Source organism: Bacillus sp. EKM202B, from assembly GCF_011066025.1.
GTDB lineage: Bacteria > Bacillota > Bacilli > Bacillales > Bacillaceae_G > Bacillus_A > Bacillus_A toyonensis.
In genome coordinates, this window is record NZ_JAAMNK010000007.1 from 1 (window position 1) to 57,671 (window position 57,671).

Consider the following 57,671-nt stretch of genomic DNA (forward strand, 5'->3'; position numbering starts at 1 on the left):
TTTTGAAGAAAATTTAGCCATAAAAAATGCACCTCCAATTGTTAATTATGTGTCTAACAATTGGGGTGCACTTCAAAACTAGGAGTCTTTTTGTAAAAGTCCACGTTGCTTTTCACAAATTATGCTTTTTTTCCTGCTTCAATTTCTAAAGATTCTTCATGCCACCAAAGTGTTTCTTCCGGATCCTCTTTAGCAATTTGGCGTGCTTCTTTTTTCGATTCTACTGTAGGATATGAACCTTTTAGCGCACGTCCTGATGTTGTAACGAATAGTACACTAAATACGACTAATCCAATTATACTTACACCTGCTAAATAAAATGCTGGTGCGAGCGGATTACCGGTTGCATGAACTAAGTATGAACATACGAGCGGTGTTGTTCCACCGAATATAGATACAGAAATATTAAAGGAGATCGAGAGTGCTCGATAACGTACATCGGTGAAAAAGAGTGATGGTAATAACGAAGGTAGTGTTCCTTCATACACACTTAGGAAGAAACCTAATACGAAAATACCTGCAAATATAGCTGCAATATGTCCGTTACCTATTAGTAAAAATGCTGGAATTGCAAATACGCTTAAACCAAGTAAACCAATTTGCACGACGCGTTTATTACCAATTTTATCACTTAATTTACCGAAATAAAGTGCTAATGGAATCATAAGTGCCATCGTAATTGAAATAATTAATAAGCCAGTTGTTTCTTTGACTTTAAGTACTTGAGTTAAATAAGAAGGAATATACGAAAGAATCATATAATTCGTAATATTAAAGAAGGCGACAATTACTGTGCTTAATAAGAAGTCTTTTTTGTGATATTTAATAATATCCATAAATGAAAATTGTTCATTGTCTTCAGATTCCTCTTGTGCTTTTTCCATCTCTTCAAAGATGGGAGATTCATCTAAATGACGGCGTAAATATAAACCGACCAAGCCTATTGGTGCAGCTATTAAGAAAGGAATACGCCAGCCCCAGCTGAGCATTTGCTCATCTGTTAACAATAACGTTAAAATGGTAACAATTACCGAAGCAGCAATGTAACCTGAGAGTGTTCCAATTTCAAGACCACTACCGAGTATACCACGCTTTTTATCTGGAGAAGATTCTGCGATATAAACCATTGCTCCTGAATATTCGCCGCCTGTAGAGAAGCCTTGAATCATTCGGGCAACTAAAAGTAGTATTGGTGCCCATACACCAATTTGTTCATAGGTTGGTAGTAATGCGATGAATAATGTAGAAAGTGCCATTAAAATAATAGTAGTACTTAATACGATTTTTCGGCCATACTTATCTCCTATTCTACCAAAGAATACACCTCCGATTGGTCGAACGAGAAAGGCCGCTGCAAATGTACCAAATGTAAGTACAAGCTGCAAACCACTATTATTAACACCTGAGAAGAATAATTGACTTAAAATTACCGCTAAATACGCGTATAATCCGAAGTCAAACCACTCCATTGCATTCCCTATACCAGTAGCAACCACTGCTTTCCTGGCTTGTTTAGGATTGACAATATTAACGTCTTGAGGTTCAAAATTTAAATCATTATTTTGTTGCATATAATAAAACAGCTCCTTGTTTAATTTAACTTCTTTAAGCACACCTTCTCTTATTGAATAAAATTAATTCGAAGCACTTAAGGAAAATTAATGTCTCCTTATCTGTTATTATTGTTTCACATAATTAATTATTTGTCCAATGAGATGCTCTCTATGTTAAGTAATTTACTATTTTAAAAAGCTGAAGAAGGCGCTAAAATAGCGCCTTCTTCAGCTTTTTATATTTTTTTATATTTTTTTAAATACTTGCTGTAGCTGCTATGCTATGAACACAGGAAATAAACTCATAAGTGAATGCGTCAATTTCCTCTTTCGTAATAATATACGGCGGAAGTAATCGAATAATATTCCCTTGTGTTACATCGACTAACATTCCTTTATTCATTAGCTCAATCTGTAATTTCTTCACATTTTCATTCGTGTCATTCACACTTATCCCAAACATCATCCCCACATGACGAACTTCCTGAATATAATAAGAATTTTCTTTCTGAATGTCTTGCAGTTTATCATTCAAATATAGTGACGTTTCATAAGCTTCTTGCATTAACCCATCATCAAGTAATGTATTTAATACCGTTAAACCTAAAGCTGTTCCCATTGATGAATGAGCAAATGTAGTGCCATGATCTCCTGGTGAAAATACATCGCATAGCTTTTCACCTACAATAATTCCCCCTAGCGGTATCCCTCCTCCTGCGCCTTTACCAATTTGAATAATATCCGGTGTAATATTAGAATTTTGATAAGCGAACAATTTCCCCGTTCTACCCATACCACTTTGTACTTCATCAACGATAAGCAGCACATTATACTTATCACAAAGATGTTGAACACCATATAAATATTCACTTGATAAAGGATATATCCCGCCACTTCCTAATACAGGCTCTAACATAATTGCAATAGGCTTTTCATTTAAAATTGTTTCTTCTAATTGCTCTATATTCTCACGCTCTACTTCGTATACAGGAATAGATGTTTTAGGGAAACTTTGATATACATTTTCTTGTCTCGTAAAATGAAGTGCCCCTAACGTTCGCCCGTGGAAACTACCTTTGAGCACAACGACACCTTCTCGCTCTTCATTCGTAATAGATCTATATTTATCAATTAATTTCAACGTTGTTTCTGTCGCTTCCGTACCAGAGTTTGTAAAAAATACTTTGCCGTTTTTTAAAGAGTACTCAACTAATTTCTTTGCATACTCAATCGCAACTGGGTTTAAAAAGTGAAATGGAAGATGCAACGATTTCGTAACTTGCTCCATTGTCGTTTGCACAATTTTAGGATGATTGTATCCTAATACATTTACTCCTACGCCAGAAAACATATCTAAATACTCTTTTCCATTCACATCATACAGTTGACAACCTTCTCCTCTTTCTATTGCAACCTCCGTACGGCAATACGTAGGCATCATATATTCTTTATCTAATTGAAACCAATCCGACATGTTCATTTCCTCCTAGTTATTTTTACTATTTTTTTAATGACCATTATCTATAAAGTTATTTATCAATTAATTTTTAAGATTAAAATTTTAATAGTGTGTTTTCTCTTTCCGATATTCATTTTTCCATAATTTCTTCTATTTCAACAGGTCCACTCTATATGCGTTTTTTTCATCTAGCGGTATGTTACTACTTTGAACTTTGTATGTAATACATAATCAAGGCTATAGAATCATATTTAGTAACAATCGAAGAAAAAATTTGGAGGCTATATCGATGAATGAAAAATATAATAAAAAGAGGCAACCCTTATTAGGAGAAGACCTTAATCAAAATCGAGAACTTAATGAACAAGCTACACTTCACTCTCAAACAGTCGGTTCACGTGGACCTGTTCTCAAGCAAGATAGTGTACTGCATGAAACGTTACAAGAATTTATACATGAAAAAATTGTAGAAAGACCTGTTCATGTAAAAGGTTTTGGGGCATTCGGTTATTTTCAAACGATCTATCCGATGTCTGCACATACAAAGCTAAGTTTTTTACAACATTCTAATGAGAAAGTTCCTGTTATGGTACGGTTTTCGTTAGCTGTTAGTACGAAAGGAACACCAGATACTTCTAGAAATGTACGCGGCTTTTCCACAAAATTTTATACAAAAGAAGGCGTTTTCGATCTTTTATGTAATCACATTCCTGTCCTTTCCGTTCGTGATCCGATGCGTTTCCCTGAAACGATTAAAGCGTTGTTGCCTTCACCTAAAAATAACTTAATAGATCCGGATAGATTTTGGCATTTTGTCGCTAGAGCACCCGAATCCATTCATTTTGTTGTCCGTTTATACTCTAATGTCGGTACGGTAAAAAGTCTTCGTCACATCCCAGGACATAGTGTAAATACATACGTTTGGAGAAATGCTGAAGGCAATCGAAAGTACGTAAAGTATCATTGGTATCCTTTTGAAGGTGTACAATTCATTACTAGTAAGGAAGCTACTAAACTAGCTGCTGAAAATCCGGATTATAGTGGGAAAGATTTATATGATGCAATTGAGGCTGGTAAATCCGTGGAGTATGGTTTATATGTCCAGCTCATGGATCCAAAAGATGAAGTACATCTTTCTTATGATCCGCTAGATGATACAAAAGTATGGGATGAAAAGATGTACCCTCTTATACCAGTCGGTAAAATGGTATTAAATAAAAACCCTGAAAATTATATGGAACAAGTAGAAAAAGTCGCCTTCTCCCCTTCTAATTTACTAGATGGTGCAGAATTATCTGATGATAAAATGTTGCAAGGGCGTGCTAACATTTATAGCGATTCTCAAAGAAGAAGAATTGGACCCGAATTTCGAAAATTAGCGATTAACCAACAGCAAAATTGGACACCTGCTAATCAAATAACAAGCGGTGATGGAAGGTATGTTGAAGGTAAACTTGAAAGAGCTCCTATAACGAAACAGAATGACTTTACGCAGGCTGGTGAATTTTATACGCAGTTAAAACCAATAGAAAAAGAATATCTTGCTGAAAATTTAGCTAATGATTTGAAAGGTATATCTGATGATATTAGGAAGATCGTTTTGGAGTATTTCAATCGAGTATCCACTGATTTGAAAACAAAAATTGAGACAAAAATGAAAGAGCATTAAGAAGATTAAAACATACTTTCCGAATGAGAATTCAAATCTATATTAATTATTTTCTTGTCAAAATCCAATGAGTTTATTTAATTAAAAAATGTAAAGCCAATATATCCCTGTTCTATAATTAGAACAGGGATATATTGAAGTAGTTTAATGTTTAACATTAAATACTTTATTTCGCTAAAAAATGCAATAAGTAGCCTTTCAAAACAAACTATAGTAAACTACTTTACTTGTACCGTATAATTCCCTGTTCCACCACCATACTTATATACACTTAAGTAATATTTCCCTGGCTTTGCATTATAATTTCCAAGCAATTTGTTTCCATCATGTTTTGTTGCATAAGCTACATAATTGTTTAGATCTGATTCAGAATATAATACCCAGTTCAGTCCAAGATTTTGTTCGTTCGTAACAGAAATTTGTAAATCTTTTTGATCCTTTACATCAATAACAAATTTATCTCCCTGATCTTGATCGCTCAAGGTTCCTCTTAACAAAATATTCAAAGATAGTGGGTTTGCTGTTTCAAATGAATTATTTGGTTCTTTTTCTACAGCCGTACCTTCTTCCGTATTTACTCCGCTAAACACAACATCATATTCAAATTGTCCAGCATGATTAACACGGTAATTTATAAAATAAGCAGTCAATGTTTTATATCCAGTCCACTCTTTTCCTGAAATACGTTTCAACATTTCATTTGTTGCTTCATTCATTACTTTCCAATCCTCAATCTCTCCTTTTGCTGAACTTCCAGTATATGTCCCCTGTAGTGTAAATGTATTAAAGAATTGTGATTTATTCTTTGTTACTTTCACATCTTTTAACTTTGCTTCATTCGTAATATCTGAAGTAATGTCCGAAAGCGATTTTGGATCATGCTGCGCTAAGTACTCATCTGATACTTGTGGGATTGTATACTTATCGCGATTATCTATAAGCATTTGCATATAAGATTGATATTCTTCATTTAAGTTATTATCTTTGCTTAATGCAGAACGGTATGCGTCGTAACTTGAAACATCATTTGCACGAATTAAATCATGCACTTTATCGAACATTTCAGGACGTTTATTATACATATATGATTGCAATGCAAACGAATAGTTATAAAAATCCCACGTTCCATATTTCGCATTTAATGTTTGTGATGCTGTATAGCGTTTTGCAGGATCATTAGATAACCCACCAATTATACTTTTTCGCGGTACTACACTATTTAATCGCGTTGAACCTGCAAAGAACTCTGCATTTCCTTCTTCAAACCATGTTAAACGTTCATTTTGATACATTTCCCCTTGGCCCCATAATCCCTGAACCTCGTACCTTCCTTGTAAGTAGTGTGTAAATTCATGGCGGAACAATTCTTCCAAACTATAAATACTTTGCTCTGGTGTACGTTCATATGTAAAGAAAGTTCCCGTTCCTTCAATATAAATTCCACCATTATTCGTTTCATATCCGTACAGTTGACGATTAAATTGATACTCATCTGGACTATTATAAATAACCATCGTTAGCACATCATCCGCATGTCCATTTTCAAGTGGTTTATCGCTACCAACTGTACGATAAAATTGAGAACGTACTTCTTTCGCTGCCCAGTATAGTCGCTTAATTTTCTCTTCACTAACCTTATCCCCAGCTTTAAAGACAATTGCTCCATCATCAAACGTATACGTTTTCGGTAAATATTTCTTTTTACCCTCTTCTCGAATTTGATCTAAATTTACAGTTTTTCCGTTCGCATCTATTCCTCCATAATTTGTAGTAATTTGTTCTGCCGCAACAAAGTATTGCTCTCCTAAAAATGGATAAATTCGCATTGCATCTGTAACAACTTGTTGTCCTTTTGTCGGCGTGCTATGAAGCTTGCCCAATCGGCCAGCATAGTAAATTCCGTTATTTATTAACCATCCATTTTTATCTGATACAGTACCAAGTAGTGCGAAACGACTTACTTCATTAATAAAGTTATCGATATTTCGATACCATATCGTATCTTTCGGCTCTTTTCCAGTCGTGTACATATCCGTCTGAATATCAAAGTCAATTCCCTTCATCAACTCATATATAGCGTCTCCTTTTGTTCGGTCTTCAATGAAAGTTGCAAGATTATCGTTATATTGTTTAAAAATTTCACCTGCATATAAAACCGTTTCAACATCTGCTGATGCATTTCCAATTAATTTTCCATATGATGAAATTACTTTATTTTGTTCTGATGTACCAAGTTTGAAATTTGGATTTTTTGCAATTGTTTTTAAAGCTGGTAAACATTTATCATGGTAGCTACGCTCATTTAGTTTGCTTAATTCATCATGGTAAAAACCTAAATAAAATGCTGCACGTAGAGCTTCTACTAATGTTTCAATCCCTTTTGAATCATCTTTCGTATAAGCTTGTCCTTGTTCTGCTAGTTTATTAATAATCGCTTGCATTCGACTATCATCTTGATAGAATTTAAGACTATCACTATTAAACTGAAATAATTCTGGAATTTGATACCATTTAATTGTCACAAGAAGATCAGTTAATTGTTTGTTATTTAATTGATTTAACTCAGCCATCGAATACTTTTTTTCTTCAGCTAACGGTTTAATATTATCGGTTGGTGCTAGTGGACGCTGCGATAAATCCGCTAATTTTAACCGTTTTGTAAAAGATGCATTTTCTTGTACTTTTGAAGGATGCGCCAATTCATCAACAGATTTCTGTATTCCTACCGGCTCCATTTGTAATATGTTCTTCACATTTTTCTCTTTTGTCTCTGCTTGAATTTGCAAACCATTACATGTTATTGTCACTAGTCCAACACCAAGAATCCACTTAGAAATTTCCGAATATTTAACCATACCATTGCCCCCTAATAATTTAAAAGAAAATTCTGAATTTTAAAATCAAAAAAACACTTATTTGTATGTATTTACAGTTCCGCTATAAATACAACTATGATCAATAATGCAATAGTAGCTTGTTTTATACTATTACGAGTACAGATTCCTTACATACAATCTCCCTTCCTTACATGTAATACAAGCAAAAACTGTGCCAATCATATTTCTTATGAATAGCCAACATTCTTTTATAAATACTGTAGAATAAAATATACATAGGTGGTTCGACAATGTATAAATCATTTGACACAAAATCTAATTTTTATGAAGAACAAATTCATTGAATGTTATAAGTTCATTAGCAAGTACATAATTTTCAACTAACAACATCGCAAATTTTTAAATCTCTCAAAAAAGGTAAACAAACATATTCCATAAAGCTAATATGTTTGTTTACCTTTTCCGATTTCAAATCAACAGCAAGATATCGTTGAATAAAAGCAGCATTAATACGTATTTTGTTATTCATTTCTCTTTTTCATATAATCTTTTTCACATTGTAACGGTTTGAATTTCACTTTTTTCCCTTTCTTCTTTTTCGTTTTTATAACGAGCCATTCCCCTTTTTCAACGTCTAGTTTTAGGCGTTTCATTACATTGATATTATCGTTTTCTTTATAAAGTAAAAATGCCTCTTGCGCCCTTACAAATAAGCTCGGCTGCTCGCTAAATCCACCACTATCATAAATTTTAGTTAGCGAATTATAATAAGAATCATTTTCCTTTCCACCATACATCAAATGGGCAGCCTCCAAATCTCTTTTACTTACTTCCCAAAAACTATGTTCATCAATATTTAAATTAAATGTGGATTTAATGTCCTGTATTATATTCTTCACATACTTTTCATCTCGAATTTTCCTTTCTTCGAGACAATCCGAAGATAACCTTGATGCATCTGATTGGGAATGTACAACGTGTTGTATCGATACACACAGAATAAATATGCTTAAAATGTAAAATATTTTTTTCATATTTACATATCACCTCAAATGATTTAGATACTATATCATTTGAGGCTTACAATATTCTTATGCTAATAATAAGAAAGATCCTATAAAATAAAATTTTTATAGGATCTTTCCTTTTAATATTGCTTTATCAAATTCACGGGCTGGGCAACTACCTTACTACTTTTCACATCATATAATCCTATAGGTGTTACTCGTATAAACGGCAAGTGCGTCGCAGAAAAGAATAAAATGGTAAATGCTGGATCATTATACGCGTAGCCACGCTCTTGTAGTAATTTCACCATCTTTTTCTCTTCCTGTATTAATTCACTCATTTTTAAATCGGACATAATCCCGAGCAACTGTAATGCAATTTCGTGTAACACTTCATTGTTTTCTGCTATGACCATTCCACCACCGAGCTCTTTTACTCTACGAAAAGCTGTAAGCATATCTTCTTTCCTTTTTCCGATAAGAATAATGTCACCTGTACCAGAATAAGAACTTGCAAGACCTCCTAATTCATTTACAAAACCTTTCACAACTGTATTCACTCGCCAAGTACCATCGCGGGCAATCATCATTAGGAAACATTCATCATGTTCCATGGAAAGTTCATCACAGTCTAAGTCGATTTCGCTAACATATGGTTTTGTTATAACATTGTTTAACAAGTGTATACCCGTTTTATTAGAAAAAATCATATGTTCTTTTTCTATAGACCAGTCTAATGATAATGGGGTTACTTTAAATTCACTCCAGTTTATATGTAATGATTTATTTTTGTTTACTCCGTCACGCTTCACCCATTTTCCCTTTGCAATTACACTAATTGGCACCGGATTTTCTTTACTTTCCAAAATATTAATATTGGCGATTCTCCCTGTCGCAATGGAGCCATGTAAATGCTCCATATTATAATAACGAGCAATGTTATAGCTTGCCATATGGTAAGCATCTATTGCCGGAATTCCTTGCTCAATCGCTATTTCTATCAATCTATTCGTCATTCCGTTTTCATAAAATGACGGATGTGAACCATCTGTTGTAAAAATGAATCTATCAAATTGCTTAACACCTAATTCTAGTAATTCTTTCAATAAAACTTCTAAATCTGGACGGATTGAAGAATTTCTAAGGGAAACAGTGTAACCTTGCATAAGACGAGTGAAAGCTTCCTGTCCTGTCATCGCTTCATGATCGCAATCCGTACCTAACAACTTTAACTTTGCTAAAGTCGTTTCAGATGCCCCTGGAAAATGTCCTTCTACTTTTTTCTGTAACCGCTTCGTTTCCTGCACCCAAGTTAACATTTCATCATCGCCATGTAATAGTTTTGGCCATGCTGTTAACTCACCGCCTTGAAGAACTGCTTCATGCTTTAGCCACTCTATTATTTCTTCACTATTAAATACAGATTCCCCGTTTTGCAGCTCAGTTTGTCCATCAAAACGACACCACCAATACATACTTGCCGGAATCTTTTTAAATTCATCTAATAAACGAAATGCTTCTTCACGTTGTAATGTGAAAAATAAAGTTAAATTATCATTAATAAAAGTTGTCGTCCCAAATTGCATCGCATGATTCGCTAACGTCTCTGGATTATACAATTGATATGGATGTGCATGTGGTTCTATGTAACTAGGAACTACATACTTTCCATCGCAATCAATCACTTCACATTCACTTAGTTGCTTTGGCAGCTGCTCTCCTACGTATACAATTCGATCATTATATATCCAAATATTCGCTGTCATCCACTCGCGCATATAGGAATTTAAATATGTTGCATTCTTTAATAATATGTGTGGACTTCTCTTATCATCTAGTACTTCAACATGTTCTCGTAATTGCTTATTAGTCCATTTAAAATGATTTTGTTCCATTTTATTCAACTCCAAATCAACTCATAATTATTTTGATTAAAACGAGAAATACTTAACTAACTAAAGTATTTTCTATTCATAACTCCCCTATTGGTGCCCCTATATCCTTCATTATATGGAATGATTTCAAAAATAACAATTTTCAGAATCATACACATACCTCTTTTATCCAAAATAAAAAGAATGTCATGTAACTGACATCCTTTTTATTTTTATCGTAAGCATTAAGATTGATTTTCACTTTGAAATACACTTGATGCCATATCATAAATGCAACTACTGTCCATAGTTGCGAACTTTAAAAAGCACCTCTTTCATATACAACTATAACAAAATCCCATTCATTTTCTTTTCATCTATTTTTTAAATTCAATTTGCATCATTTTATTAAACTGTGGAACAACATCAATCCCACCTATAGAGTTAATACTGATAGCCAATGTATGTTTGCCTCCAATTCCTCCCCCAGCAAAAGTTGTAAATCCAGGAATTCCTCCTCCATGCCCCCAAACTGAAACACCGTTTGGGAGTTTAGTCTCATATATTCCAAGACCATATCCATCCCCAACCTCTTTTCCTTTTACAGGAACTGTAGTAAGCATTTCTTTTAGCTCGCGTTCCTTCAGTAACTTACCACCGAGTAAAGACGAAAAGAACGTATTTAAATCGTCCGCATTAGAAATCATATCTCCAGCTGCATTGGCTAAACTTGGATTATAATACGTAATGTCTTTCCACTCACTTGTTCCTTCCATTTTCACATAGCCACGAGCATGATTCTTTCCTGGAATGACGGGTGAATTTCCTGGTAAAAATGTATTTGACAGGTCCAAAGGTTCAATAATTCGCTTTTCGATTTCTTCCGCATAACTATTACCAGTTATTTTTTCAATAAGCATTCCCAATATGACGTATCCTGTGTTTGAATACAACCAGTCTTTACCTGGTGAAAAATCTGGAGGCAGAGAAAGGCCTATTTTCACTATTTCTTCTGCTGTATACGTTTTTTTCGAATTCATAATATCAGCGTCTTTTGACTTTAAGTATTCAGCTATACCACTCGTATGATTCAAAAGTTGGCGTATCGTAATTTGATTACCATCATACCCATTTCCTTGAATGAGGCCCGGTAGCCACTTTTCAATTGAATCGTCAAGTTGAACGCGATTTTCTCCAACTAATTGTAGAACAGTCGTGGCAGTAAAAGTTTTCGTCACACTACCAATCCGAAAGCGATAATCTGATTTCACCGGTTTCTTTGTACTTAAATCTGCTACGCCAGCAGTATAACTACTCGTTTTTCCGTTATTATACGCCTTAGCTAATATCCCTGGAGCGCCAAGCTGTACTGTTTCCTGCATTACTTGTTTCCAGCCATTACGATTCTTTTGATCATGTACTTGTGACGAACTAGAAATATTTTGAGTTGACTCTGCAGTCACAGTAAAATCAGGTGTGAATAGAGCAGTACCCGTTAATAAAACTGCAAAACTTGCTAACTTAATTGAATTACATTTTTTCATAAGGCTTTCTCTCCTCCATTAATATCGGATTGATTCAAGCTATACTTTCATCCTATATGATAAATCTCTCTTTTTTCTTATCCATTCCTTACGAAATACTTACGTTTAAATTTAAATACGGTAAACTGAGGAAGAGTTATGCATGCAAATAAAAAGAGAACATGTTTTCATTTTTTATGTAAACATGTTCTCATAAACATTTAAAATTCTATATCAACTTGTCATCCTATTCTTTGCACAACTAATCTAAATTCCTTTTTACCAGCCCGCACTAGCATTCATACCATTTCCAATAATAGAAAGTAATAGCGGCCATAATACTGGTCCCAATGTAAGAAATACATTTAGAAGTATGAGCATTTTATATCCAACGGTGAAATTGTGATTTTTACGATTAACAAATACTAAACTGATTAATGATATTATAGTCGTTAAAAATAATACTAACATTAGCAACCAATACCACACCATTAAACTAAGACTCCATGGTGTTAATAGCTCATGTATGATACAAAATGAGATTCCTAATACAGCAAAACTAAAACTAGTCACCGATGTTTTTATAAGCCATTTATTTATTTTTTTATCGTATGTATTTTTACAATATAAATCTATTAAAGTATATAAAGATAAATATGCCATTAATACACCTATCCAAGACAATAACCAGTCTCCGTCCCCTTTGAATAATACGTACAGTAACCAACACATACCTACTGCAGAAAAAACAAAGGAAATAAGTATGCTTTTTAATACCGATTTCATTACATTTTCACACCCTTAAAAAATCAAAAATTAATTATAATTTATAAAAATTAAGTATAGGTTAACATGTAATAAAGTATAAGTAAATAAAGTTAATTTTGTTTACCTATTTGAAGACGGTTTCATATAAGAAAATAATTCATGTTAATCAAATTTCCGTATAAAAAAAGAAAAGGTGGATATTTATGTATCCACCTTCCCATCTCCCTCTATCCACTTCATTATTTCTTCCACATCTAAATCCGTATACGTCTTTTCACCATAACGAACAGACTCATATAACGGAATAATATCTCTCGTTCTACAAATTCTCTTTTGCCATTGTTACATCGTTTCAGAGAATCTTCTCTGTTCATGGTCTCATCTCACCTAAACTCGTACTTCTTTTTCTATTCTATAATTGCACATAGTACTCCATAATGGTTCAACCATCATAGAATACGTATTTTCAAACACCCTGTCACTTTCCTATCTCACTTAAAGATTCTCTTTTCACTCTTGATCATCATAAGCATCACCCAGTGATTCAAATTCACTCTTTAGCCAATAACAATATTGTCCATTATTCTTAATAAGTTTTTCAAGTAAGTCAGTGAATGAAGTGGCAATAATTTGCGACTCCCCAACTATTCCATGCCGATCAAAGAAACTATCATAACATCTACCTAGTCTTTCTTCACTAAGATCTATTGTTAAATATTCATCCTTGCCATCATTGCATATAATATACCAAGTTGATGAAATATCTTCTTCACATAACTCTCCTACAATTACGGGATTAGCCAAAATAAACCCCTCTGGGGTAACAATATGAATAGGATATTCCTCATTTTCAAATAAAGTTAGACCACCACAAAGACTATAAAATTCTTTTAAATCACCTGGTAGCATATGCTTATTCTTATCAATTAACGGTAATTCTGTAGGCTCCTGAACTCGACAATTAGGTAATGATTTTACTTTTTTAATCAACTGATTAATATTTTCCATCTGAATTACTCCCTAAAATTATGTTGATTAAAAGCCCTATAATACTCTTGCTTAGCTAAACGTGGTACATTCGCAGCATCAAACTTTTTTTCCGTCAATTCTTGTATTTCCTTTGTTGAAACAGATTTCCACTCTACTTTACCTCCAACCTTTTTCCCTGTTTTATCAAAGAGCCATTGTCTATAAACAGCTTTAGTATCATTGTGTTGCTCTTTAGTTAAAGCTATATTTGGAGTATTCGCCCCTCTACTAACATAATCAGGGACATTATGTTTAGCCCATACATCCATAACGCCATGATGATTTTCTAATGGTGAATTGCTTGGTCTATACGGTACTACATCGTATGGTTCTGTAGTCTTACCCTTACCGCCATCTTTAGACTTCGCAAACTTATAATAAGCTTCTATTAATTCGCCTTGTGGTATTTTTGTTATAATAGTTCCACCAACACTAGAGAATGCATAGGAAGCATCTTTCTTAAATGATTGTAGCATTTCAAGGGTAGGCTTCAATTCTTTTGCTAGTGTTACTGCATTAGCAAATGTACTTACTCCACTTGATGCTTTTGCTCCTTTTGCGATATGTCCAATTGAAGACTTAGCTAAACTCTGCAATCGCTTTCCATATATGGATATAAACAAGGAATTAAAACAATATATTGATGAAATTGCTAACAATCAATTAGATATTATGGAAGGTTATATACACTCTCAAAATATGGATATTTGGATAAAAAAACTCCAGTGATGATTCATAAAATCACTGGAGTTTTCATCTTAATACACACTATAGTTTTTATCATTCATCCGATTACAAAAGCCGTTTCCTAATCGAACGAGCTTCTACCCTCTTTTCAATAAGACTACGTTCTTGAACTGTGATTATTTGATAAAAATATTTCTTCTTATTTCAATCAATTAAATCCATATAATATGAATCATTTTCTGATATTTTTGCAAGAAAATCTTCTAGTGAATCGGCAATTTTAAATTCATCATAATAAATCCCACTATTCTCTTCTTTTGTTAATTTAATTGAAATTAAAACTGTTTCATTACCTTCAAAAAAGATTATTTCTTCTTCAAGATCATCATAAACTTCAATGTCTGGAAAAAATTCATAATCATTTTGCTTTAATTGAAAATCTCTAATAGAATAAGGGGCCATAATACGATTAATATTGTACTTAGAACCTTTGATAAAGCCATACCCAACATTTAAGAAGAAATCTTTTAGTTCTTTTGGAAATTTCAAACCTAATACCTCTTCCACTTCTTCTATCTCTTCTAATGCTACTGGATAAAAGCTATTATGTTTATTTGATACTAGATAATCATACTTCATATTATTTACCTCCATTAAAAAGTTTATTTCCTGTTGAACCTGAACCATGAATACCACCTTGATGCTCATTAGGAAATTTAGCAGGATGGATATTCCACCATTCATGTTCCCCACGATAAGAGTTTTCAATTTTATGATGAGCATCATAAGGTTCTCTTTTTTTCTTAAGATTTTTCCTGTTTTCTCTGAAATCACATCTTCTGTATAAGTTGGCCATTTTTGACCAGTTTGTTTTTCCCATTCATCAATTAATGAATTCTTAATTTTATTAAACTCTCGTCTATATCTCTTTGTTTCTGAAGACGTCATCTTTTTATATTCTGTATTTCTTAATGCACTTTTTAATTCTTCCATTTGGTTTTTTTGTATTTTTCTATTTGTCTGTATTTCAATATCTCGTACATATTTTCTAATTAGTTCTCCATCAATCTTACTTCCAGCCCCACTGACGCCCTTACCAACATCACCCGTACCCTTACCACCATCTTTAGACTTCGCAAACTTATAATAAGCTTCTATTAATTCGCCTTGAGGTATATTTTGGTTACAATAGTTCCACCAACACTAGAGAATGCATAAGAAGCATCTCTCTTAAATGATTGTAACATTTCAAGGGTAGGCTTCAATTCTTTTGCTAGTTTTACTGCATTAGCAAATGTACTTACTCCACTTGATACTTTTGCTCCTTTTGCGATATGGCCTATTGAAGATTTAGTTAAATTATTCAATTAATTTATATATAAAGATATAAATATAGGGTGATAACAATATGTTTATGAATTTACTAACATTCAATTAGATATTATGGATATTTAGATAAAAAAATCCAATGATAATTCATAATTCGTCTGCGTTTCAACATCTCGTACATATTTCCTAATTAGTTCTGTATCAATCTTACATCTAGCTCACTGGATCCATTACCAACATTACCCTTATACCTACTTTAATACAAACTAAAAAATCCACAGTGTAAAAATTTATCACTGTGGATTCCAACATTTATTTTTCTTGGCAATGCACCATATCATAAGGGTAATATGAACTATCTTTCAAGGTTGAATCATCTAATTTTAAAATTTTAGCGATTGCTCCACTTTCAAAACTCCAGTAACCACTATAAATGTCATGTTTATTTTCATGTGCATCGTACCATGCTTCTTCTAAATGTCCCTTATACCAATACTCCTTTATATATTTCTCTAAATTTTTTATAGAATTCTCTTGTGAAATTTTATTACTCTCAATTACTTCTTTTAATTTGAAATATAGATATTGTACATAAAACTCACTTTGCTCATAAAAATCTGATGGCTCACTATTTCTAAAAGCAATAAAATAATTAATCAAATAATCATTTAATCCTTCTTTCCTTACCATTGCTATTAGTCTATTAAATTCTTTATCTTCAACATTTAGCATTACTGCTATAGATATCATCCATAACATACGTATATATCCACTTTCTTTATTCCACACTTTTTCCATTATATTTATTACTTCAGGTAAAAAATCACGAATAGTTTGAATAGAACAACCCGCAGAGTACATTGCCCTTAATTTATTAAAATGATACCCTTGTAACGCTATATATCCATTCTTTACACCTTTATCATCTTTGCCTCTTTCCTCAATAACCTTTTCAACCAATAATAAAAACTTTTCTATTCTCTTTTCCTCATAATTGATAAATTTGTTAAAATATATATCATTTTTGATTTTATCCCTTAGCATAATTTCTTTTCCACCTTTTATACTTCAAGAATTTTCTTCACAATCGTTCCATCAGGCATAACTTGAATAACAATTCTTTGAACATTTTCTGGATTCAGCAACATCTCTTCCACAATTTGACCAATATCTTTCTCATCTTCACTTATCAAATCATAAACCTACATGAACACCTTCTTTATACAACCAACATAGGTCTGTTCCATAAGGAGCATCAAAAATTTCTAACATAACCGGGGCTATTTTTAATACAGAGTTTGCTCCTAAAACTTGAAAGTTACTAGAATCATTTACATATTCATCATTATCTTCTGAAGAGTAAATAGTCCACCCAATTAATTGAGGAACTTCTGATTTTTCTCTAAATGTATAACGTATTGGTTTTCCAGCTACAACATTCTTAGAAACAATAAAACCTCCATAGTCAGAACTATTAACTTTCATATTTACACTCCTCAATAATACTTAATAAATCATTTCTCCAAGAATACTCTTTGGCATAATCCACACATGATCTTCCAAATTCACCTTTCAAATTATACTTTGAGCCACTACTAATAAGTAGTTTATACATCTCTTTATTATCTTCTGTAGACAATTTATTTATCGTAATAGCATACTTCAAAGGGATAGCATTATATTTATCTAAAGCATTGATATTAATCTCATTATCAATAAGTAACCTTGTTATCTCTAATTCATATTCTATTGTTGGACGTAAAACACAAAAATAAAACATATGCAATGCATTCCTTTTATTTTTAGCTGTAGTGTAATTAATATCAATATCCTCTTCTAGTAAAAATTTGATAATCTTAAGTTTTTCACTAGAATTTTTATTATTAGTCATTGCCATGCACAATAAATTGATATCTAAATCACTATCAATTTGATTAATATTACCATCATAAAATTGTTTACAATCTTCAAAAGTTCCTTCTCTAACCGCATGAAAAACATTTAATATTTTCATTCCATCAGCTTCCTAACTACTCATATTTATGACTCCTATTTGCAGAAGGGGTTTCTAATCTGAAATTATCTGGGTTAAACTGAAATTCCTTTAATTCTTCAAGAGTAATCTCACCATTTTTATACTTCTCAAACATTTCCTTACAATAATTTCCTTCTGTATGACCAAAATCCACTTTACCTTTTCGTAGTCTTCCAGGTTTCCAGTCAAATGTCTCACTAGTGTTAGGGTCTCGTAAAATCCCATCTGGGTCTATCTGTTTATTAAATCATCTTATTCAAATTCAAGTTTCTTTTTCCCAGATAACTGTGGTCTCCCCCTAGCTTTTCCGTTTTTAATATATGGACCATTTTCTAAAGGGCCTGAAAAATTATCTAATTTCTTTATATTAGCTCCACTAGCTATCTCACCAATATCACCCGTACCCTATATCGTAATCTTAAAATAAAAAGCACTTGTTGCCCAAAGGCGACAAGTGCTTTAAGTTCATTTGTTTTTAACTAGCACAAATTTGTAAATTTTATAGTAACCGTTTGACAACTTTTATATATCGTGACAACTACTATGTTAAAACTTACGAGTTTGTACGATTTCGTTAGTTTCATATACATTCCATGTGTTTATATTCATCGCCTGATAAAATGTCATCTTGCCTAAGCTCGTACTTCTTTTTCAATTCTATCATTGCACATAGTACTCCATGATGGTATTACCATCATGAGTCTTAACGTTTTAACAGCCTATTTTAAATCGCAACGTCTTGATAACCTACTTCAGTTACTTTTTCATTTAACAAACGAATCCCTAGCCCATTTTCTGTATCCCATGTACAATTAAATGTAATTCCAATATCCCGACCGTCAAAAATACCTGCATAGGGAACAACAATCCCATCTAAACTTATCATTTCTAATATTTCATTAGTTGTTTCAACTAATGGATAACTTTCATTTACTTCAATATCATAACCTAGTTCCTGACGCTCTTGTTTGTAATAGTCTAATACTGATTGCAAAAAGCTTTGTTGTAATTGTTCCCAATTTTGCATAAATGAAGTATATGCTACATACTGTTCTTCATCAAACTTACCATCCTCATCACCTTTTACTATTAGCGCTATCTCGACTTCATGTCCAAAAAAGTTAATGCTAGTATCCTTAGACCACACAAAATCATATTCAAGCTCACCAAAAATCGCATCATTTATTTTCATCTTACTTCTCCTTTTTATTTATTAGCAAATTCTCCCGGCTCAAACGCACCTGCGTTTATCTCACCTACTCCACCAAGATGCCCAAATCTTTTATTTATCTCTGTCGGTACAAGTTGCATTATTTTCACATCATTTACTTCATGCCATGTTAATTGATTTTTTGTTCGATATTTGTCTATGTCTTTCGCGGTAATCCCACCAGGTTCCATTCCAAATTGGCGAGCTAGTTCAACTGAGTCATTTAGCTTATCTGCTAACTTTTGATCTGCTTGAGCAAAATTGTATGTCCTAGCTTTTGTACCATAATTACCTTTTCCTCCAAGCATATAGTCAATTTCAATTTGAGCCTTTGATACTGGCGAAAAATCAGGCACTCCATTTTTATATTGAATACCTTTAATGCCAGCTTCATCTAATAAACGTTTCAATTTAGGGTCTGGTGGTGGTTTAAGTGTACTTAAAGATTCTCCTCTGATTCCTTCAAATTCAACCTTCGAATTAACTGGTGAAGGTGTCTGATTATACCTTGCTTCATAAGAACTAGCAAAATCAGTTTGTCTAAAAGCAGGTGGAACTTCAGCCTCTCTATTCCCCGTACCCTTACCACCATCTTTAGGCTTCGCAAACTTATAATAAGCTTCTATTAATTCACCTTGAGGTATTTTGGTTATGATAGTTCCACCAACACTAGAGAATGCATAGGAAGCCTCTCTCTTAAATGATTGTAACATTTCAAGCGTAGGCTTCAATTCTTTTGCTAGTTTTACTGCATTAGCAAATGTACTTACTCCACTTGATGCTTTTGCTCCTTTTGTGATATGGCCTACTTTATTTAGTGCCCTATCTCCTAATATTGTGGTAGCTATTTGTGTTAATCCATAGGTAGTCAATTCTGTACGACTCTCTGCATCTCCCTCTATCATATCTCGTTTTATTTTATTTGAAAATGCATGCCACATATTTTTTGCAGTTTCATCCAAATGGAAAAGTGCATAGGTTACATTAATAAAAGTTCCTATGTCCATATTACTTAAAGCTATTGCGGACTCGATTTCATCACCAATAGCTTTCCCCGATCCTCTTTGAATAGCTTCCCACATCTTTTTCGCTGTTTCAAACGTGCCAACTATACTGTCTGCCGCATCGTCCCAAGCATTTCTAACCGGAGATTTCTCCTCAATTATGTTATTTGTTTCTATATCCTTAATTGACTGATTGTTTTTTTGGGCTGTTTCTTCAATAATCCCCTGAATAGAACTCACCCAATTCATATTCAACCCTTGTGTACTAAACGTCCCACTCACAGAACTAAATCCTTTCCCACTTTGCACTTCAGCGAGTCCGACTGTGATGCTAGCTGCTAATTGGAGGGCGGTGCCGTAATTGTTGCTGGATGAATGATTGAATTCATATAAATGCTCAAGTTTTTCTTCCAGTTTTTTTCTCATTGCACCTAATACCGTTACAATCGCACTTACTCCGGGCATTGGTGTAAGTACTTCTATTGCTTCTATACTTGTAATCGATTGATTAATTCCCCGTATTTGTTCTCTTATTTCTTGTTCGATCACATCTGTCGAAGCAACTTTCGCTTGGAACTCATTTGGAAATGCTTCGTTTTGGCGAATTAATTCTTCACATAAGCATATGATTCCTTGCGCTAATGGCCGAAATGTTTGGACAAGGTAGGCTTTTGCACTACTGTATGTTTGTCCTTGTAGTACTGTATCTACCGCAAATGCATCAATAGATTGAATGGCTTGTTCCATACTTTCAATCGTAGCATTACATATAGCGTTCATACTTTGAGTTTGACTTTGTACTTCTCCCAAATACATGTTTAAACTCATGTATTGGCCTCCCTTTGTAGTTGCTGCTGTTCATAGGAAAGGTCGTTTTCTTTCTCACTGAGATGCCGTTTTTCTTTAAGCAACGTCTCTTTTTCAATTTCTAATTCGAATGTAAGTTTTCTTTCATACTGTCCGATTTCTTGCCGCATATTCGTAAAAAGGTGAAACACTTCTTTGTCGCCGTGCCAAGTTTCTAGTATTCGGTTAAATAAACGATTGCTTCTATTTTTCCATTCATGAAAACTAGCCTCAGCTCGTTCTTGATTTTGCAGCGCAATTCGGTTTTCATTTTGTTCTTCAAATATATTTCGTAATTTTTGATTACATTGACTGATTCTCTTTTCAATTTCTTGACTCATCTTTTCTCCCTACCTTTTCCCCTTTACGTAGGTTGTTACATTATTGAAAAGTCTTTTGAAGTCCTGTATCCATTTTCTCAAATTCATTTGCTACGGAATGGATATTATCAATTGTTTGTTGAAAAGCAGCACAAAATTGTTTCGTGATCTGCAAATTTTTTTGATTTGCTTCTTGTGCTTTGAAGTTCACAGATAGTGTAGTACGCGTTGCCTTATTTATAGAGGGACTAGTAGCACTTTGCATTCTATTTGAAGCAGTTCTCATTTTCGTTGCAAGTTGCGTTGCTCTATGCAAATTACTTTGAAATTCTCCCATCACTTACTCCCCTCTACCTTTTATTCACAAGAAAATTATACCATGGAAAAATATTCTAATAAACTGAATGTTCGAACTTGACATTCAATTCATCGATGTTAGTAAGGAGAAAAGCAACACTTATCTTTCAACATAACTGTTTCGAAAGCCGCTTCCACTTATACAAAAAAAGATGACCTCAGCCATTCGCTAAAGTCATCTTTTTCTAACTTATTATTTCACTAACTCTCCATTATAAGCTTTTATATCAAGCGGAGCAGTTAAAAATTGTGCTGCTTTACTAACGAAAGATGTGAAGTGTTCACTCGTATTATGGCTCGCAACTGCTGCTTCATCTTTCCATACTTCTACCATCGTATAAACACTTTCTTTTTCTGTATCTTTATATAAGTCATAAGATACATTTCCACTTTCTTCTCTTGAACCGTGAATGAGTGGCTGAATTTCTTCTAAAAATGCTTGTTGTTTCGCTGGATCTACTTGAAATATTGCGTGAATAATAATCATGGTGCTTCCCCTCTCATCTTTCACTTATTGAAGTTCTTTTATAAAATTATTTCCACTCAGCAATTTTTTCAATTGGAAGACGTACTGATTGGTAACCACTGTCAGCAGCTTTTCCGATTGAAATTAACATAACTGGTACGTAGCGTTCTTTATCTAGTCCAAATGCTTCTGCAATTTGGTCTTTTTCAAATCCACCAATTGGACAAGTATCATAACCGTGAGCACGAGCAGCTAGCATAAATTGCATCGCTACAAGACCACCATCAATTAATACTGTATCTTTCATTACTTCTGGTGTAACCATAGAGAAGTAAGCTGAAAGTTTTTTCATTTGATCTTCTTTTACTTCTGCTGGCATAAGTCCACGCTCTACTGCTGTACCGTAAATTTCTTCTGCGTTATCAAAGTTGTTTAAATCACCAAATAAAGCAATCATTGCTGAAGATGTTTCTACTTGAGATTGATTGAATTTCGCAAGTGGCGCAAGTGTTGCTTTCGCTTCGTCACTTTCAATTACTACAAATCTCCATGGTTGCATGTTTACTGAAGATGGTGCAAGTGTTGCTTCTGTAAGAATTTCTGTCATTTCTTCTTTGCTAATTTTCACTGAAGGGTCGTACTTACGAATTGAACGACGTCCTGTTAAAATTTCGTTAAAATCATTTGTTTTTACTGAGTTAGTCATAGTTGTATTCTCCCTTTTTTATAATTCTTTTATATTTTCTTGAATGTGATTTAACATATTTAAAAGATTATCGCGTTCTTCTTCACTTAATCCTTTAAATGCAGATGCTGCAAAACGTTCTTTTTCCTCTTGAAACGCTTGAATTTTATTTCGTCCCTCTTCAGTAAGAGAAACTAACGTAATTCTGTTATCATCTGGATTTTTACGTCTTACAATCATTTCATTGGCCTCAAGCTGCTTTAAATGCCTTGTTATCGCAGCATTATCAATATTCACTTCTTGTTGAAGTGCTTTTTGACTAATTTCACCTACTTCAAATAATTGAAGTATAAGCTCCAATCGTGACTGACTCATACCCGTACAACCTTCAAACTTCGAACTTACTTCTTTATTTAGAAAGTGTAGTTTATATAAAATAATCGCTTCTTTTGAGCATGAACTTGTCAAATTACCCCTCCTTTACGTCCAAACCAAAAACATTTGATGTATCAATAGTTGATATGTCAATTAATATAATCTATATCGATTTAGAATGCAAGCATTTTGTTTTCATTTTATTTTTTCCAAATTAAGGCGCTTTGTAGCGTTACAAAAAATGTAAATTACATTATAATAGTAATAATTTAAATGACTGGAGAGTGATTGTAATGCGGCAATACACAAATAGAAATGAGGAAATGAAAATGGAAAATGAAATGAGGATCTTCACAAATGACAACAATAAATATAGGGATTGTCGCGCACGTAGACGCTGGCAAGACGAGTTTGACTGAGCGTATTCTTTATGAAACGAATGTGATTAAAGAAATTGGCCGAGTAGATAGTGGTAATACACAAACTGATTCAATGGAATTAGAAAGACAACGCGGAATTACGATTAAAGCATCTGTCGTTTCTTTCTTTATTGATGATGTAAAAGTAAATGTCATTGATACACCTGGACACGCTGATTTTATCGCTGAAGTGGAGCGATCATTCCGCGTTCTAGACGGTGCGATTTTAGTTATCTCTGCCGTTGAAGGTGTGCAAGCACAAACAAAAATTTTAATGCGAACATTACAGAAACTAAACATACCGACTATTTTATTCGTTAATAAAATTGATCGTAGTGGCGCAAACACTGAAAAAGTTATGAAACAAATAAAAGAGGTTCTTTCAAATGAAGCATGCCCCTTCTATTCTGTTCTAAACGAAGGAACGAAAGAAGCCCGGATCATTGAATACAAATCATATGACGATTGTATGGAACTGTTAGCACCATTTAATGAATCATTACTTGAATCATATGTAAATAACGAAATAATACCGGACGCACTATTAAGAGAAAAACTAGAACAGCAAATACAGCAAGCAAATGTGTATCCAATCTTTTTCGGTTCAGCAATGACAGGTATAGGAGTAACTGAACTACTTGAAAAACTTCCGGCCCTAATGCCAGCTCTTACATCGGCACAAGAGGAACTATTATCCGGTGTTGTTTTTAAAATTGAACGTGAACCTTCTGGAGAAAAGGTTGCTTATGTAAGAGTTTTTTCAGGTAGCTTACACGTTAGAAAATATGTTGATATACAGCGCAGTCAGTCTCTATCTCACAAAGAAAAGATAACAAAAATGTGCCTATTTCATAATGGAGATGCCGTTCAAACTTCTACCGTTCCTAGCGGTGAATTTTGTAAAGTGTGGGGACTGAGTGATATTAAAATTGGTGATATTATTGGTGAACGGACGGATTATATAAAAGATATTTACTTTGCCGAACCACAAATGGAAGCTTCCATTGATGCAGTACCAAAAGAACGAATTCATGATTTATACGCTGCACTTATGGAACTATGTGAAGAAGATCCACTTATTAAAGTGTGGAAAGATGATGTTCATAATGAACTATACATTCGCCTTTTCGGTGAGGTACAAAAAGAAGTAATTGAAACAACACTTTATGAGAATTATAATTTGCAGGTTACTTTTTCAAATACGCGAGTTGTATGTATCGAGAAACCAATTGGCGTAGGCAATTCTGTTGAAGTAATGGGTGAAAAAGAGAATCCATTTTACGCAACAATCGGTTTCAAAGTTGAACGTGGGAAGCATAACTCTGGCATAACGTACGACTTAGGTGTTGAACTTGGATCACTACCTTTAGCATTTCATAAAGCGATTGAAGATACGGTATTTCAAACGTTAAAACAAGGTTTATACGGATGGGAAGTTACGGACATTATCGTCACGTTAACACATACTGGTTATGCAAGCCCTGTTACAACAGCGAGTGACTTTAGAAACTTAACACCGCTCGTTTTAATGGATGCTTTACAGCAAGCTGAAACATGTGTATTTGAGCCATTAAACGAATTTGAATTAACTGTACCGGAGCACGCAATTAGTACCGCGATGTATAAGCTCGCTGCCATTCCAGCGACTTTTGCAGAGCCTATATTGCATAATGATTCTTATCACTTAACTGGATCGTTACCTATTGCGAAAACAGAAAATTTTAAACGAATGCTCCATTCATTTACAGAAGGAGAAGGAATCTTTACAACGAAGCCAGCTGGTTTCACAATGCTTATGGCTCCCTTCCCTACTCGAAAACGCGTTGACTTTAATCCGCTGAATCGAAAGGATTATTTGCTTCATGTGTTGAAGGCTTATTAAATAAAAAAGAGGTGCAAATTGCACCTCTTTTTGTATGTATTGATAGGTTAGTTTGTCCTAACAACTTCTTTAAGTTTTTCTATTACTTTCGCTATAGCTTCAATTGAATTCTCTGTTCCATATTCCCCAACATTTAAAGAATGGTTTGCATTATTGACAATTTCAATCTTTAGATTTGAATGATCTAATTGCTCAATTTGATTTGCATTGTATTGATGATCTCTATCCCCAATTACCAACAGCCCTTCATGTCGACTATGTAATATAGAATCAAAAATCGAATTAAAAGTTAACAATGGTGTAAGTAATATCATTTTTGACTGTGAAAATTCTTCTCTCTTCATTAAATCATTCGCAATTGGAATTGTTCCAAGTGATTTTCCTAAAAACATCGAATCGTTGTATTGTCCACTTTTTAGCACTTCATTAATGATAGGGTTAATATCATCCATCATTACTTTCGTTACTACTTCCATTGGTTTTTCCATTAATTGTCCATCGTAGGAATAATGAATATGTACTACATTTATTTTATGTTCAAGCATTAACATCGTTGCATAATAAAATAAAGGCTTGTCATAATTATAGCCTGAACCTGAGAACATAAAGCATACCGCACTGGAACCCTTTTCGATATGTGTGTAACGAATGACTTTATCATCTATATGTATCTCTTTTTTAGTCCCCTTCACCGTTTCCCCCTCCAGATACGTTTACTTTTGTAAAACGATATGTTCTATATGAACTGGTAATTCCTTTACTTTCTCTTTTATAAACGCTGGCTGTAAGTTGTATGCATCTAACTCTTCTATCGGCACCCACTTAAACATATATGTTCTATCCTCTTCATTCAGAATATATTGATCTGCCCCATTTGCAGGTAATTCTTTCAGCTCTACTTCATAGTAAAAACTAATTTCATGGAACTTTCGCTCAGAAAGTGTAAAGAAATTTTCTACTGACCATATTAATCTCTTTACTTCAATTGGAACAGCTAGTTCTTCAGCAAGCTCTCGTTTTAACGCATCTTCACTATTTTCTAGCATTTTCACGCGTCCACCCGGTACGTACCAAAAATCTTCACCGTCACCTTGCAGAATGAGTATTTTATTATCATGTTTACAAATTGCTCCGACTCGGTAATTAAAACATGTTTCCTCAACTTTAAACGTAAGATCCACTATTTTTTACCACCTTTATATAGTTTTGGATTAAGAGATAAAACAATTGTAATTGCAAGTATGTACAATAAAAAACTATTTTCACAAGCATTCCACCTAATTACACACTATTATTTATAAATTAAGATTACTAAATCCACTCATGTCTTTCAATATTTTTAGATAAAAAATACTATTCAAACTATTTATTCATTAGTTTTTGATTACTAACTCGTTGTAATGAATAAAAATAATAATCTTTATCCCATAATAACAGGTTGAATATTCTTAATTTTTATATTGTTTCTTTTGTTTTTATCAATTAATATAAATATGTGGAATAAAAGTAGATATTTGGATATATCTACCGTGTTAAATAACAAAATTGTTTCATGGGGGGAAATATGTGTTTACTAAATGGAAAATAGGAATGATTACTTCTCTTCTTGCTTTTACAACATTTACATCTGTGATTTCTGCTGAAGAGAAACCGAAAGATCAGCCAAAATGGGATGAGTGGATAAAGGAAAATGTACAAAAGTTGAACGAACCAAATGCACAAACAAATGAAGATTTATCCTTTTTAAAAGAAAAAGTAAAAGATAAACGAATTGTTCTACTTGGTGAAAGTACACATGGGGCTAAGGAAATAAACCAATCAAAAGTACGTATGATTAAGTATTTACATGAAGAGATGGGATATGACGTTATTGCATTTGAAACAGGATTTGCGGAGGCAAATGCTGTAAATCAAAACCTCGATCAATTCACTGCTTTGCAGGCCATGAAAAAATCTTTATACGGCGTTTGGCATACTGAAGAAATTTTAGAGCTATTTCAATATATAAAAGATCAAAAAGAAAAAGGAACACCTCTTATATTAACAGGGTTTGATGCTCAATTCAGGTGGTATTCTTATTTCCCTGAGTTTGCAAAAGAATGGTTAGAAAAAATTAATCCTGAAATTGCTAATGATATAGAAAAGGCTCATACAGAATTACTCAATATTGATGAAAAAATTGAATCTAAAGATAATCAGTATTCATACGAACAATATAAAGCGGAAGTTCAACAAGTAATAGCCAAATATGAAAAAATTAAAACGTTTGTTCAACAACATAAAGCCGAATTAAATAAGATAGCCCCATCAAATACATACGATGTAAATCTGTTAGAAAAGACTATCAGTATACGTATTGATACAATTAAAACACTCCAAGATGCTACTGTAAAAGAAAAAAACTTTATTTATCCAACAAACTTTAAACCTACAGATCTATCATTTTATATTCGAGATCAAAAGATGGGACAAGCTTTAGCTTGGTTAAGTGATATTCAATACAAAAATAAAAAAATTATTGTATGGGGACATAACTATCATATCCGAAAACAAAATTCAAAAATGATACTTGATTGGACCAAATCCCAACAATACAATTTTAAAGCGCCGAATATGATTGATTATTTACCTCAACGGATAAAAGATCAAATGTACACAATTGGCGTATATGCATACAGCGGAAATAGTTGGGATAGTACTGAACTTGATAAAATAGTCCCTATAGATACAGACCATGCGGAACAAAGCATCGAGAATATATTACGAACATCTCAAAACTCTAATGTATTTGTCAATTTGAAAGGAGAACGCAATCGCCCTGAAACATCTTGGATGTTTACTCCTACTACCGCAAGACACTGGGGCGATAAAGACTTTGAAGAAATTTTGAAGCCAATTGAACAATACGATGGCATACTATGGCTAGACCGTATTTCGCCATCACAATATAAGTAAGGAAAAGAGCACACTTTCGCTATAACTAAGTGTGCTCTTTTCCTTACTTATAATAATTACTATAGTTTAGAAATTATTAGAATATCCCCTAGAATAAAGCTATATACAATAAATTATACCACCCCTTAAAATCAAACCATTCTGAAAACACCCTTATTTACCCTTCGTTACACCACTTCTCTAATAATACTCTCTCCCTCTCACCTGAAATACCTGCCTTTAATCCCCTCTCTTTCATTTCATTCACCCAGTCATACACATCTGTAACAGTATCTTCTAATCTTCTAAAAGTAAGCCCTGCTTTAACAGCATTCTCAATACTAATAGAAAATCCACCTTTCCACGGCTTCGTTTCCCCTTCTAATGGAAAAGTTTCCGGAAGCCATAAAGGCATCTCTGTCCAAGGCTGTGCTTTATGTTCCTTCATAAAAGATTCATCGACCCAAACGAATTCAGCATCACTATTCGTAACCTTTTTACACGTATTTATTAGCTCTTCCATCGTCAATTCATCATTTGGACCTGTTATATTGAATGTACCGGCTTTATTATTTTCTACCATGTTTAGTCCAAAGCTTGCGACGTCTTTTATATCAACTAATTGCACTGGACGATCTTTTCTTCCTGGTACTAACACTTTCCCGCCCTTTGCTACACGCTGAACCCAGTATGGAAGGCGATCTGTATAATCAAACATTCCCGAAAGAAGTCCTGCTCTTACATGTAAAACACGCCCCGGCCAATACTTCTCTGCTTCTTTTTCACATAATACCTTTAGCGCACCATAATGCTCATAAGGCGATATTTCACCATTCTCTACAGCCTTTATCCGATCACTTGTTGGTTCAGGTTGTAATATATAGTCTTCTTTTATATGATGCAGAATCCAATCTTTATATACGGAAAGGCTTGAGATGAATATATAATGCTTTACATTATCTTTTAATACTTCGCCAACATTCCGAATATGGTGCGGAGAAAACCCACACGTATCTATGACAACGTCCCATTTTCGATTTTCTAAACTTGAGACATCATTATTTCTGTCACCGATTAACTGCTCTACTTCAGGAAAAATTTCTTTATTTGTTCCGCGATTAAATAATGTAACTTCATGCCCTCTTTTTAAAGCCTCTTCTACAAAAGCTCTTCCTAAAAATCGCGTACCACCTAGAATTAAAATCTTCATAGTTCTCCCCCATTCGTGATTGAAAATCCTTTCTTTTGTTAAACGAATTTTTGTTGTGAAAAGTTACGGGATTGGTCTAACTTTTTCCACAAGTTCAACATATGTAATTTCCATTTCATATATAATTAAAATATCGGATATTTGATTAATCACTTATACATGTAAGTAAGTGAAAAATATAAATAGAAATATAGTTTATCATTCAACTCTATGTATTTATTTTCTTACATCGTTTGTATATATCATCTTACTGAACATAGAAAATGGTCGTAATTATTTAGGGTTTACGATGGTTATTCCGCTTTTAGCTGCTATTTTATATCAGAAATTATACAAGAAACAAAAAATGGTTCATACATTTGGAATTTCACGTCCAAAAATAAAACCATTAATTTTCTCCATATTATTGCCACTACTTCTAGGGCTATGTCTACATTTCTATTTTTATATTTATAATATAAAATTCTTATTTAATCATTGTAATGAATTGGGATTTCTCCTACTCATTGGTCTTACAATTGCTGCTTTGTCTGCATTTTTAGAAGAAATCATATGGCGCGGAAATTTTCATTACCATTTACGAAAAAAATATTCATTAAAACAAACAGCAATCATTACTGCATCGCTTTGGTTTTTATGGCATTTACCAGTATCAATCTTTTATAAAAACTATGAATTATGGTTTGTAGGAATATTAAGCTATCTCTCGTTATTATTTATTTTATCTATAATTTTGACGTATACGAGAGAGTATAGCCATTCTGTGAAAACACCTGCAATTTTACATGGCATGTTCAATGTATTTTATTTAACAGATGGAGTAGAAACAAAATGCGATATTAGCCTAATGGAATTAGTTAAATTTAGCTTGCTGGCAATTGTGTTTTGCATGATTTATCTAATACATCGAAAAGTTAAAAAATAGTTAAAAGTGCCTAAACAAATTATAAAGCCCTTCAACACCTTGCAATTATTCAATAATCGTATAGGTGTTGAAGTTTTCTAATCTTAGTTGCTCAATTTGGTTAATACAACACTTTTTTCTATCATGAAGAACAAAACAAGTTTGACTAAACCTTTCATTCTTATTTTTATAAAAATAACCATATTAATCTTTTAAATAAGGAAATATGGACTCTTTAATTAACTTCCATCTATCCTCTGCATTCGGTATGACTTCAGAAGCAATCGCCACCACCAGTTCCTTCTCTGGTACGCAGCAAATCATATTCCCGCCATCGCCCATTGCACAGTAAGAAAAGACATCCTCTTCTTCTCGTAACCACCATAAGTAACCGTATTGATTTGGATTCATCATTGTTGATTTTTTTATCCATAACTTTGAAAGAATTTGTTTTCCATCATAAATACCTTCGTTTACATATAATCGTCCAAACTTAGCCATATCTTTAACTGTTAACGTAAGTCCCCATCCGCCCGTCGAAATACCGTTTGGATCATGACCCCATCCCTTTACATCTTTTCCGAATAAGTCATCGAATCCAAATGCCTTCATATCGTAGTTTGGAATTTCTCTCATACCGATAGGCTGGAAAAGGTATTCATTTGCAAACTCACGGGCACTTTTCCCTGTTACACTCGTAATAATTGCTGATAGTAAATGAGCTCCTGCAGATGAATATTTAAAAGATCCAATTTCTCCACCTTTTCCTGCCCTATTTAACGTATACTGCACCCAATCCTTTTGTGTGCATAATTCTTCTAACGGTTCCTGCCAGTCTGCATAAGGGTATGGAGTTGTCATAGTAAGAAGATGCCGCACTGTTATTTCAGATGCATTACAATTATATTCCGGGAAAAATTCTATTACTTTTTGATCAACGCTTTTTATATAACCTTTATCTACACATATTCCTATTAGTGCAGAAATAATCGTTTTTGTGACTGATGCTATATGAAATGCATCACTTGGACCGTAACCGTTATAATAGTTTTCAAAAACAACATTACCTTTATGTACAACTAACATACCATTTATATTTTTATAGTCTTCTTTTATTATACAATCTAACTTTTCAACAGTTTTCATTATTCTTCCCCCTTAATTTATGATTAAAAAGGTTCGATAGGTACATATATTTCGACTATATGCTTATTTTCCGGGTGCTTTCTCGGATCATTTTTATATACTTCAAAAGGATACGAATCTCGCGGTTTATATCCACTATTCGGTAACCACTCGCCATATAAGAAGCCCCATGCCCCTTTGTATTCATCTTGAGATATTTCAAAGTGACCTATCGCATATTTTCCGGGAGGTATTGCCATTATTCCAATTTCACTCGTTTCTACTGCGGATCCATCCGGAATGGTTATACAAAGACTCGTTCTTAAATGAGTGTCTTCTGTAAATTCATGATGATCATGGTAAATTGTTAATACCTTCGTATCCCCGAATACATGATAGTTTTGCTCCGTGGCGTAATGAAATAGTTTTTCTATCATTTTTGGAAACTCTATAGCTAACTCTTTATATGTACCTACATATCTTTTGTATGCGACATTTACTTTGTCCTTCGTTACAATTTCAACCTCTCCTCGAACCTTCTTACATTCATTGTATTGAATAACTTCTCTGACGTCTTTGCAATTCTTGCTATTGTGGTTTCGATATTGAGATGGACTTACTCCGTAATGACTTTTAAATGTGCGGGAGAAAACTGCTGAATCTGTGAAACCAAAATGATAAGCAATATCTGTAATCGTCATATCTGGACGGTAAGTAAGTAGATGTGTTGCTCTTTCTAATTTCAAACGATTCACGTACCGAGATAACGGTTCTTCCGTCATCCCTTTAAAAATTCTATGAAAATGAAACTTTGAAAATCCTGCTACATCGGCTAGTTCTTCAATTAAAAGCGAATTGTTTATGTTTGATTCTATATAGTCTTGTACTTTATATATGCGTTTTAAATATTCATTTCTATTTTGTTTATTCTCCATACTTGTACCTCCTCACAACAAAAAGGCTAACGTTAAGCTAGCCTCCTTTTACACATTTTTAAAAAATAACACTCTACTACCGCCGTTCCCATCGTAATTTGTATGTACCGATACACCCTCTATCTCATCATCCCCAGCCTCGATTCGAAAACCAATCTCCCTATGAAACTGTATCGATTTTTTATTAACTGGTGATGTGATTGCTTTTACAACTTTACGATTATTTGCACGAGCGATATCAAAGAAATATGAATACAATGTTGATGCGATTCCTCTTCTTCTATACTCCGGATTTACACCGATAAAGTGAACGTACGCTTCCTCTTTATGCGTTTGTGAGAAGAATCCGCATAAGAAACCTAACGTTTCTCCCTCTTCTTCAATAATAAAACTCGTTTCTTGAAAGTGAACGAAAAACAATTTTGGCAACATGGCAGCCATGTCTCTCCCGCCCCACCAATCATTTAAAACCGAATGAATCTTTACATAATCTTCCCCTTGGATGTTTCTTACTCGCATGTATTTCTCCCTCTCACTCACTTCATTTTTTCATAAATTTTAATGACTGTTTCTACTAATAAGATGAATACCCAAATACCGCAAAATACAAGAACTGACTGAAATACAGAACCTAGCATAACAATACTTATTAAACCTAATTCCGATCCTGAAATAGACATTTCATCAAACCCCATATTATGTATAAATGGACCAGTTGAAAAAGCCATTAAAATAGATGCTATTAAATAAATCACACTCATTATTTTTAATATTTTTATAGAAAGATACGAAGTTTGTTCTTGCTCCACTTGTGATAATTCGATTTCTTCGCTCGCAATTCCTTTTTGCAAACAGTCCTCACATAGAAATTCTTCCTTAATTTTTTTACCACCGTGCAACGTACCTGTTATTTCTTTACATCTTGAACATTTTCGATTTATCATGTTGTTACCACTCCAATCCATTAAGATTATACTTATATAATTATATTTTTTCCTTAATATTCCTTTTGTGTATTTTATAGAAAAACGAGGTGTTTTATGATATCTAAACTTACTTTTGGTTATAAAAAGCCTACTGAGCAATATGTATTACGACCTAGTTGTTATGCAATTATTTTTAACTCAACTTCTTCCAAGATTGCTATTATCCAAAAAGGAGACCGTTATTTTTTACCTGGCGGCGGTATGGAAGGTAACGAAACAAAAGATGAATGTTTACATCGCGAACTACTAGAGGAATTAGGATGGGAAATTGAAATTGATCAATATATCGGTAATGCAGCGCGATATTTTTATGCGGAAAAGGAAGATACATATTATTTAAATGATGGGTTCTTTTACATTGCGAACATGGCGCAGAAACAAACTGAAAACTGTGAGGAGGATCATGTTCTAAGGTGGATATCTCCATTACTTGCTGTAGAACTTCTCATTCATGATCATCAAAAATGGGCCGTTGAACAAGCGCTTTTATTACGAAAACAAAAAGGATCTCCTTCTATATGAAAGAGATCCTTTTTACTACTAACTTACCTTTTTCAAATTGAGAGCAGGCTTTTTCATTCCGCCTTTTTTTACAACATATAAACCGATAAAGATAATCAGTCCGCCAACGAGTTGCATCATATTAATTTGCTCTCCAATTGTTACTGCCGCAAAGATAACTGCGAACAATGGTACGAGATACATATAAACCATTACTTTCGTTGAGCCTATTTGACTAATACCGACATACCACATTGCTAGTCCGAAGATAGTCGCAAAGATGATTGAATATGCAAGTGACCCCCAGCTTGGCGTATCTACTGGCCACGTTAATGTATTTACGTTGAATAAACAGTATATAACTAGTGGTACAATTCCAATTAAAGTAGACCATGACGTGACTCTCATTGCGGAGTATTTTGTAATAAGAGGTTGCGCTAATATTGGATACCATCCCCATGCAATTGCTGCGACTAATCCAATTATATTTCCGAGCCACGCATATTCGTAAGTAGCTCCTCCTGTATGCCCTGTTAATAAAACGAATGCTGCACCAATAAACGCTACTATTGAACCAATTTGTACTTTCATCGAAAAACGTTCTTGTTTGTGTAATACTGCTAATATCCCTGTAAAAATAGGTGACATCGCAATTAATAATGAGGCGTTCGTTGCTGAAGTATATTTCACAGATAGCATAAACATCGTTTGATACATTGTCGTACCAACGATACCGACTGCTACTAATCGTAACCAATCTTTTCTTTCAATACGTAATGAGCGTTCCATTAAAAATGTAATAAGTAATAATACCGGTGATGCTACTAAAAATCGTAAACTATTAAATTGAACGGATGACATAAACGCCACGCCATACTTTCCAATTGTATAATTTGCTCCCCATACTAACGCTACTGATACTAGGAGCCATTCCATTTGCCATCGTTTCATCCGAATCTCCCCTTCCCTATTTAGCATAGTAAAATTGGCTGGATAAAACACCGTCCAATTGGCTGTTTTTTTACCCAGCCAATTTGTTATACTTGATGTATATAAGATTTGCGGAGGCGTTTGTATGGAATGGAAGCTAGATAACGACAGTAAAATCCCAATTTATCAGCAAGTTGTTGACTTTATCGAGAAACGTATAACATACGGAGAGCTTCCCCCAGGTAGCTTCCTCCCTTCAGAACGGAAATTAGCAACACAGTTAAATGTAAACCGCAGTACGGTAACGACTGCTTATAATGAACTTCGCGCAATGGGAATTGTAGAAAGTACGACCGGTAAAGGTACACGTGTTAGTACGCATATGTGGGGCGTTTCTCCAACATTAACGCCGAACTGGAGAAATTTCGTAGAAGGTGGTACGTTTTTACCAAACTTACCGTTACTTCGCCATATTCGGGCAGAAGTACAACAAAATGAAAATATGATAGATTTTGCAAACGGAGAACTCGGTTGTAATCTCTATCCTCATGATCAACTACAAGCGATTTTACGAGAACAACCGTTAACGCATTCATTAAGTTATGATCACCCGCAAGGTTATCTCCCATTAAGACAAGCGGTAGTAAAATATATGAAGGAATATTTAAAAGTGGAAGCGACTGAACAATCCATTATGATTACATCCGGCGCTCAACAAGCACTTCATCTTATCGTACAATGTTTATTAAATCCAGGTGATGCTGTTGCTTTCGAAAGTCCTTCACACTGTTATTCCCTGCCTCTATTCCAATCAGCAGGTATTCGTATTTTCCCATTACCTGTCGATGAACATGGGATTAACCCAGATGATGTACAGGAGTTATATAGAAAACACCGTATTAAAATGATTTTTTTAAATCCAAATTTCCAAAACCCTACGGGAACGATGCTTCATCCAAACCGTAGAAAAAAACTATTATCACTTTGCGCAGATTTACGAATTGCAATCGTTGAAGATGATCCATCCAGCTTGCTTACGTTAGAAAAGAAACAACCTTGCCCTACTTTGAAATCGATTGATGAAAATGGAACAGTCATTTATGTACATTCCTTATCAAAGATGATTGCACCAGGATTACGAGTCGGCTGGCTTGTTGCCCCGCAGTCTGTCGTAGAGCGATTATCAGACGCACGGCACCAAATGGAATTAGGAATGAGTATTTTCCCGCAGTGGCTTATGCAGCAATTTTTCGAAACCGTACCATTTCAGTCTCATATCGTACCGTTACGAAAACAATTATTGAAAAAAAGAGACGTTATCGTTCGCGCCTTAAATGAGCAACTTCACGACAAAATCTCTTTTTCTAATCCTACTGGTGGTATATACATATGGGGAAAATTAAAAGAATCGATAAACGAAAAACAACTTATTATGCAAAGTTTAAAACAAGAAATCGCCTTTATGCCCGGTAGTATTTTCGGTGCGAAAGATGGTTATATTCGTTTATCTTATGGAAAAGTGAATATTAATCAAATTGAGGAAGGTATTTCTCGTTTGCGAGAAGCTATTTTAGTTTGTGGAAAATGACTTTACATAAAGCTTTATCGTTTGACAAAAGAAAAATCTACCATTATTATCAACACGAACCTAGTTATAGGAGTGATAAAAATGAAAATTTACGTTGATGCAGATGCTTGTCCTGTAAAAGATGTAATTATTTTTGAAGCTACGAATGCAGAAATCCCTGTAACCCTCGTTACTAGCTTTTCTCATTATTCTAATGCAGAACAACCAAAAGGTGTGGAAACAATATATGTTGATTCCGGAGCAGATGCTGCAGATTACCGAATTATGCAATTAGCAAAAAAAGAAGATTTAATCGTAACACAAGATTATGGTCTTGCTTCGCTTGCATTAGCAAAAGGCTGTATCGTTCTACACCATAAAGGCTATAAGTATACGAATGATAACATTGAACAATTGTTACAAACACGATATTTAAGTGCAATGGTTCGAAAAAGTGGTAAGCGTACAAAGGGACCGAAACCATTTACAGCAGAAGATAAAGAGAAATTTAGAGAGCTCTTTAAAAGTATAATTTCACTTTAGAAATGAATCTTCTATTTGTAGGGAAAGCTTTGTAACAAAAAGAAGAGAATATCAAAATGAACATTCTCTTCTTGGAGTTTACCCGTTTAAAATGATGGTAAATTATCTAAGTTATTTTCCTTTATACCATCAGGTTCACTACGTATAATATCTCTGCCATACTTATGAAATACGTCCACATGAGCTAACTTCCCTGATTTTGCTTCACTAAGAGCAGTCATATAATCTAACTCTCTCCCGCTACTTGTTTTAAACGCTATTAAATCACCATCATCATTTTTACGAACGGCAACAATTTGTTCTGCTCCTGAATTGACTTCATTGTCTACTTCAAATTGAGCTTGCTCTTCTCCTTGATGTAAGTAATCAGTATAAACTTTTTCAAAGTCTTTATTGTCCATAACATTCACCTCCAACACATTTTTTAGTATGGTTGGGAGGTGTTGGTTTTATGTAATTTGCTCTAAACTTTTGTATTTTCAAATGAAAACATAGTACCCTCACTATTTGATTGTAAAGTGTATTTTATATCGAACATCTTTGATATATCTGCAATATTTTTCAAACCAAGTCCTGTACCTTTACTATTTATATCAAACCCAATCCCATTATCTCTAAAGGAAACAATATCTTCATCTATAATAATTTTGAGTTTTTTAGCTTTTGAATGTTTAAGGACATTTTGAAAAATATTATCAAATAACCTTTGAATCCATAACTCATTACTATTCCATATCAACTCTTTATCTTGTGGATTATATACTAATTCAATTTTATGAATGCTATACAAATAGCTCCATTTTTTAATCATATTTTCTATTAAATTATGTATATTCACTTCATCATTCACAATATAAGTATTCTCTAAGGTCTCTGTAGATTGAATATTAAATTCGTTAGTTAAATCACTTATATATTGTATCTGCTCATACAGTGATTCAAGTACTGGCGCTTGTGCTTTGTATTCGCCTTCTAAATAATATAATTGTAATCTAACTGCAGTTAAGGGTGTATTAATATCATGCCGTAATTTATTTAATAGCTCTTTTTTTATTTGTTCCTGTTGTTGTAGTTCTAATTCTCGATAAGTTGTTCTTTCTATAAGCAGGTTTACTGACCTAATCAGTTCTCCCATCTCATCATCACTTTTGACATCTATTATATTAGGGATTTTTTTATCACTAGCTAAATCTCGAATCGTTTGATTTAATACATTAATTTTATTTAATAATGAGTTTATCGATTTTGAAAATACAAAAGCTAATACTAATAGTAATAATAAAAATATGATTAACATAGTAGGATATGCAAAGGATTCGTGAAAAGGAATGTTCTGATTTTTAGTTTTAAAGGCAACATTATAAATAACTGATACAAAAATACTAATCGACAACAATAACAGAGGTACGCTAACAATAGCGGAGAATAGTAGTAACTGATATTTTTTCTTTAAGTTCATTTCTTCATATAGGTATTTAGTCTATACCCTTCTCCATAAATATTTTGAATAATATCACCTGTTTTATCATCAATTTTGGTTCTGATTTTCTTTATATGTACGTTCATGATATTTTGATTTCTATCTTCGAGTTTCCATAGGTAATCATAGAAGTGTTCTTTAGATAAAGTTCTATCTCTATTTTCATATAAATAGAAGAATATTTTTCGTTCAATTGCTGTAAAAGCAACTTCATTACGCAAATCATTAATAAAAACTCTTTTATATTCTGCATCTATAAATAAATGGTTAATTTGCGTGAACGTACCATATTGATTATCTAACATTTTCTGAATCCTTAACAACAACTCTCTAGGGTCAAAAGGTTTTATCATGTATTCTTCTCCAATAGTCAAACCTTTTAGTTTACTATCCATATCATTCCTTGCTGATAGAAATATAATTGGAATATTTAATCCTAGATTTTTTATTTTCTTTGTAATTTGATAACCATCTTCGCCTGGTAACATAACATCCATTACGACTAAATCTATTTCATGAATTATATCAAGAACTTTCCTTCCCTCTTTCTCCCAACACACATTATACTTCTCACGCTGTAAAATTTTTTGTAATAAATCTCCTATAATCAAATCGTCTTCAACAATTAATATGTTATATACTTTCATTATGTAAGCCTTTCATCGCTAAAGTTACAATTGTTTAGTTCTTCACTACTTTATTCTTAACAAAATCCATAGCAATTTTGTATATTTCATCAGGAGCATATAAATAAATACTATGTGTACCTTCAATTATTTTTACATCAGCTATTAATAACTTGCTAGCAAACTCCTTATAATCTTCGTTTTTTTGCTTTGTATACTTCGAATCTTTATATTGCCTAGCAATCGCATCTATAAATAACATAGGTGTTTCTTTTGGGATCGATAAAGAATTTGATTTTTTACCGTTATTGTAGCTTTGTAAAAGTTCTTGCTTCATATCATCATTAAAAGCCCTCTTATACGTAAGCGCTTTATAAATATCTTTTTCCTGTTCGTTTAAAAAGGATTGACGAATGACTTCGGGATTATAAGTAATAGAGGGAGCTAATCTCTGAAAACCAATTTTCGTTAAAATATTCATCCCTTTTATTTTTAATGAATCAACCATACCTATTTTATGAGTTACGTACTGTTTAGGTAAACCAATATCTAACGCAATAATCCCTTTTACTTCACTTGGATATTTTTGTGCCCAATAAATAGCCTCTATACCCGATAGAGAGTGTGGTATTAAAATGTAAGGTGGTTTATTTCCACTTCGAATAAGCGCTTCTCTCGTTTGTTCTAATATCGTATCAATATCTCTATCATCTTGAAAAACATCACTGTATCCATAACCAGCTCTCTCAATTACAGAAATCTTGTTTTCTTTTGAAAATTCACTATATAAGCCTTTCAATTCATACACAGGAGCGGCAATTCCAGATCCGGCCATAAATACAAACGTCTCCTCCCCGCTCCCCTCATTATAAACATTCACTTTTTTATTATTGAAATTAATAAGTTCACCTTTATTGTTCATTAATTTCGATTCCATTTTTAATTGATAGTTATGATATATGAATACAGCGCCAGTTCCAAGAAAAATCATACTAATACAAACAAAAAATATTATCTTTCCTATCTTCAATATTTTTTTCATTTGACACCCCTTTCAGCCTATACTGAAAGGGTACAATGTAAAAATAAATTTCTAATAAATTTTTCAATATTAATATCTACTTATTTTTTCTAAGTATGGACCTTTTTAATACCTACGTGCTTCCTTCAAAGTCTCCAATATATCATCTGTAAAGGCATTGCTTCCCTCTTTCTCTAAAGCTATGAAATATAAACTTCTTAGGAAAGTTCTAATATTTTGTACTAAAATAGCATGCTGTGGATGTCGGCTGTCTTCAACAGTTGCTATACTATGTAGCCAATTGCTCCACTCTTCTTCGGTTAAAAGATTTTGGTCACGTAAAGACATAATTGGCTTTACTAATCTCTCATCCTCAAAGTGTACATATACGTAATCATTCAATCGTACCTTCTGACGAACGGCAGCTAGTATTGCATATGAAAACTCACGATTTCGTATTGTACGTGCTAAAGCATCTAGCGCATCAGCCGCATGCGCTGTAGAATGTGCCCAGCCTTTTCCTTCTATGTAGCCTCTTACATCTTCTTCTAAATACACATATTCTAGTACTTGTTCTGCCACACTGTACAGTTGTTCTTCAGATAACAATGATTCTCTTTCATGAACAGATAAAATAAGTGGCGGGATTAATACGGAGAATGCACGTTTAAAAACAGAGTCTGTTCCCTTTTCACCAATTTTATAAAATAAATAATCAGGACTAATTGCTTGCAGCATTAATCCTCGTAACTCTTTTTGTCTAAATACATCATTTGTAATCCATTTGTGAAGCGTACTATATATCAAATCATCACGCAGTTCAGCATCAGGTGATCCGATATAATCTAGCATCCACTGCGCATATGGATATGCATCTACGTCTTCTGGCACTGCATAATTATTATTTTTAATTTGTAGTAGTTCTTCTTTTAGTTCTAGTACTTCTGTCATTTTTTTATCCCCTTTAAATTTCTCTTCCTAAATTATTCCCTATTAGTATCATAAAATTAAACCCATTCTTAACGCAATATAAAATGGAATCATTAATTATCTTCACTATGTAACAGTTCTTCCAATGTTACTTTAACTTCTTCTTCTAATTCATTAATCGTTCCGCTATAAAGTGTTCCTATGCTACTACTTTTTCGATATCCTTGGTAATAGTACCAAAGCGAAATAGTACAGACTTCCCATAATTTTGAAGCATCATATTCAAAATTAATTTCTGATCTATATTCATACTCTAAACAATTATTAGATGTTAGTTCTTCTAATTCATCACCGTCTATATCTCTTTTAATTGACAGCTTCAAATTCAATTTACCATTTTGCGCAAAACGTTCTTCATATATTTTTTGATACTTACTGCAAATGTCTTCACTTATACTCTCTAGTTCCATTATTTTTTGTTTTAATTGTTCATTAATCTGTTCATTTTTGATTTCTAAATATTGTCCCTCCTCCTATTCATTCACTTTATTATTTTTTTGAAACCATCTAAACAAATGCTCATTCCTCCTATATAAACTGTATTAATGTCTTTTAAATAGAACTACCGGATCATCAAATTTACTATTTTCAAATACAACATCTACACACTCTTTCGGATTATGCTCATCTATATACATCTTACAGGCCGCATGATACCTATTCAAAAACATCTTCTCTGCTTTCTCATAACTTCCAAAAGCCTCCGTCTCGCGCTCTGCACCACGTTTTCTCGCAATCTCAAAATCTGTATCTATAAAAATTTTATAATCAAATAAATGTTCCACGTCTTTTTTCAATAAAAACGTTCCGTCTACTATTAACACCATATTTGGCGGAGCCACTAACGGCGCATTTTGTACAGGTAGGTCCGTTTTTAAATTATGAGAAATCGTTTCATACTGTAAATTCCCATTTGGCCCTAAAGGCATTAATAATCTTTCTTTAAAAGCCGAATAATCGTGTGCATCTTCATAATATCCTCTTGCCGATTCTTTACCTTGTGCATAACGAATCGCTCTTAGGTTATGAAAATCATCAATGCTTGCGCGTGTTACTGGTACTCCCCGTTTTTTCATTTCCTCTGCTAGTTCGTTTGCAAATGTTGTTTTTCCTGAAGCTGTAATACCACTTACTCCCACTCTTATTGGATGCGTTAAGTTTAACTTTAAAATATGATTAGCGATTTCTTTCATTCGTTTTTGGCGAATCATTATCTTCCCTCCCTAATTCAGTTCACATAATACAATTACATTAAACACGTTTGATCACTATTTGTAGGTAAGTCGATACTATTTGTCAAAACGTTGATATAGTTTTATTGCTTTACATATTTCTTACTTCCCCTTAAACCCTCGATACAATGCAGTCCGTAATTCTTGTTTGTATTCTTCAATTTCTGGCATATCGAGTTCTTCTGCTAGTCTGATAGCTAATTCAATATCATACGGTACACGTACGAGTTGAATAGAAAAGCTTGCGGCTTCTTTTTCATTGTACGTTCCTTCAAAGATTAAATAGGATGCTTGTGTAATTTCAAGAGGATTTCCTACACTACCAGCGTTACATAACGTTTTCCCTCTGAAGTTTTGAACGAACGCTTGGTGAACGTCACCATAGCAAACGACATCTGGTTTTCTTTCCCCTTCTATATTTTCCGTCAGATCACTATTTTCGAACATACTAATACGTTCTTCTCTTGAAGCGTGTGGTTGAATTCTTTCATATAAACTTCTCGGTGAAGCGTGAAACATACGAATGAGTTTTCCGCTCATAAAAAATTCAATCGAAAATGGTAAGCTTCTTAAATAGTCATTTTGTTCTTCTGATAATTGTTTTTGATGCCATTTTAATGCTTCAAATTCAGTCGGTTTTGTAATGAAATCATCCCAATTCCCCATTACAACGCCTTCGCATTCTTTACGAATGATTTCAATTACTTCGCTTGAATGAGGGCCTTTTCCTACTAAATCTCCAAGACAAATAATGCGCTCGATTCCTCTTAATTTAATATCTTTCAGCACAGATTCTAATGCCGGAATATTACCATGAATATCTGAAATTACCGCTATTTTATCCAAATGAATCCCTCCGTTATTTACTTTTCATTATATCTATATGATAGGATTGATACCATCTTGGAACATAGGACGAAAAATGATTATGTTCTTCTAAAATTCCATTTAGTCTTTCCTTCATATCATCTACTAGGTGCGGTGTGCTTCGGTTTGTCCAAACGATATCAGCCGGGAATGTCATTGCTGCATATAAGGAGTACAGCTGCCAAAAGTGAAGTGACGGTTCGCCTCCGCAATAACCGTGAACTTGTCCAACCGCAAATGGTTTGCTTATTCTTGTAGTAAAAATCGCTACATTATAAAAATCGTGTATTGGATCGCCAAAATCATATCCACCAAAATCGATAACGATAAACTCCTTGTTATGAATCATACTATTTGCTGGATGGAAATCATCGTGTAAAAATGTGATTGGACGATTTTTTAATAAGTCTTTATGGTTTTCTACAAAGGTTAATACTGGCTTCAAATCCAGAAAATTCACCTCGTAGTCTGCTAGTGCCTCTATGTATCTTTCGTATGTATTCCATCTAAATGTTTCCCATTTATTACTTGCACTTTCTCTTTCAATTGAGTGAATTCTCCTTAATACTTCTCCTGCTTTTCTTCCTACATCATACTGTTCTTCCACCGATAACTTCCGTAAGCTCTCTTCACCATTTACTCCGTCAATCCATTCAAATACTTGAACACATTTATTTAATTCTTCAAGTTTTATAAAATGAATTAACTTGGGCGTTGGAATATGTAATAACTCTATTTGTTTCATATACGTATATTCTTCTAGTTTTCGTTCATAATTAGCAGAATCACACACTTTTACAAAATACGTTTCACGATTCTCTAGTTCAATTTTATATTTTTCCTCATGCGAAAAACCTTTTGTAATGGCTATACATTTTACAATACAGGGCCACTCTAGTTTTCTTTCTAGCTCTCTTACTATTTCTTCCAAAACATCCCCTCTATTCATATATGTACAAACTACCTAACACTTCATACTCTCGTTTATTCTCCCCTTTAAACTCCACTGCAAAAGGATATTCACCATTCCTAATCAAGTGTTCTTTCACTAGCCCTTCCCCAATCGGTTCACAAAACTGTACATGAATGTCACCAAACGCTACACTTTGGCACTCAGCATTCCATTTTTCATTTTTTGTGACTGAACTTGCAGTTAGCCCCATTACTTCTTTCCACTTTCGCACTGTGTCTCGAACATTTTTCACTGCATAATGGATCACTTCAATGTGTTGCACTTTGTTTTTATGTTCCGTGATCGTCCCTATGTTGCGTAAGTCGTTTCTTCTTTCTTCATCGGTTTCATTCCACTGTATAAAAAAAGGTAATCTCGGCCCGCTTTCTTCTTGCTTTACAAATAACATTTTCCATTCTAAAAGCCGACCATCTTTTCTCATACGTTTCCCTTCAAATGGTCCTATTGTTTGTAAACCGTATTTACTAAATTTATCTGCTAATTCTTCAATGGCATCTGTTCGAATTGCAATTTGTAGCATTCCTTCTCCATTTTGTAATTTCACCACCGTTTCTTGTACTAATGGATTTTCTGCTTCTTTCGCTTTTTCTTCATGCTGCACAGCTAAAAATTCTATGTATGATAAATCAAAATAACATAAACTATTCCAAGTTCCCCAAGTAGTATGCTCTCCGCCTAATACCGTATGAAAACCACTCGCTTGCATTTGTTTTGCTGCTTCCTTCGGTGTACAAGGCACTGCGTGAACGAGATGATCAAATCGTAACATAGTCCTTCTCCCCTTTCTCTCCATCCTTTTATTGTATATTTTATTTTTCTTTCATTCAATTCAAAAAACTTCAAAACCTAGTTGACTTATACGATTAATATGCATTATAATGAAACAAATTTAATTATTGCTGATTGGAAAAACCAAAGGCACTTTTCTCATACGGGAAAAGTGCTTTTTTCATTTATTATTACAGGGGGATTATTTATGCAGAAATTAATTGTCTTTGCTATTATTGGATTTTTCGCTCAATTGATTGATGGGGCACTTGGAATGGCGTATGGGGTAACATCTACCTCACTATTATTAATGTTTGGTATTGCACCAGCTGTAGCATCCGCATCTGTTCACTTAGCTGAAGTCGTTACAACCGCAGCTTCTGGTGCATCGCACATCAAATTTGGAAACGTTGATAAATATACAGTTTCCAGATTAACATTACCCGGAGCAATTGGGGCATTTGTTGGGGCATGTTTTTTAAGTAATTTACCTGGCGATGTGATTAAACCGTACATTTCAATATTTTTATTCACTTTAGGCGTTTATATTTTATTACGATTCATTATTCAAAAACAAATTGTTACTTCCAAAAAGCGCATGTCTGCCAAACAACTTGTGCCACTCGGCTTATTCGCTGGATTCGTCGATTCAACTGGTGGCGGTGGCTGGGGTCCAATTACGACACCTGTACTGCTAGCAAGAGGAAATGAAGCTAGAAAAGTTATTGGATCTGTAGATACGAGTGAGTTTCCTGTTTCGCTCGCTGCAACAATTGGTTTCTTCATCTCACTTGGCTGGGAACAAGTAAGCTGGGTTTGGGTATTCGCCTTAATGCTTGGCGGTATTGTCGCAGCTCCAATTGCCGCATGGTTAGTACGTATCGTTCCACCTCATTTACTTGGGGTATTAGTTGGTGGCCTTATTATCTTTACGAATATTCGTACACTACTTACAACATTTAAAGTGGATCCAACTATTATTTCGCTTTCTTACGTGGCAGTTGGTCTTGTCGTTATTATTTCTATTTTCATTGCTGTCCGTAATCATTCCAATCGTTCTAACCCATCAACAGGCGGCTATCCGAAAGATCAAAAACAAATGCTACCATAATGATAAAAAATACCGCTCGAACTATATCGAGCGGTATTTTTTATTTTTCTATTTTCCAATTAATCATCGTATCTGTTGTATCTACTCTCTTCATATGTAATTTCTCTAATACACGAATCGAACTACCATTTTCAAGGAGTGTCTCCGCAATAATTGTATCTACCTTTCCTGTCTGGAAAGCCCACTTTATTAATTCATCTACAGATTCTGTAGCATACCCTTTATTCCAATATTTCTCAATAAAACCGTAACCAATTTCTACTGTACGTTTCTCGTTCGGTTTCCCTTTAAATCCTATATCCCCTAGTACGATGTCATCTTCTTTTCGAATGACATACCACGCACCCCAAGGTAATAAAGCTGCGTCTTGTTTTACACTTTCTACATGCCCTGCAATATGCGGGCCGCTATTGTATCCTTGATTCTTCGCAATCTGAACCCATTCTTCCGTACACGGGATAATATGTAATCTTTCTGTTTCTAATTTCATAACGATGTCCCCTTTTTAATTAAACAGTACTTCAATTTTACTACAAAAAAGAAAGAATATTCAATCTTTTAATTTGCACATATGTTTTTTCTTTAGAACAAAATAAAAGAAGTGATACCCTTCAATCCTTATGTCGAATTATATTTTCTGAATTTTCTTTTAATTTTAAAGGGTTTTTCATTATTTTTTGCGAAACATTTGTATAACAATTTTTTCTTTGTTTATTGCTACATAATAGTAGGTTCGGGTGGAGTTATGCAAGCGTTTCCTATACAATAACCGATATTTTTTGACTTTCCCTAACAAAATTCCTTGCAATATATTCAGAAACTCATTACAATTGCCATATATTAAATATCTTAGCAATATATAAATCCTCATCAATCCGATGAGGTAGAGGTTGCGACTTTTAAAAGTAAAACGGACGAGACACAGAGAATGTCACTGACTCCGTTTGAAAGGAAAAGTTGCCGAAGTTTGTATTTCTTCTCTGGAAGTATGAGCTGGGGCTGTCTCCGAAAGGAACAGAACTGTCACGTTTACAAAATTACCGTGTAAACGTGGGGTGCTATCTTAACGGAAGGGTATGATGGGGTGGTTATTTGTGAAACGTTCCGCCTAATTCCTTTGGCGGTTTTTTGTATTTTTCTCCCCCGCTCCTTCCTAACCTACAAGAAAAGGAGTGTTGAACATGAATAGCGCAACAAATCAATCTACCTCTAAAACGCAAACTACACAAGGACAAGGTGAATTAAAACGCGGATTAAAATCTCGTCACCTTACGATGATTTCTCTCGGTGGTACAATCGGTACCGGACTATTTCTTGCCAGCGGTGGTGTAATCCATTCAGCTGGTCCTGGCGGTGCACTAATCGCATACGCCGCAATTGGAATTATGGTGTATTTCTTAATGACAAGCTTAGCTGAACTTGCAGCTTACATGCCTGTTACTGGATCTTTTAGCACGTATGCAACAAAATTTGTTGATCCATCACTTGGCTTTGCACTTGGGTGGAACTATTGGTATAACTGGGCGATTACAATTGCGGCAGAACTAGCGGCCGTAACATTAATTATGAAATTTTGGTTCCCTGATACCCCTTCCCTCATTTGGAGTGGATTATGCTTAGCTATTATTTTTCTCTTAAACTATTTATCTGTTAAAGGTTTTGGTGAATCTGAATATTGGTTCGCACTTATTAAAGTAGTTACTATTATTATCTTCTTAGTTGTCGGCTTCATGATGATTTTTGGAGTTATGGGCGGCGAATCTGTCGGCTTTAAAAACTTCACTGTTGCAGATGCTCCATTTAACGGCGGTATCATGGCAATTATCGGTGTATTTATGGCTGCTGGTTTCTCCTTCCAAGGAACTGAATTATTAGGTGTAGCTGCTGGTGAAACGTCTGATCCAGAACGCAATATCCCAAAAGCAATTCGTTCGATCTTTTGGCGCATTCTTTTATTCTATATCCTTGCAATTCTCGTTATCGGTTTATTAATTCCTTATACAACTGAAAGTCTTGCAGCAAGTGATGTTACAGTAAGTCCATTTACACTTGTATTTGAAAAAGCGGGCGTTGCCTTTGCTGCTTCTGTTATGAACGCTGTTATTTTAACGGCAGTTTTATCTGCTGGTAACTCTGGCATGTACGCATCAACTCGTATGCTTTGGGATTTAGCTCGTCAAGGAAAAGCACCGAAGTTTTTAGGCAAATTAGATAGCCGTGGTGTACCTGTTAACGCTCTAATCGCAACATCAGTAGTTGGTAGCGTCGCTTTCATCGCTTCTTTATTCGGTGACGGTGTTGTATATATTTGGTTATTAAACGCTTCTGGTATGTCTGGCTTTATCGCATGGGTTGGTATTGCAATTAGTCATTACCGCTTCCGTAAAGCATATATCGCACAAGGAAAAGATTTAAAAGACTTACCATATAGAGCAAAATGGTTCCCATTCGGTCCAATCTTCGCATTTACACTTTGCGTCATCGTAATTTTAGGACAAAACTACGGCGCATTTATGGGTGAATCAATCGATTGGAACGGCGTACTCGTTTCTTACATCGGTTTACCGCTCTTCTTAGTACTATGGTTAGGATATAAATTTACAAAGAAAACAAAAGTGATTCCACTTGATAAATGTGAACTAAAATAAAGTAGAGCGAGCAAACAATTTTGTTTGCTCGTTTTTTTACAATTCTCTTTACTTCCCTATTTCTTTTGTTTTTGCAATAATAAAAGAAATAAAAATAAAGGTTGGGATACAATGAACATTCGTATTACTGATGAAGCAAAGGCAGCTATACATAGATTAGAACGTGAAGATAAAAAGATCATTCGCATTAGAGGAACAATGACAAACTCTTGTAGCATTTTCGTTGATGTTGATTTAGTTTGGGATACATACAATGCAGATGATATTGTATATGAGGATGAAATGCTTATTGTACAAATGGACTCATTCACGAAAGATTACACTGGTGATACAGTGAAACTTGATTATAAGACGACTGGTTTTAGTATTACGACTCCTAGTGAGACGTTAGTTTATGGATTGTCGATTAAAAAATAAAAATTATTTTCAACTGACCAATGAGGTGGAAAAATGGGTAAATACGTTCCATTAAAATTTTTATTTAATGATGAATTAGCAGAAAAAATGGCTGATTCTATTTGTAAACACGATTCTACTTTCTCTAAAAAAAACTTTATAGCCTCCGTAACATGTAAAGTTGAAGGTTTAGAGTTAAAGCAACGGATTGAAGTAATAGCAGATGAATTACACAATGCTTTACAAAAAGATTTTAATGAAGCAATACATATATTACTGAAAACATTGGGACCAGAAAATACAACAGAAGTAGGTACATTTACAAACGGCTATATGTACATGCCTATCGCAAAATACGTTGAAAAATATGGGCTTAACGATTTTGACTCCTCATTCCACGCAATGTATGAAATAACAAAAAGGAATACTGCTGAATATGCCATTCGGCCTTTTCTTGAAACGTACCATGAAGACACACTAAATATTTTACAACAGTGGATTCATGACGAAAACAGCCACATTAGGAGACTAATTTCTGAAGGTACAAGACCAAGACTTCCTTGGGCAAAAAAAACAGGAGCTCTAAAAGGTAACTTTAAGAACAATTTACAGCTTCTTGAACCATTAATGAATGACCCTTCTAAGTATGTTCAAAAATCTGTAGCCAATCATATTAACGATATTACGAAGGAAGATAAAGAACTCGTTTTTCAATGGTTGCAGCAATTACGTGATAAACAGCATCCTGTTAACCCTTGGATTATAAAACATGGGTTAAGAACGGTGATAAAAAATGGTACTTTACCAAAAGATTTTTATTTTTAAGTATTTTTAAATGAAAACGGCCAAAACAAAAACGCTTATGCTTCAAGAATGAAGTATAAGCGTTTTTTCTCTTTAAAACATTATCCCTGCCTTAAAATATTTTGAAACATTTCCGGTTTATTTTGTTTAAAACTCTCTATTATTTCTTTTCCAAATATCGTTATACTCTTCTCCCAAGGATGGCCTAAATACCCCCACTTAAAGTCTTTCTGAATAAAGAAATAGTAATCACCATTCGGAAATATTGGTATACGCCACTCATAAAATTCATTTCTTTCAAACTCTAAGTGTGGATTTACCCAATAACACTCATGTTGCCAATCTAGTGCCATCATATATTCATTCAATGCTGTATTCTCTTTGAAAACTTTTAATGCTTTTTCTTCAAGTTCATCATATACATTTAAATCTACCGATTCTCCAAAATAATGAGAGATGTCATATGTGATAAACGGTCCTGGTACTTTAAACGATGGAAATATTGAAACACTTGGTGAAAATTCATAGTCACTATATACTTTATCCCAAATTCGATCGTACTCTTTATCTGTAAACTCAATCCAATTTTTCATTAAATATCTACCTTCTCTTTATATTTCAAAGGAATTCCACTCAAAAATCCCGAATATATAAATAATCATTCTCGCAAGGAGCGAATTTATATGCATCTATTCGAACACGAAACGTAAATCCGTTTCACTTTTATAAGAGGTCCTCCTTTTTACTTTTCTCATCATATCATTCATTTACAAAATAGGAGGGTACAATTATGAAACGTGATCCATTATTTTTAACTTTATTAGACAGTGCAAATACAAATTTTAGCGGCTGGGATTTTTCTTTCATTTCAGAAACGGGTCGAATGAAAAGTGAGCCTTTATCGTGGTCGTACGGTAGCACTGCTTTCCAGCTTATACAACACGCAAAATCAATGCTAGATATGGGCACTGGCGGTGGAGAGCTTTTATCTATGTTACAACCGTTCCCGCCAACTATTTATGCTACTGAGGGCTACGCTCCAAACGTGCCAATTTCCCGAAAGAAATTAGAGCCTTTAGGGGTTATTGTTGTAGAAGTAAAGGATGATGCTGCCCTACCGCTTCAAGATGCTCAATTTGATTTAATTGTGAACCAACATGAATCCTATGCTGCTTCTGAGGTAAACCGAATCCTTTCTCCTAATGGAATATTTCTTACACAACAAGCTGGTGGTCTTGATTGCGCAGAACTTAATAAGCAGTTTGGCACACCACTAAATAGCGAATTTGCAAGTTGGTCAATCGAAACTGCCTGTAATGAGCTAAAGGAAAATGGATTTACTATTTTAGATGCAAAGGAAGAATTCCCTCTTCAACGCTTTTATGATATTGGCGCTATCGTCTATTATTTAAAAGCGATTCCGTGGCAAATTCCTGATTTTACTGTCGAAAGGTATTATGAGGAATTATATCGCATACATGAGATTATGTTGCAAAAAGGCTATTTTGATGTGAAGCAACATCGCTTTATCATTAAAGCGATTCGCAACTAATCATGGAGCATACGAAAACAAAAAAGAGATGGATATGCCATCTCTTTTTTGTTTTAATTTAAGTAACGAAAGTTTGTGTTACAACTTTGGCTAATAAAGTATATTTTTTCAGCATGTAATCACCTAACATATATATTTTTTCAACTAAAGTATAAGTGTAGTTTTTCATCCTATCTTCTATTGAGAAACGAGTTGTTTTTCATATCGTTTGTTCGCATCATCTTCTGTCAAAAATGCAGTTGTGTAATTAATAATATTCCGGTTATCGTACGTGAATATATGCTCTAACATATTTTCTTCTGTTAATATTAGCGGTAAGTATTTTGGTAAATTACTAACTACACCTCTATTATTCTCATCTAATATCCATCCAATTTCCTTCCACTCTAATATACCTTCATCAGTACTTAACGATGTATCCATTTGTACTCCCTCTGGCAAATCAGCAAGGAATACATACATTCCTTCACTAGCCAGAGGCTCGTCTTTATCTTTAAAACCAACATTCCCCTTATACGTTACACTTTGGAGATCTATGCCCGTTTCCTCAAGCGTTTCTCTAATTATTCCTTCATATGGCGTTTCATTATCTTCAATTTTTCCCCCAACACCATTCCACATTCCCATATTCGGCTTTTTATTTCTATTTAGTAAGAGTATTTTATTTCCTTTTCTAATGAAGCAAATTGTGTATGTATACATACTATCATTTCCTTTCAATTACACCTTCTTTTGTAAGCAATTGATTTTCCACATGAGTTATTTTGCTTATTTTCAAGTGAAAACACTCGCCTTACAATTCCTTATCACATAATATATAGTACAACTTTCATACGTAAATACTTTACGTCAAACGAAAGAATCCTTTTTAGAAAGGAGCATTTAAAATCGATACTACAAGCAGTGAATTTTTAAAACAGTATTACGACAGCCACGTTTGGTTAAAAGATACCTACTGGTTCGGTGTTCCCATCTGCAAACTTCCCTCTGATCTCTTTTTGTATCAAGAAATCATTTATGAATTAAAGCCCGATTTAATTATTGAATGCGGGACTTTTCATGGTGGTAGTGCACTGTATTTAGCTTCTATGTTAGATTTAATCGGAAAAGGTCACGTACTTACTATCGATATAACTCCGCAGCCAAATCGGCCATCACATAATCGGATTACGTATTTAACAGCATCTTCTGTTTCTGTGCAGGCCGTCCAAACAATAGTAAGTATGCGCAAACCTGATGATGTGATTTTAGTTATTTTAGATTCTGATCATAGTAAAGAACATGTATCAAAAGAACTCTTACTTTATAAATCTATTGTAACCACTGGTAGTTACATTATTGTAGAGGATACATGTATTAACGGAAATCCTCTCCTTCCAGATTGGGGCCCTGGCCCGATGGAAGCCGTGGAAGAGTTTTTAGCTAAAAATAACAATTTCATAATCGATGAATCTAAACATAAATTTTTCATATCTTTTAATCCAAAAGGTTTTTTAAAGAAAATAAAGTGAAACTTTAATAAGTGGGGCTTTATGAATTCCCCACTTATTCTATAATTTTCATTTTTGAAAAAGGATAATACACAAATTCTACTTTTCCTATCACGTTATCTTCTTCAATATATCCTAAGCCATTGCGACTATCCCTACTAAGTTCACGGTTATCTCCCATGACAAATAGCTTATTTGGTGGAATCTTTGTCTTTTGGAAATTGTAAAATACTTGTGTATTGTTGAATAAATCTTTATTTGTATACGGCTCTACTTGTTTTTTATCATTTACATATACAGTTCCATTCGTTATGTTAATTACGTCACCAGGTAGCCCTATTACCCTTTTCACATAATATTTCGATTCGTCCTCTTCTTTAATAATGACAATTTCCCCGTGCTGTATGTTAGAAAAATGTACTGCTGCTTTATTTACAAATACGTAGTCTTCTTCATTTAAAGTCGGCTGCATGGATTTCCCTTCTACCTTACATAACGTAAAAGAATGATAGGCTATTACCATAACAAGTATAAATAGTATGTACTTCCCCCAACCTCTCTTAATCTCCTCTTTCATATCCATTCCCACCTTATAAAATAACTCAAAAAATATATCACTGCACAATATATTCCTGTGCAGTGATATTATTTTTACTGGGCCTTGTTCGGCTGTTCTACCGGGACTGAATTTGCATTTGATCTTTTCGCTTTCAAGTCAAAATACGCATCCAAAATTTCTTTACCAATCGCGGAATTAACCCCTGATTTATCATTATTCACCCATGGTACAACAACTGAAAAAGCTACTTCCGGATCAACATCATATGGCGCATAGCCGGCAAGAGTTAAATTATAACATTTTTTCCGGTTATAGTTCTCATCTCTTCCAATATCACTTTCTCCACCATATACCGTCTCAGCTGTTCCTGTTTTTCCAGCTGGTTTATACGGTAAGCCTTTAAACGTTCCTGTACCTGTTCCGTCAGCTTCTTGAAAAACTCTTCTAAACCCTTCTTTTACATGATTAATGTATGACGTGTCCATATCCACTCGATTTAAAACAACCGGTTCAATTGATCGAATAACTTTTCCGACATCCTCTGGGCGGTTTGGCTGCTCTCTAATTTCTTGCACAATTTGTGGTTTCATTCGGTAACCGCCATTTGCAATTGTTGAAATATATTGAGCAAGCTGTAGCGGTGTATATGTATCATATTGTCCAATTGCATAATCAAGTAAAAAGCCTGGTATATTATCAGTTCTACCCATTTGACCAATTGATTCATTTGGCAAGTCAATACCAGTCGATACACCTAAACCAAATTGTCTAAAATAGTAACGCATTTTATTAAATGTCTCTTGTTTAATATCTAACGGATTGTTTGGCACATAATTAATCCCCGCCATTTTTAATGCTGTATTAAACATATAAACGTTCGACGAAACTTGTAAAGCTCTTAAATCATCAATATCACCAAAATCTTTCCATGATTTTTTCGGCTTAGTACTTCCTTTAAAGTACATTGGCGCATCAAAGAAATGCGTAAACGGTTTAATCGCTTCTGCTTGGTATCCAGATAATAAAGTAGCCCCTTTCACAGTTGATCCTAACTCATAGGAACTTGTCATCGTCCCTAATGCGTAGTCTTCTATTTGCATCACGCCATCTTTATTTACAATTTTCTTTCCTGCCATTGATAAAATTTGACCGTTTTTCGGATTCATCATTACAACGAAAGCACGATCCATCATCGGTTCTGAAGAATGAAACGCTCGTAAATTTTTTTCAAGACTTTCCTCTACCTTTTTTTGCAAATCCATATCAACCGTTAACATTAAGTTATTTCCACTTTTTCCTTCAGTCACTTTTTCAGTCCGAATAATATTCCCTGCTTTATCTGTAATATTTCTAGATTGTTCTTTCATTCCATGTAATGCATCTTCGTATTGCTTTTCGATGTAACTCTTACCAATACGATCATTTCGGTTGTAATCACGAACTAAATAATACTCTAATTGTTCTCTTGGCAATCCCTCATTTTCATTAGAAACGCTACCAAGTATAGAACGAAGGATTTTATCATTTGGATATTCACGTTCCCAATCTACTGTCGTATCTACCCCCGGCAAGCTTGCTAATCTTTCACTAACGATTGCATATTCATTTTGACTTACATCTTTTTTAACGATTTGCGGCGTCATTTTATATCCCGTATTCATTTTACTTTTAATTGCTAATACTTCTAAATCATCTTTTGAAAGCTCCTTTAATTCTTCTTGTGTAATTCTCTCCCGACGCAACTCTTCTACTTTTTTATCTAATTCTTTCCCTTCTATTTCCTGCTTCCTAAATTTACTCTCTTCTGCTTTCGTTACTTTTTCTGCAGCCCTTTTTTCATTTAACTGCATCCAAAAATCTTTTTTATCTGTCTCTGTTAACTTATCCATATCCTCTTGCGACATTTCAATTAGCCCTGCTAACTCTCTCGCTACTTTTAAAACTTCTTTCGAGTCTACTCCTTTCATTTTCGTATATGTAACGGTTCGTAGCGGTTTGTTATTTACAATCACTTTGCCTTCTCGATCAAACATTTTCCCTCTAGGAACAGGCGTGCTCACCGTCACATCTTCCTTTTTATTCACTTCATTTCGATACGTTTCTCCATCAATGATTTGCACTTTACCTAGTTGAATAATAATAGCTGAAAATAAAAGAAAGACGATAAAAAATAGTACATTTAACCGAAATGGAATATGAGTCTTTTTCTTTTTCGGCTGTTTCTTTTTTTCCTTGTTCTGTCTCATTTCGCTCCCTCGCTTCATTCTATTAACTTCTACGCATAAATTGAAACTTTAAACAGAGTGGTTCTCTGTTTATTAGCCCACAGCAATCGGGCTTTTACAAGCAGGTAATCTTCCCTTCCACCTAACTTCTTCGCCTGTGCCGAATTTTTCAGATGGGAGTCTTACTGCTCGCAAATAACGGGATAACTCATTATGTATCAAATTTATTTATATGATATATATAGAATTTTATATTAGTTACAAAAGAAAGAAAAGATTTAATTTTCAGTTTTCGGATTTTACATCCTATTTATTACCATTCCCCTTGCAATACAATATCATGAATACAAAAAACTGAGGTAGATACATTGCACCTCAGTTTTTTTACGATAACTTATTTATTTGAAGATAACCCTTCAACAAATTCACCAATCTTTTGTCGAAAAACAAAATCAAAGTTATATTCCTGCCCTGTTAACTCTTCATTTACTAAAATGGTTGTTGCTCCAATTTCCCTCTTTGCAATTTCCGGGAAAGATGCGACAGGCTGTACTTTTAATGACGTTCCCATAACGAGAAACACATCTGTTTCATATAAACGTGTAATCGCATTTTGATATTGCGGCAGTGTATCTCCGTATAAAACAACATCTGGATTTAAAATGAAATTACACTTCTCGCAGCGCGGTACTTCATGATCAATCATATATTGTAAATCATAACCCGTTTTACACTTCGGACAATGTGCTGTTTGAAGTGTTCCGTGTAAATCAATGACATGTTTACTACCACCTAATTGATGTAAACCGTCGATATTTTGCGTTAAAATTGTTATATCTTTTCCTTGTTCTTCTAGCTCAGCTAAAAAGCGATGTCCACGATTAGCTTTATATTGATGAAACGTATTAATTTGAAATATTTCTTTATAATGCTTCCAAAACTCTTTCGGACTTCTGTTATAGTACCCTCTCGATAAGTACATCTCCACATTCACATCAGCATACAACCCATTTGCTGAACGGAAATCTGGGATGCCACTTTCTGTACTGGCTCCTGCGCCTGTTAATACAGTAATTTTCTTCGCTTTTTCTAAAATTGAACGAACTTCTTCAAATTGCACAAAAATCACCTCTATGTATATTCCTATACTTATTATACCAGTTGTTTACAGGAGGTGTTGTACATTTCACTTTACTTAATGCGTCGCGCCCCCAATTTCTACAATATCTACCTCTACTTCCGTCGTTACTTCGATTGCCAACTCTACCCCTTTACTAATAGTAGAAAGTGACATACTCGGTTGCCCCGGGTAGCTACTCGCTTGTTCTGGTAAGAACGGAATGTGAATGAATCCGCCTTTTATTTTCATATCATGTTTTTCTAGTTCATACATAAGTCCATAGAATAAGTGATTACAAACGAATGTACCTGCCGTTTGTGAAACAGATGACGGTATGCCTTCTTCGCGAAGTTTTTTTACGATTGCTTTCATTGGGAGCGTGGACCAATAGGCAGCAGGTCCTTCCTCAACAACCGGTACATCCACCGGCTGATTCCCTTCATTGTCAGCAATTCTTGCATCATCAATATTAATTGCGACACGCTCTATCGTAATATCTGGTCTACCCCCAGCTTGTCCGATACATATAATCATTTCCGGCGACAGTTCTTCTATATATTCTTTTAAAACTTTTATTGATTTATGAAATACAGTTGGAACTTGTTTACTTATAATCTTGTACTCTCCGATTGTTTTTTCATGTAAGCTTTTTGCGACTTCCCAAGCTGGATTGATACTTTCTCCGCCGAACGGATCGAACCCTGTTAATAATACTGTTTTCATCGTTTTCCCTCCTAATTAGAAACGATATACTAAGCCGTACATAATAAACATATTTATGATAAAGATTGAAAGCGCGATGGGTACTTGCGCTTTAATAACAGCATTTTTATCTTTTAA

The 57,671-nt window shown here is 34.0% G+C and carries 57 protein-coding genes, 5 pseudogenes and 1 riboswitch (1 of these 63 running past the window's edge); of the genes and pseudogenes, 13 read left to right on the plus strand and 49 right to left on the minus strand.

The window, feature by feature from the left end:
• Nucleotides 1–119: 119 nt before the first annotated feature.
• Together G9F74_RS10935 and G9F74_RS10940 are read right to left on the minus strand one after the other, a co-directional pair.
• On the minus strand, nt 120–1,571 hold the full coding sequence (locus tag G9F74_RS10935; RefSeq protein WP_001186948.1) for an MFS transporter: 1,452 nt from the start codon (nt 1,569–1,571) through the stop codon (nt 120–122).
• 238 nt (nt 1,572–1,809) lie between these two features.
• Entirely contained in the window at nt 1,810–3,027 is a 1,218-nt protein-coding gene (locus G9F74_RS10940) for an aspartate aminotransferase family protein (RefSeq protein WP_001286451.1), read from the minus strand.
• 274 nt (nt 3,028–3,301) lie between these two features.
• On the opposite strand from G9F74_RS10940, the gene G9F74_RS10945 reads away from it, so the two are divergent.
• A complete protein-coding gene (locus G9F74_RS10945; RefSeq protein ID WP_016108660.1) occupies nt 3,302–4,681 on the plus strand; it encodes a catalase in 1,380 nt (459 codons plus the stop codon).
• A 218-nt stretch (nt 4,682–4,899) separates the two neighbouring features.
• Here G9F74_RS10945 and colA read toward each other — a convergent pair whose 3' ends face one another.
• The 21 genes and pseudogenes from colA to G9F74_RS11050 form a co-directional block, all read right to left on the minus strand.
• On the minus strand, nt 4,900–7,536 hold the full coding sequence (gene colA, locus G9F74_RS10950; RefSeq protein WP_016108661.1) for a collagenase ColA: 2,637 nt from the start codon (nt 7,534–7,536) through the stop codon (nt 4,900–4,902).
• A 503-nt stretch (nt 7,537–8,039) separates the two neighbouring features.
• Entirely contained in the window at nt 8,040–8,552 is a 513-nt protein-coding gene (locus G9F74_RS10955) for a hypothetical protein (RefSeq protein WP_016108662.1), read from the minus strand.
• Nucleotides 8,553–8,665: 113 nt separating this feature from the next.
• A complete protein-coding gene (locus tag G9F74_RS10960) occupies nt 8,666–10,420 on the minus strand; it encodes an adenine deaminase C-terminal domain-containing protein (RefSeq protein WP_016108663.1) in 1,755 nt (584 codons plus the stop codon).
• A gap of 356 nt (nt 10,421–10,776) precedes the next feature.
• The gene (locus G9F74_RS10965) at nt 10,777–11,943 is read right to left on the minus strand and encodes a serine hydrolase domain-containing protein (RefSeq protein WP_016108664.1); all 1,167 of its coding nucleotides are present in this window, start codon (nt 11,941–11,943) and stop codon (nt 10,777–10,779) included.
• Between the two features lie 258 nt (nt 11,944–12,201).
• Nucleotides 12,202–12,708, minus strand: a complete 507-nt coding sequence (locus G9F74_RS10970; RefSeq protein WP_000843837.1) for a DUF3902 family protein — start codon at nt 12,706–12,708, stop codon at nt 12,202–12,204.
• 183 nt (nt 12,709–12,891) lie between these two features.
• Nucleotides 12,892–13,065, minus strand: a pseudogene (locus tag G9F74_RS10975) (signal peptidase II); the annotation flags it as partial.
• A 135-nt stretch (nt 13,066–13,200) separates the two neighbouring features.
• The gene (locus G9F74_RS10980) at nt 13,201–13,698 is read right to left on the minus strand and encodes an SMI1/KNR4 family protein (protein WP_016108665.1); all 498 of its coding nucleotides are present in this window, start codon (nt 13,696–13,698) and stop codon (nt 13,201–13,203) included.
• A 5-nt stretch (nt 13,699–13,703) separates the two neighbouring features.
• Nucleotides 13,704–14,084 (minus strand): annotated as a pseudogene (locus G9F74_RS10985) (sugar-binding protein); the annotation flags it as partial.
• A gap of 526 nt (nt 14,085–14,610) precedes the next feature.
• Nucleotides 14,611–15,045 (minus strand): SMI1/KNR4 family protein, encoded by a 435-nt coding sequence (locus G9F74_RS10990; RefSeq protein WP_033668590.1) that lies wholly within the window; start codon nt 15,043–15,045, stop codon nt 14,611–14,613.
• A gap of 1 nt (nt 15,046) precedes the next feature.
• Nucleotides 15,047–15,749, minus strand: a pseudogene (locus G9F74_RS30405) (cytoplasmic protein); the annotation flags it as partial.
• A gap of 298 nt (nt 15,750–16,047) precedes the next feature.
• Nucleotides 16,048–16,779, minus strand: coding sequence for a PoNe immunity protein domain-containing protein (locus G9F74_RS11000; protein WP_016108668.1), 732 nt, complete (start codon nt 16,777–16,779; stop codon nt 16,048–16,050).
• Between the two features lie 107 nt (nt 16,780–16,886).
• Nucleotides 16,887–17,220, minus strand: a pseudogene (locus tag G9F74_RS11005) (DUF2185 domain-containing protein); the annotation flags it as partial.
• Nucleotides 17,210–17,749: an ankyrin repeat domain-containing protein gene (locus G9F74_RS11010; protein WP_016108671.1), complete on the minus strand. Its 540-nt coding sequence runs from the start codon at nt 17,747–17,749 to the stop codon at nt 17,210–17,212. The gene G9F74_RS11010 and the pseudogene G9F74_RS11005, both read right to left, overlap by 11 nt.
• A gap of 16 nt (nt 17,750–17,765) precedes the next feature.
• A complete protein-coding gene (locus G9F74_RS11015; RefSeq protein ID WP_311315529.1) occupies nt 17,766–18,005 on the minus strand; it encodes a GH-E family nuclease in 240 nt (79 codons plus the stop codon).
• A gap of 489 nt (nt 18,006–18,494) precedes the next feature.
• Complete coding sequence (locus tag G9F74_RS11020; protein ID WP_016108672.1) at nt 18,495–18,962, minus strand: DUF6985 domain-containing protein; 468 nt, start codon at nt 18,960–18,962, stop codon at nt 18,495–18,497.
• Between the two features lie 14 nt (nt 18,963–18,976).
• A complete protein-coding gene (locus G9F74_RS11025) occupies nt 18,977–20,812 on the minus strand; it encodes an HNH endonuclease (protein WP_016108673.1) in 1,836 nt (611 codons plus the stop codon).
• Nucleotides 20,809–21,171, minus strand: a complete 363-nt coding sequence (locus G9F74_RS11030; protein WP_000076582.1) for a DUF3958 family protein — start codon at nt 21,169–21,171, stop codon at nt 20,809–20,811. The genes G9F74_RS11025 and G9F74_RS11030 overlap by 4 nt, the downstream gene beginning before the upstream one ends.
• 40 nt (nt 21,172–21,211) lie before the next feature.
• The gene (locus tag G9F74_RS11035) at nt 21,212–21,487 is read right to left on the minus strand and encodes a TIGR04197 family type VII secretion effector (protein WP_016108674.1); all 276 of its coding nucleotides are present in this window, start codon (nt 21,485–21,487) and stop codon (nt 21,212–21,214) included.
• A gap of 213 nt (nt 21,488–21,700) precedes the next feature.
• The gene (locus G9F74_RS11040) at nt 21,701–21,994 is read right to left on the minus strand and encodes a putative quinol monooxygenase (protein ID WP_000583804.1); all 294 of its coding nucleotides are present in this window, start codon (nt 21,992–21,994) and stop codon (nt 21,701–21,703) included.
• 46 nt (nt 21,995–22,040) lie between these two features.
• Nucleotides 22,041–22,679, minus strand: a complete 639-nt coding sequence (locus G9F74_RS11045) for a nitroreductase family protein (protein WP_016108675.1) — start codon at nt 22,677–22,679, stop codon at nt 22,041–22,043.
• Nucleotides 22,680–22,697: 18 nt separating this feature from the next.
• On the minus strand, nt 22,698–23,126 hold the full coding sequence (locus G9F74_RS11050) for a MarR family winged helix-turn-helix transcriptional regulator (RefSeq protein ID WP_000204162.1): 429 nt from the start codon (nt 23,124–23,126) through the stop codon (nt 22,698–22,700).
• Nucleotides 23,127–23,390: 264 nt separating this feature from the next.
• Here G9F74_RS11050 and G9F74_RS11055 point away from each other — a divergent pair, with 264 nt between their 5' ends.
• Nucleotides 23,391–25,334 carry an elongation factor G gene (locus G9F74_RS11055; RefSeq protein ID WP_016108676.1) on the plus strand — a complete coding sequence of 648 codons (1,944 nt, stop codon included), beginning with the start codon at nt 23,391–23,393 and terminating at the stop codon, nt 25,332–25,334.
• A 47-nt stretch (nt 25,335–25,381) separates the two neighbouring features.
• On the opposite strand, the gene G9F74_RS11060 is transcribed toward G9F74_RS11055, so the two are convergent.
• Together G9F74_RS11060 and G9F74_RS11065 are read right to left on the minus strand one after the other, a co-directional pair.
• Nucleotides 25,382–26,026, minus strand: a complete 645-nt coding sequence (locus G9F74_RS11060; protein WP_000679123.1) for an alpha/beta family hydrolase — start codon at nt 26,024–26,026, stop codon at nt 25,382–25,384.
• 21 nt (nt 26,027–26,047) lie between these two features.
• Complete coding sequence (locus G9F74_RS11065) at nt 26,048–26,515, minus strand: NUDIX hydrolase (protein WP_016108677.1); 468 nt, start codon at nt 26,513–26,515, stop codon at nt 26,048–26,050.
• Between the two features lie 385 nt (nt 26,516–26,900).
• Here G9F74_RS11065 and G9F74_RS11070 point away from each other — a divergent pair, with 385 nt between their 5' ends.
• Nucleotides 26,901–28,289, plus strand: coding sequence for an erythromycin esterase family protein (locus G9F74_RS11070; RefSeq protein WP_016108678.1), 1,389 nt, complete (start codon nt 26,901–26,903; stop codon nt 28,287–28,289).
• A gap of 157 nt (nt 28,290–28,446) precedes the next feature.
• Here G9F74_RS11070 and G9F74_RS11075 read toward each other — a convergent pair whose 3' ends face one another.
• A complete protein-coding gene (locus G9F74_RS11075; RefSeq protein WP_016108679.1) occupies nt 28,447–29,478 on the minus strand; it encodes an SDR family oxidoreductase in 1,032 nt (343 codons plus the stop codon).
• A 169-nt stretch (nt 29,479–29,647) separates the two neighbouring features.
• Between G9F74_RS11075 and G9F74_RS11080 the strand changes: the two genes are divergently transcribed.
• Complete coding sequence (locus tag G9F74_RS11080; RefSeq protein WP_033668534.1) at nt 29,648–30,403, plus strand: CPBP family intramembrane glutamic endopeptidase; 756 nt, start codon at nt 29,648–29,650, stop codon at nt 30,401–30,403.
• A gap of 183 nt (nt 30,404–30,586) precedes the next feature.
• Here G9F74_RS11080 and G9F74_RS11085 read toward each other — a convergent pair whose 3' ends face one another.
• Genes G9F74_RS11085 through G9F74_RS11100 form a run of 4 tightly spaced genes read right to left on the minus strand, consistent with a single transcriptional unit; the run spans nt 30,587 to nt 33,386 of the window.
• Nucleotides 30,587–31,528, minus strand: a complete 942-nt coding sequence (locus G9F74_RS11085) for a serine hydrolase domain-containing protein (protein WP_016108681.1) — start codon at nt 31,526–31,528, stop codon at nt 30,587–30,589.
• A 23-nt stretch (nt 31,529–31,551) separates the two neighbouring features.
• The gene (locus G9F74_RS11090; RefSeq protein ID WP_016108682.1) at nt 31,552–32,442 is read right to left on the minus strand and encodes an AraC family transcriptional regulator; all 891 of its coding nucleotides are present in this window, start codon (nt 32,440–32,442) and stop codon (nt 31,552–31,554) included.
• Between the two features lie 48 nt (nt 32,443–32,490).
• Nucleotides 32,491–32,961: a GNAT family N-acetyltransferase gene (locus tag G9F74_RS11095; RefSeq protein ID WP_016091186.1), complete on the minus strand. Its 471-nt coding sequence runs from the start codon at nt 32,959–32,961 to the stop codon at nt 32,491–32,493.
• Nucleotides 32,962–32,978: 17 nt separating this feature from the next.
• Complete coding sequence (locus G9F74_RS11100; protein WP_000610484.1) at nt 32,979–33,386, minus strand: DUF3980 domain-containing protein; 408 nt, start codon at nt 33,384–33,386, stop codon at nt 32,979–32,981.
• A gap of 96 nt (nt 33,387–33,482) precedes the next feature.
• On the opposite strand from G9F74_RS11100, the gene G9F74_RS11105 reads away from it, so the two are divergent.
• Entirely contained in the window at nt 33,483–33,950 is a 468-nt protein-coding gene (locus tag G9F74_RS11105; RefSeq protein ID WP_016108683.1) for an NUDIX hydrolase, read from the plus strand.
• Between the two features lie 18 nt (nt 33,951–33,968).
• Here the strand turns inward: G9F74_RS11105 and G9F74_RS11110 are convergent, their stop codons facing one another.
• The gene (locus G9F74_RS11110; RefSeq protein WP_016108684.1) at nt 33,969–34,880 is read right to left on the minus strand and encodes a DMT family transporter; all 912 of its coding nucleotides are present in this window, start codon (nt 34,878–34,880) and stop codon (nt 33,969–33,971) included.
• Nucleotides 34,881–35,004: 124 nt separating this feature from the next.
• On the opposite strand from G9F74_RS11110, the gene pdxR reads away from it, so the two are divergent.
• Nucleotides 35,005–36,447, plus strand: coding sequence for a MocR-like pyridoxine biosynthesis transcription factor PdxR (gene pdxR, locus G9F74_RS11115; protein WP_016108685.1), 1,443 nt, complete (start codon nt 35,005–35,007; stop codon nt 36,445–36,447).
• Nucleotides 36,448–36,528: 81 nt separating this feature from the next.
• On the plus strand, nt 36,529–36,969 hold the full coding sequence (locus G9F74_RS11120; protein ID WP_000708763.1) for a YaiI/YqxD family protein: 441 nt from the start codon (nt 36,529–36,531) through the stop codon (nt 36,967–36,969).
• Between the two features lie 86 nt (nt 36,970–37,055).
• On the opposite strand, the gene G9F74_RS11125 is transcribed toward G9F74_RS11120, so the two are convergent.
• The 10 genes and pseudogenes from G9F74_RS11125 to G9F74_RS11170 form a co-directional block, all read right to left on the minus strand.
• Nucleotides 37,056–37,370, minus strand: a complete 315-nt coding sequence (locus G9F74_RS11125) for a DUF3892 domain-containing protein (protein ID WP_016108686.1) — start codon at nt 37,368–37,370, stop codon at nt 37,056–37,058.
• A 62-nt stretch (nt 37,371–37,432) separates the two neighbouring features.
• A complete protein-coding gene (locus tag G9F74_RS11130; protein ID WP_016108687.1) occupies nt 37,433–38,428 on the minus strand; it encodes a sensor histidine kinase in 996 nt (331 codons plus the stop codon).
• Nucleotides 38,425–39,096, minus strand: a complete 672-nt coding sequence (locus G9F74_RS11135; RefSeq protein WP_016108688.1) for a response regulator transcription factor — start codon at nt 39,094–39,096, stop codon at nt 38,425–38,427. Before G9F74_RS11135 ends, G9F74_RS11130 begins: the two co-directional genes overlap by 4 nt.
• A gap of 34 nt (nt 39,097–39,130) precedes the next feature.
• A complete protein-coding gene (locus tag G9F74_RS11140) occupies nt 39,131–40,117 on the minus strand; it encodes an alpha/beta fold hydrolase (protein ID WP_016108689.1) in 987 nt (328 codons plus the stop codon).
• A gap of 105 nt (nt 40,118–40,222) precedes the next feature.
• Entirely contained in the window at nt 40,223–41,047 is an 825-nt protein-coding gene (locus G9F74_RS11145; RefSeq protein ID WP_016108690.1) for a DUF2785 domain-containing protein, read from the minus strand.
• 92 nt (nt 41,048–41,139) lie between these two features.
• A pseudogene (locus G9F74_RS11150) lies at nt 41,140–41,601 on the minus strand (hypothetical protein).
• Nucleotides 41,602–41,628: 27 nt separating this feature from the next.
• Complete coding sequence (locus G9F74_RS11155) at nt 41,629–42,297, minus strand: nucleoside/nucleotide kinase family protein (RefSeq protein ID WP_016108692.1); 669 nt, start codon at nt 42,295–42,297, stop codon at nt 41,629–41,631.
• A gap of 123 nt (nt 42,298–42,420) precedes the next feature.
• Nucleotides 42,421–43,164 (minus strand): metallophosphoesterase family protein, encoded by a 744-nt coding sequence (locus G9F74_RS11160; RefSeq protein ID WP_000357624.1) that lies wholly within the window; start codon nt 43,162–43,164, stop codon nt 42,421–42,423.
• A 13-nt stretch (nt 43,165–43,177) separates the two neighbouring features.
• Nucleotides 43,178–44,116: an aminoglycoside phosphotransferase family protein gene (locus tag G9F74_RS11165; RefSeq protein ID WP_016108693.1), complete on the minus strand. Its 939-nt coding sequence runs from the start codon at nt 44,114–44,116 to the stop codon at nt 43,178–43,180.
• 10 nt (nt 44,117–44,126) lie between these two features.
• Nucleotides 44,127–44,927 carry a VOC family protein gene (locus G9F74_RS11170; RefSeq protein ID WP_000943366.1) on the minus strand — a complete coding sequence of 267 codons (801 nt, stop codon included), beginning with the start codon at nt 44,925–44,927 and terminating at the stop codon, nt 44,127–44,129.
• A gap of 99 nt (nt 44,928–45,026) precedes the next feature.
• Here G9F74_RS11170 and G9F74_RS11175 point away from each other — a divergent pair, with 99 nt between their 5' ends.
• Complete coding sequence (locus tag G9F74_RS11175) at nt 45,027–46,037, plus strand: sulfite exporter TauE/SafE family protein (protein WP_142308366.1); 1,011 nt, start codon at nt 45,027–45,029, stop codon at nt 46,035–46,037.
• A gap of 40 nt (nt 46,038–46,077) precedes the next feature.
• On the opposite strand, the gene G9F74_RS11180 is transcribed toward G9F74_RS11175, so the two are convergent.
• The gene (locus G9F74_RS11180; protein WP_000764587.1) at nt 46,078–46,527 is read right to left on the minus strand and encodes a GNAT family N-acetyltransferase; all 450 of its coding nucleotides are present in this window, start codon (nt 46,525–46,527) and stop codon (nt 46,078–46,080) included.
• Nucleotides 46,528–46,913: 386 nt separating this feature from the next.
• A riboswitch (Lysine riboswitch) is annotated at nt 46,914–47,106 on the plus strand.
• Nucleotides 47,107–47,218: 112 nt separating this feature from the next.
• Between G9F74_RS11180 and G9F74_RS11185 the strand changes: the two genes are divergently transcribed.
• The 3 genes from G9F74_RS11185 to G9F74_RS11195 all read left to right on the plus strand — a co-directional run bounded on the left by G9F74_RS11185 (nt 47,219) and on the right by G9F74_RS11195 (nt 49,906).
• Nucleotides 47,219–48,685, plus strand: a complete 1,467-nt coding sequence (locus G9F74_RS11185) for an amino acid permease (protein WP_016108695.1) — start codon at nt 47,219–47,221, stop codon at nt 48,683–48,685.
• A gap of 111 nt (nt 48,686–48,796) precedes the next feature.
• Complete coding sequence (locus G9F74_RS11190; RefSeq protein ID WP_001026186.1) at nt 48,797–49,102, plus strand: iron-sulfur cluster biosynthesis family protein; 306 nt, start codon at nt 48,797–48,799, stop codon at nt 49,100–49,102.
• A gap of 33 nt (nt 49,103–49,135) precedes the next feature.
• Nucleotides 49,136–49,906, plus strand: a complete 771-nt coding sequence (locus G9F74_RS11195; RefSeq protein ID WP_000521685.1) for a DNA alkylation repair protein — start codon at nt 49,136–49,138, stop codon at nt 49,904–49,906.
• A gap of 80 nt (nt 49,907–49,986) precedes the next feature.
• Here the strand turns inward: G9F74_RS11195 and G9F74_RS11200 are convergent, their stop codons facing one another.
• Nucleotides 49,987–50,478: a DUF2716 domain-containing protein gene (locus tag G9F74_RS11200; RefSeq protein ID WP_000800378.1), complete on the minus strand. Its 492-nt coding sequence runs from the start codon at nt 50,476–50,478 to the stop codon at nt 49,987–49,989.
• A 197-nt stretch (nt 50,479–50,675) separates the two neighbouring features.
• Between G9F74_RS11200 and G9F74_RS11205 the strand changes: the two genes are divergently transcribed.
• Nucleotides 50,676–51,437 (plus strand): class I SAM-dependent methyltransferase, encoded by a 762-nt coding sequence (locus tag G9F74_RS11205; protein WP_016108696.1) that lies wholly within the window; start codon nt 50,676–50,678, stop codon nt 51,435–51,437.
• Nucleotides 51,438–51,614: 177 nt separating this feature from the next.
• On the opposite strand, the gene G9F74_RS11210 is transcribed toward G9F74_RS11205, so the two are convergent.
• Entirely contained in the window at nt 51,615–52,139 is a 525-nt protein-coding gene (locus G9F74_RS11210) for an NUDIX hydrolase (RefSeq protein WP_033668593.1), read from the minus strand.
• A gap of 185 nt (nt 52,140–52,324) precedes the next feature.
• Here G9F74_RS11210 and G9F74_RS11215 point away from each other — a divergent pair, with 185 nt between their 5' ends.
• A complete protein-coding gene (locus G9F74_RS11215) occupies nt 52,325–52,948 on the plus strand; it encodes a cephalosporin hydroxylase family protein (RefSeq protein WP_073990597.1) in 624 nt (207 codons plus the stop codon).
• Between the two features lie 34 nt (nt 52,949–52,982).
• Here G9F74_RS11215 and lepB read toward each other — a convergent pair whose 3' ends face one another.
• The 5 genes from lepB to G9F74_RS11240 all read right to left on the minus strand — a co-directional run.
• Complete coding sequence (gene lepB, locus G9F74_RS11220; protein ID WP_000656825.1) at nt 52,983–53,504, minus strand: signal peptidase I; 522 nt, start codon at nt 53,502–53,504, stop codon at nt 52,983–52,985.
• A gap of 74 nt (nt 53,505–53,578) precedes the next feature.
• Nucleotides 53,579–55,732: a peptidoglycan D,D-transpeptidase FtsI family protein gene (locus tag G9F74_RS11225; RefSeq protein WP_016108698.1), complete on the minus strand. Its 2,154-nt coding sequence runs from the start codon at nt 55,730–55,732 to the stop codon at nt 53,579–53,581.
• 373 nt (nt 55,733–56,105) lie between these two features.
• Nucleotides 56,106–56,831, minus strand: a complete 726-nt coding sequence (locus G9F74_RS11230) for an NAD-dependent protein deacylase (protein WP_001159151.1) — start codon at nt 56,829–56,831, stop codon at nt 56,106–56,108.
• A gap of 75 nt (nt 56,832–56,906) precedes the next feature.
• Nucleotides 56,907–57,554, minus strand: coding sequence for a pyroglutamyl-peptidase I (gene pcp / locus G9F74_RS11235; RefSeq protein ID WP_000859721.1), 648 nt, complete (start codon nt 57,552–57,554; stop codon nt 56,907–56,909).
• 15 nt (nt 57,555–57,569) lie between these two features.
• Nucleotides 57,570–57,671: the 3' portion of a DUF979 domain-containing protein gene (locus G9F74_RS11240; protein ID WP_001021667.1), read on the minus strand. Its footprint extends 861 nt past the window's final position; 102 of the gene's 963 nt are visible here — the last part of the coding sequence; its start codon lies beyond the right edge, outside the window; its stop codon occupies nt 57,570–57,572.

Coding starts and splice junctions, on each gene's coding strand:
- G9F74_RS10935 (WP_001186948.1), bottom strand. CDS start 1,571: ATGCAACAAAATAATGATTTAAATTTTGAACCTCAAGACGTTAATATT.
- G9F74_RS10940 (WP_001286451.1), bottom strand. CDS start 3,027: ATGTCGGATTGGTTTCAATTAGATAAAGAATATATGATGCCTACGTAT.
- G9F74_RS10945 (WP_016108660.1), top strand. CDS start 3,302: ATGAATGAAAAATATAATAAAAAGAGGCAACCCTTATTAGGAGAAGAC.
- colA (WP_016108661.1), bottom strand. CDS start 7,536: ATGGTTAAATATTCGGAAATTTCTAAGTGGATTCTTGGTGTTGGACTA.
- G9F74_RS10955 (WP_016108662.1), bottom strand. CDS start 8,552: ATGAAAAAAATATTTTACATTTTAAGCATATTTATTCTGTGTGTATCG.
- G9F74_RS10960 (WP_016108663.1), bottom strand. CDS start 10,420: ATGGAACAAAATCATTTTAAATGGACTAATAAGCAATTACGAGAACAT.
- G9F74_RS10965 (WP_016108664.1), bottom strand. CDS start 11,943: ATGAAAAAATGTAATTCAATTAAGTTAGCAAGTTTTGCAGTTTTATTA.
- G9F74_RS10970 (WP_000843837.1), bottom strand. CDS start 12,708: ATGAAATCGGTATTAAAAAGCATACTTATTTCCTTTGTTTTTTCTGCA.
- G9F74_RS10980 (WP_016108665.1), bottom strand. CDS start 13,698: ATGGAAAATATTAATCAGTTGATTAAAAAAGTAAAATCATTACCTAAT.
- G9F74_RS10990 (WP_033668590.1), bottom strand. CDS start 15,045: ATGAAGTATGATTATCTAGTATCAAATAAACATAATAGCTTTTATCCA.
- G9F74_RS11000 (WP_016108668.1), bottom strand. CDS start 16,779: ATGCTAAGGGATAAAATCAAAAATGATATATATTTTAACAAATTTATC.
- G9F74_RS11010 (WP_016108671.1), bottom strand. CDS start 17,749: ATGAAAATATTAAATGTTTTTCATGCGGTTAGAGAAGGAACTTTTGAA.
- G9F74_RS11020 (WP_016108672.1), bottom strand. CDS start 18,962: ATGAAAATAAATGATGCGATTTTTGGTGAGCTTGAATATGATTTTGTG.
- G9F74_RS11025 (WP_016108673.1), bottom strand. CDS start 20,812: ATGAGTTTAAACATGTATTTGGGAGAAGTACAAAGTCAAACTCAAAGT.
- G9F74_RS11030 (WP_000076582.1), bottom strand. CDS start 21,171: ATGAGTCAAGAAATTGAAAAGAGAATCAGTCAATGTAATCAAAAATTA.
- G9F74_RS11035 (WP_016108674.1), bottom strand. CDS start 21,487: ATGGGAGAATTTCAAAGTAATTTGCATAGAGCAACGCAACTTGCAACG.
- G9F74_RS11040 (WP_000583804.1), bottom strand. CDS start 21,994: ATGATTATTATTCACGCAATATTTCAAGTAGATCCAGCGAAACAACAA.
- G9F74_RS11045 (WP_016108675.1), bottom strand. CDS start 22,679: ATGACTAACTCAGTAAAAACAAATGATTTTAACGAAATTTTAACAGGA.
- G9F74_RS11055 (WP_016108676.1), top strand. CDS start 23,391: ATGACAACAATAAATATAGGGATTGTCGCGCACGTAGACGCTGGCAAG.
- G9F74_RS11075 (WP_016108679.1), bottom strand. CDS start 29,478: ATGAAGATTTTAATTCTAGGTGGTACGCGATTTTTAGGAAGAGCTTTT.
- G9F74_RS11085 (WP_016108681.1), bottom strand. CDS start 31,528: ATGAAAACTGTTGAAAAGTTAGATTGTATAATAAAAGAAGACTATAAA.
- G9F74_RS11090 (WP_016108682.1), bottom strand. CDS start 32,442: ATGGAGAATAAACAAAATAGAAATGAATATTTAAAACGCATATATAAA.
- G9F74_RS11095 (WP_016091186.1), bottom strand. CDS start 32,961: ATGCGAGTAAGAAACATCCAAGGGGAAGATTATGTAAAGATTCATTCG.
- G9F74_RS11100 (WP_000610484.1), bottom strand. CDS start 33,386: ATGATAAATCGAAAATGTTCAAGATGTAAAGAAATAACAGGTACGTTG.
- G9F74_RS11105 (WP_016108683.1), top strand. CDS start 33,483: ATGATATCTAAACTTACTTTTGGTTATAAAAAGCCTACTGAGCAATAT.
- G9F74_RS11110 (WP_016108684.1), bottom strand. CDS start 34,880: ATGAAACGATGGCAAATGGAATGGCTCCTAGTATCAGTAGCGTTAGTA.
- pdxR (WP_016108685.1), top strand. CDS start 35,005: ATGGAATGGAAGCTAGATAACGACAGTAAAATCCCAATTTATCAGCAA.
- G9F74_RS11120 (WP_000708763.1), top strand. CDS start 36,529: ATGAAAATTTACGTTGATGCAGATGCTTGTCCTGTAAAAGATGTAATT.
- G9F74_RS11125 (WP_016108686.1), bottom strand. CDS start 37,370: ATGGACAATAAAGACTTTGAAAAAGTTTATACTGATTACTTACATCAA.
- G9F74_RS11130 (WP_016108687.1), bottom strand. CDS start 38,428: ATGAACTTAAAGAAAAAATATCAGTTACTACTATTCTCCGCTATTGTT.
- G9F74_RS11135 (WP_016108688.1), bottom strand. CDS start 39,096: ATGAAAGTATATAACATATTAATTGTTGAAGACGATTTGATTATAGGA.
- G9F74_RS11140 (WP_016108689.1), bottom strand. CDS start 40,117: ATGAAAAAAATATTGAAGATAGGAAAGATAATATTTTTTGTTTGTATT.
- G9F74_RS11145 (WP_016108690.1), bottom strand. CDS start 41,047: ATGACAGAAGTACTAGAACTAAAAGAAGAACTACTACAAATTAAAAAT.
- G9F74_RS11155 (WP_016108692.1), bottom strand. CDS start 42,297: ATGATTCGCCAAAAACGAATGAAAGAAATCGCTAATCATATTTTAAAG.
- G9F74_RS11170 (WP_000943366.1), bottom strand. CDS start 44,927: ATGTTACGATTTGATCATCTCGTTCACGCAGTGCCTTGTACACCGAAG.
- G9F74_RS11175 (WP_142308366.1), top strand. CDS start 45,027: ATGCATTATAATGAAACAAATTTAATTATTGCTGATTGGAAAAACCAA.
- G9F74_RS11180 (WP_000764587.1), bottom strand. CDS start 46,527: ATGAAATTAGAAACAGAAAGATTACATATTATCCCGTGTACGGAAGAA.
- G9F74_RS11185 (WP_016108695.1), top strand. CDS start 47,219: ATGAATAGCGCAACAAATCAATCTACCTCTAAAACGCAAACTACACAA.
- G9F74_RS11190 (WP_001026186.1), top strand. CDS start 48,797: ATGAACATTCGTATTACTGATGAAGCAAAGGCAGCTATACATAGATTA.
- G9F74_RS11195 (WP_000521685.1), top strand. CDS start 49,136: ATGGGTAAATACGTTCCATTAAAATTTTTATTTAATGATGAATTAGCA.
- G9F74_RS11200 (WP_000800378.1), bottom strand. CDS start 50,478: ATGAAAAATTGGATTGAGTTTACAGATAAAGAGTACGATCGAATTTGG.
- G9F74_RS11205 (WP_016108696.1), top strand. CDS start 50,676: ATGAAACGTGATCCATTATTTTTAACTTTATTAGACAGTGCAAATACA.
- G9F74_RS11210 (WP_033668593.1), bottom strand. CDS start 52,139: ATGTATACATACACAATTTGCTTCATTAGAAAAGGAAATAAAATACTC.
- lepB (WP_000656825.1), bottom strand. CDS start 53,504: ATGAAAGAGGAGATTAAGAGAGGTTGGGGGAAGTACATACTATTTATA.
- G9F74_RS11225 (WP_016108698.1), bottom strand. CDS start 55,732: ATGAGACAGAACAAGGAAAAAAAGAAACAGCCGAAAAAGAAAAAGACT.
- pcp (WP_000859721.1), bottom strand. CDS start 57,554: ATGAAAACAGTATTATTAACAGGGTTCGATCCGTTCGGCGGAGAAAGT.